Here is a 57,671-nt window from a genome sequence, read left to right on the forward strand (position 1 = left end):
CGCGGATGGAATCGCTCGGGATCGCGGTGGACGGCAACGCCCTGGACGGGTTAAGGGACGACTTCGCCGACCGCGGGCGACAGGCGGCCGACGCCGCCTACGCCGCGATCGGCGGCGAACAGATCAACCTCGGCTCGCCCAAGCAGTTGCAGGTCGTGCTGTTCGAGACCCTCGGCATGCCCAAGACCAAGAAGACCAAGACCGGGTACACCACAGACGCCAAGGCGCTGGAGGAACTGCTCACCAAGGAGACGGGCGACACCCCGGGACGGGCGTTCCTCGAGGCACTACTGCTGCACCGCGAGACCACCAAGATGCGGACCACGGTCGAGGGGCTCATCAAGACCATCGGTGACGACGGGCGTATCCACACCACGTTCAACCAGACCGTGGCCGCGACCGGCCGGCTGTCCTCGACGGACCCCAATCTGCAGAACATCCCCGTGCGCACCGAGGACGGTCGACGCATCCGCGAGTCGTTCGTCGTGGGTGAGGGTTACGACTGTCTTCTCACCGCCGACTACAGCCAGATCGAGATGCGGGTGATGGCACACCTGTCCGGCGACGCAGGGCTCATCGAGGCGTTCCGGACGGGGGAGGATCTCCACTCGTTCGTCGGCTCGCGCGCGTTCGGCGTGCCGATCGACGAGGTCACCCCGGAGCTCCGTCGCCGGGTCAAGGCCATGAGCTACGGGCTGGCCTACGGGCTCAGCGCGTTCGGCCTCGCCGCCCAGCTCGGGATCAGCCAGGGTGAGGCGAAAGAGCAGATGGAGGCCTACTTCTCTCGCTTCGGCGGCGTGCGCGACTACCTGCGCGCAGTGGTCGAACAGGCCCGCCGAGACGGCTACACGGAGACACTGTTCGGGCGGCGTCGCTACCTGCCCGAGCTCAACTCGGACAACCGGCTCAAGCGGGAGAACGCCGAACGTGCCGCGCTCAACGCACCCATCCAGGGCACGGCCGCCGACATCATCAAGGCGGCCATGCTCAAGGTCGACGCGGACCTCACCGAACGGGGGCTGAAGAGCCGCCTTCTACTCCAGGTCCACGACGAACTCGTGCTCGAGGTGGCGGAGGGCGAACTCGACGAGGTCCGGGGCCTGGTCGTGGACCGCATGTACTCGGCTATCGAGCTCGACGTCCCGCTGGACGTCTCGACCGGAACCGGTCCGGATTGGGACTCGGCGGCGCACTGACCGTCCCGTTGCCCTGCCGGGCGGCAGCCGACCTGTACCCTAAGTTCATTTCAGATTCGGCTCCACGACGCCTGAAAGGGCACCCCATGACGATCACCTCCCGGCGCGGCCTGCGCGCCGCCATGGCCCTGACCGCCACCGCGGCCCTCGCGCTGACCGGTTGCACCACCAACACCGAGGGGCCGCAGGACTCCGGGGAGCCTCGTGACGAGGTGTCTCTCGAGACCGATGAGGAGATCGCCGCACTCGTCCCGGCCGAGATCCGTGACAAGGGCGTCATCGTGATCGGCACCAATCCGCCGTACGCGCCCAACGAGTTCAAGAACGAGAGTGGCGAGATCGTCGGCTTCGACATCGACGTGATGACCGCCGCCGCCCAGCTGATGGGGCTTCGCGCGGAGTTCCGCGAGTCCGACTTCGAGAAGATCATCCCGGCGATCGAGGGCGGCACCATGGACATGGGAGCCTCGTCGTTCACGGTCAACGACGAGCGGCTCCAGACCGTCGACTTCGTCACCTACTTCGAAGCCGGCATCCAGTGGGCAGCCGCCGCCGGCAACGACGTCGACCCCGATGACGCCTGCGGCCTGAACGTCGCCGTCCAGCGGACCACGGTCTCCGACCAGGAGGACGTGCCCGCCCGCAGCGAGGCCTGCGTCGCGGCCGGGAAGCCCGCGATCGAGAAGGTCCAATTCGATTCCCAGGACGAGGCCTCGACCGCCGTGGCGCTCGGGAAGGTCGACGCGATGTCCGCCGACTCGCCCATCTCCGCCTACGCGGTCAAGCAGTCCGAGGGCAAGATGCAGCTCGTCGGCGACGTGTTCGACTCCGCCCCCTACGGCTGGCCCGTCCGCAAGGACTCGGAACTCGCCGCCGCCCTCGAGGCTGCCGCCGACAAGCTCATCGAGACCGGCGACTTCGAGACGATCGCCCAGAACTGGGGCCTCGAGGCCGGGCTCATCGATGACGCCGAGATCCGGAAGGGCTGAGTGACCGGTAGGTGAGTACCGCGCAGAAGGGGGCGGACGCCCCCGCGGCGGAGGCCCCGGAACCGATCCGGGCGGTGCCTCTCCGGCACCCGTGGCGTTGGGTGTCGGCGACCGTCGTACTGGTCCTGGTGTTCCTGTTCATCTGGGGCGCGGCGACCAACCCGGCCTACGGGTGGGACACCTACGCCCGCTACCTGTTCGACACCAGGTTCGGCATGGCCGTGTTCTACACGATCGCGCTGACGCTGCTGTCGATGATCCTCGCCGTGGTCCTCGGCGTCATCCTCTCGGTGATGCGGATGAGCAGCAACCCCGTGCTCAAAGCAGTCGCCTGGGTGTACCTGTGGATCTTCCGCGGAACGCCGATCTACGTGCAGTTGCTGTTCTGGGGCCTGATCTTCACCCTGTACCGCCAGGTCCAGTTCGGGATCCCGTTCACCGACCTTCAGTTCGTCCGGTTCGACGACACGATGGTCCTGTACTCGGCGTTCTGGCTGGCCGTGGTGGGCCTGGCCATGAACGAGGCCGCGTACATGGCGGAGATCGTCCGCGCGGGCATCTCGTCGGTTCCCGAGGGGCAGGCCGAGGCCTCGACCGCACTGGGGATGACGTGGGGCCAGACGATGCGGCGGACCATCCTGCCGCAGGCGATGCGGGTCATCATCCCGCCGACGGGCAACGAGTTCATCTCGATGCTCAAGACCACCTCACTCGTCGTGGCGATCCCGTTCTCCGGTGAGCTCTACGGGCAGGCGCGCGACATCTCGGGCGTCAACTTCCAGCCCATCCCGCTCCTTCTGGTCGCCGCCACCTGGTACCTGGTCATCACCAGCGTGCTCATGGTGGGTCAGCACTACCTCGAGAAGCGCTTCTCCCGCGGCGCCACCCGGAAGCTCACCGGCCGGCAACTGCGCGCACTCGCCGATGCGGACGGGCTCACCCCGTCCGCCCTCGCCGCGGTCAAGGGCACCGATCAGTCGGGAGGGATGGCATGACGACGATGGTCAGGGCCGAGCAGGTCTGCAAGAACTTCGGGTCGCTGCGCGTCCTCAAGGGCATCGACCTCGAGGTCGCCGCCGGTGAGGTGCTGTGCCTGGTGGGGCCCTCCGGATCGGGCAAGTCCACCTTCCTCCGGTGTATCAACCACCTGGAGCGGGTCGACGCCGGCAGGCTCTACGTCGACGGCGAGCTGGTGGGCTACCGGGAGAAGGGTGACAAGCTCTTCGAGATCTCCCCGAAGCAGGCAGCCCGCCAGCGACGGGACATCGGCATGGTGTTCCAGCACTTCAACCTGTTCCTCCACCGCACCGCCCTCGAGAACGTCATCGAGGCGCCGATGTTGGTCAAAGGCCAGTCGCGTGGGGAGGCCACCGAGCGGGCCCGCGACCTGCTCGCGAAGGTGGGTCTCGCCGCCAAGGCCGATGCCTACCCGGCCCAGCTGTCCGGCGGGCAGCAGCAGCGCGTGGCGATCGCCCGGGCCCTGGCCATGGACCCCAAGCTGATGCTGTTCGACGAGCCGACCTCGGCCCTCGACCCCGAGCTGGTCGGGGAGGTCCTCGGCGTGATGCGCGATCTCGCGGACGCGGGGATGACTATGGTCGTGGTCACCCACGAGATGGGGTTCGCCCGGGAGGTCGCCGACACGGTGGCGTTCATGGACGACGGGGTCGTGGTGGAGTCCGGCACACCCGCGGACGTTCTCACCTCGCCGTCACATCAACGGACCAAGGACTTCCTGTCCAAGATCCTGTGACGCCGGGGCGGGTCCGGCGAGGGTGGGTCAGGAGAGCGTGGCCACGAAGATCGCCGTGCCGGGGAAGATCCCGCCACGCAGCGGGCTCCACTGCCCCCACTCCCGGTCCAGCCACTCCGGCCACTCCGGCTCGATGAGGTCCTGCACCACGAACCCGGCGGCGACCAGTTCGCGGATCCGGTCGCCCACCGTCCTGTGGTGCTCGACATAGGTCAGCTGGCCGTCGTCGTCGTACTCGGTGTACGGCGAGCGGTCGAAGTAGGGGAACACGGCCAACAGACCCTCCGGGCCCGGATCGTCGCGGAAGATCCACCGCATGGGGTGGTTGACCGAGAAGACGAACCGGCCGCCCGGTCGCAGGACGCGCGCCGCCTCCGCCATCACGCCCGCGGAGTCCGCCACGAACGGGATGGCTCCGAACGCCGAGAACGCGACATCGAAACTGCCGTCCGCGAACGGCAGCCGGCCGGCGTCGGCCTGGATGAGGGGTACGGTCGCCGCCGGGCCCGTCGCCCGGCTCGCAGCCTCAGCCCCCACACGGAGCATCCCGGCCGAGAGGTCCACGGCCACGGCACGGGCGCCCCGGCCGGCGATCCACCGGGAGCACGGAGCCGACCCCGACCCGATCTCGAGCACGTCGCGGCCCTCCACGTCACCGAGCAGGTGCCAGTCACCTTCGTGCAGGCCCTCGGGGCACCAGACGAACTCGCCGTCGGCGGAGTGGGCGCCGAGGAAGTCGCCGTGGTGATGGTGGTAATCCGTCGCCTCCGAGTCCCACCACATCCGTGAGGCTCGGACCGACTCTCCATGTCCTGGGGGGTTTGTGGACGTCACGTGTGAAGCGTACAGTTGACGGTCGCGTGCGTACGCGCTCGCTTTCTTCCCGTCCGCTACGATTCCTATCCACTCCGGAGCACCCCACCATATGACCACCAACACCACGTCCCCGCAGGTAGCCGTCAACGACATCGGCTCCGCTGAGGACTTCCTCGCCGCCATCGACGCCACGATCAAGTACTTCAACGATGGTGACATCGTCGAGGGCACGATCGTCAAGGTCGATCGTGACGAGGTCCTGCTCGACATCGGCTACAAGACCGAGGGCGTCATCCCCTCGCGCGAGCTCTCCATCAAGCACGATGTCGACCCGGGTGAGGTCGTCGAGGTGGGCGATGAGGTCGAGGCCCTGGTCCTGACCAAGGAGGACAAGGACGGCCGTCTGATCCTGTCCAAGAAGCGCGCACAGTACGAGCGCGCCTGGGGCACGATCGAGGAGCTCAAGGAGAAGGACGAGGCCGTCAAGGGCACCGTCATCGAGGTCGTCAAGGGTGGCCTCATCCTCGACATCGGTCTCCGTGGCTTCCTCCCCGCCTCGCTGGTGGAGATGCGCCGCGTCCGCGACCTCCTGCCCTACGTGGGTCAGGAGCTCGAGGCCAAGATCATCGAGCTGGACAAGAACCGCAACAACGTGGTGCTCTCGCGCCGTGCATGGCTCGAGCAGACCCAGTCGGCCGTGCGCTCCGAGTTTCTGCACCAGCTGCAGAAGGGCCAGGTCCGCAAGGGCGTCGTGTCCTCGATCGTCAACTTCGGCGCCTTCGTGGACCTCGGCGGGGTCGACGGCCTCGTCCACGTCTCCGAGCTGTCCTGGAAGCACATCGATCACCCGTCCGAGGTCGTCGAGGTGGGCCAGGAGGTCACCGTCGAGGTCCTCGACGTCGATCTGGACCGCGAGCGCGTCTCGCTGTCGCTCAAGGCCACGCAGGAGGATCCGTGGCGGCACTTCGCCCGGACCCACGCGATCGGTCAGATCGTCCCGGGCAAGGTCACCAAGCTCGTGCCGTTCGGCGCCTTCGTGCGTGTCGACGAGGGCATCGAGGGCCTGGTCCACATCTCGGAGCTGGCCGAGCGCCACGTCGAGGTCCCGGACCAGGTCGTCACGGTCAACGACGACGCCATGGTCAAGGTCATCGACATCGACCTCGACCGTCGTCGTATCTCGCTCTCGCTCAAGCAGGCGGACGAGGACTATGCCGAGGAGTTCGACCCGTCGAAGTACGGCATGGCCGACAGCTACGACGAGGCCGGAAACTACATCTTCCCCGAGGGCTTCGATCCCGAGACCAACGAGTGGCTCGAGGGCTTCGAGAAGCAGCGCGAGGAGTGGGAGAACCGCTACGCGGAGGCCGAGCGTCGCCACAAGATGCACACGGCCCAGATCGAGAAGGGTCGGGCCGCTGCTGCGGAGGCCGCCGAGGCCGCCCCGACCAACTACTCGTCGGAGTCCACCCCGTCGTCGCGTCCGGCTGCGGCGGAGGCCGCTCCGGCCGAGTCCACCGGCGGTTCGCTGGCCTCGGACGAGCAGCTGGCCGCCCTGCGCGCGAAGCTCGCCGGAGGCGAGTGATCGCACAGTAGGCATCTGAGAGCGGCCCCGCACCGGTATCCGGTGCGGGGCCGCTCCGTCTATCCCCGGTGCGCTCCGGTGGCGGTGGCCCGTCTGTGACGTGCGCAGTGCGGAAGTGCCGCCTTGCGCGCCGGACGGGTGAGCACCCTTGGCGATGCGAGCTCCCGGGTTTGGCTGGTGGCGCGTCATGCCGGGGGCGAGGAGGCCGCCCGCACCGACCGTCCCGCTCCCGGGGTCATCGCGGTGGATGTCGGATCGGGTGAGATCGGGGCGGTGACCACCCTGCGTCGCATCCCCGACGGACTCACGGGCGTCGGCGGGGGTGTGCCCGACGCGCGGGAGTGGCGCGCAGCGATCGATCAACGACCGGGCGGTTCGACGATCGGCTCGGCGACGGCGGGCTCGGCCTCCGCGATCTCCTCGAGGCGTTCCTCGTCGATCACACCGCGGTCGTCGATGGCTCCGGACTCCGCCGCGGTACTGACCGTGACACGGGACTCCACGGTGGTCCGGGGGTCCGCGTCCGGAGCGGCGAAGTCGAACTCGTCGAGGTCGGTTCGAAGTAGGAAGACGTTGTACGCGTCCCAGGTGGAGAGCGTGTAGTACAGGTACCGGCTGTCGTTGTCCGTGGTGAAGGGATGGATCATCGGTGCGTAGCCGTTCGGGAACATGCTTCGATCGACGATGGTCTGTGGCTCGGACCACGGTCCCCAGGGGCTCTCCGACACCCGCATGGAGACGACGCCCGTCGGCGAGGGCGTCATGGCGATGTACTTGTCCAGGTGCTCGTTGTACTGCACCGAGAGTTCCTCGACGCGTGCCGGGATGACGTCGTACCCGGTCGGCTCGTCGGTCCAGCCCGCGCCCGGACCCGCGTACCACTCGTACGCGGCGGGGTCCTCGATCTGCCCGATCGGAACCCGAGTGAGCATCGCAGGACCCTGACGACCGGACGGGGTCACGTACTCATAGAGATGACCAGCGTCGAGGAGGAACGCACTCATCTGCGCCCCGTACCAGCGGTCTCCGTCCACCGGCGGCAGGGTCTCGCTGTCCGGAGCGGGTTCGAACTGGACTGTCGGGTTCCATCCGGTGAAATCCGTGACGCGCCGCATCGTCTCGGTGAGCACCGTCCACGATTCGCCGTCGTCCGTGGACTTCACCAGTGCGGAGTAGTTGGTGTTCCAGCCGCCAGGCGCGTTCCAGTCCCGCACGGACATGACCCGCATGTACATGTCATCACCGGTGCTGATCGCGGCGGTCGGGATGACGGTGACCTCGCCGGTCCCGTTGGACTGGTGCGCACCCTGGACGAGTGCCGTGGCCTTCCCTTGTGGATCGGAGGGGACCGCCCTGAGGACGTCCATCCCGTTCTCGGGGCTCCCGCCGGCGGTGGCGAGCATGACGTTGGAGCGCCACTGGTTGTCTGTGGGAGTGCAGTCTCCGAAGGTGTCGCCGAACAGGGCCATGGTCTCGCCATCGTGGGTGAAGGTGATCCCGAGGTCTGTGCCGTGGATGTCGTACAGCTCGTCGGTCTTCGCGGGGCTGGTCGGCCCGGTAACCAGCTGGCGTACGGACGTGGCGCCCTTGAGGACCGGGATGGTGCCGTCGGCCCCGGTGACCCATCGGGGGAATCGGCGAACCGAGGATGCGGTGGCGTCGAGCACGGAGTTGGTCGCGTTCGCGAGCGATCCGGTGACGGGGAAGGGGCCGAGAGATCCCGGGGGGATGTTCCCGAAGAAGCTGTTGCACGGACCGCTCTCGCCGAGCAGTGAGCCTGTCGAGCCCGAGGACCCGGTCGATCCGGTCGACCCGGTCGACCCGGAGGAACCGGTGGAACCGGTGGAACCCGTGGAGTCTGCGGACTGGGCGGCTGCGTGGGCGGGAGCCACCGTGATCGCCAGTGCTACAACGAGAGGCAACGCAGAGAGTAGACGTGGCACAGAGTTAATCCGGTTCACACGTGAGACCCTACCTACGTCGCTCGGACCGGCACGCCTTTCGGTCACCTAGACTCCACGTCATGCTGATGGTGGGTCTGACCGGTGGGATCGGTGCCGGCAAGTCGACGGTGACGGCGGTGCTCGCGGAGGCGGGGGCGGTGGTCGTGGACGCGGACCTCATCGCCCGCGAGGTCGTCGAACCGGGTTCCCCCGGGCTGGCGATGCTCGTCGCCGAATTCGGCGAGGACATCCTGGGGCCGGACGGTGCACTCGATCGCGCCGCCCTCGCCGCCCGCGCCTTCGTCGACGCGGAGCGGACCGCGGCCCTCAACGCCATCATCCATCCGCTGATCGGGGAGCGGACGGCGGAGCTGTTCGGCTCGGCGCCGGAGGACGCGATCGTCGTGCACGACATGCCGCTCCTGGTGGAGGGCGGGATGACACCCGGCTACCACCTGGTGATCGTCGTCGACACCCCGGCGGAGATCCGGTTGCAGCGGTTGGTGGAGTTCCGGGGGATGCCGGAGGACGACGCCCGCGCCCGCATGTCGAGGCAGGCCACCGATGAGGCCCGCCGGGCCGCCGCGGACGTGGTGATCGACAACTCCGGGGACCGGCAGACCGCCGTGGACCTCACCAGCGCCCTGGTCGAGGTCCGCCTGCGCCCGTTCGAACACAACCTGCGCACCGGGACCCCCGTGGTGGGCGACCGCACCGTCGTCCCGTTCCGTCCCGAGTGGGCAGGGGAGGCGGAGCGGGCGTGCGCGCGCCTACGCCACGTGGTGGGGAAGATCGCCACCCGGATCGACCACGTCGGTCCGACCGCGGTCGAGGGTCTGGACGCGCCCGACGTCATCGATCTGCAGGTGACGGTGCGGGACGCGGCAGCGGTCGAGGTCGCCCTGCGCACGCTCACCGAGGCGGGATACGTGCGTGATCGGTCGAGCGAACGGCCGTTGCTGCACTGGTGCGACCCCGCCAGGCCGCTGGAGGTGTCGATCCTGGCAGAGGACGACCCCGAGCACGAGTTCTCGCTACTCATGGCCGAGGTGATCGGCGCGGACCCCGACGCACGGGCCGAGTACGCGGAGATCCTGCGTCGCGCGGACCGCGAGGAGACGCGTCAGTGGGAGCGCACCCTGAGCGAGGCCGTGCTGCGGGGGCGGTAGCGCCGACCGGGGGCGCGTCCGCAGCCCCGCCCCCGGCCGGGTCTCACTCGGTCGGGACCATCCCGTCGACCAACTCGGAGACCGGCACCTGCCGGACGACCTCGGTCGGCGCCGGCTGAGAGCTGGCCCGGCGCAGGTTCGGGTCGGGGAACACCTCCGACAGCCGGGTGCGCACGAGGAAGACGTTGTATGCGTTCCAGGTGGTGACGAGGTAGTAGAGGTCCTCGCCCTGCGCCCACGGGTGCATGAACGCCCCGTAGACGCCGGGAAGCACCGAATAGTCCACCAGCGTGGTGGCGGAACTCCACGGCCCCTCGGGGCGGTCGGCGGTGCGGAGGACCACCGAGTCGTACCCCTGCGAGTACATCGCCGTGTACTTCCCGAGGTACTCGTTGTACATGGTCGATATCTCGCTCGCCGGGGCGGGCAGGACCCGCTCGGCAGCGCCGACATCGGACACCCATGCCGAGCCGTTCCAGTACTCGTACGCCTCGGGGTCGAGGACGCCCGCGGCGGGCGGGGTGGCGGATCCGTCGAGCTCGTCAGCGGTCGGGGAACCGGCGAGCGGAACGCGTGCGACGACCGCCCCGCCCTGTCGCCCGGAGGGGGTGAGGTACTCGTACAGGTGCGTGTCCGTCTTGAGGAACGAGCTCATCTGGGAGCCGCGCCACGCAGGATCCACCGCCGGGGCTCCAGCGCCGAGGGGGACCGTGTCGGTGATGGGGCGGGCCAGAGACGGGGCGACGGCCCAGTTCTCGCCGTTGTCCGTCGAGTACGCCATCCCCGAGTAGTTGGTGGTCCACGATCCGGGTTGACCCCAGTGGGCCACGGACATGAACCGCAGGTACTGGACACCGTCGACGGAGATACCCGAGGTCGGGATGATCGTGACCTCACCGGGCAGCCCGGATCGCGGGACCAGCGACTTGGCGAGACCGTCGGTGCCCATGGCGGCGGAATCGATGGTGATGCCGTCGGTCAGATCGGTGTCGGCGGAGCGGAACAGGACGTTGGAACGCCACTGGTTGCCGGGCACCGTGCAGTCGCCCATGGTGTCGCCGAACGCCATCAGGACCTGTGGGTCGGCGGGATCACCGTTGTCCCACATGATGCCCAGGTCCGTTCCGGCCACTCCGAACCGGTTGATGGAATCCCCGGGACTCGTGGGCCCGGTGACGAGCTGCTCGAACCGGGTGGGTCCACGCAGGACGGGTACCGTGCCCTCCTCTCCGGTGATCCACGGTGGCATCCCGTAGACCGACCCGATCATCGGATCGAGCGAGCCGGACAGTCCGTTCCCCAGGGAACCGGTCTCCAACTGCTGGACCAGCGATCCCGAGCGGTCGGCGGAACCCAACGCCCGGGAAGTCGAGCCGAGCGACCCGGCGTCACCGGAGGACCCGAGCGAGCCGAGGGAACCGGTGCCCATACCGGCCCCGGTCCGGTTCTCCAGCAGGGAACCGAAGTTGCCGAACATCTCGCTGCACGGGCCGGCCGCGGCGGTTCCGGCGCCGACCGTGCCGAGGGTCACGACCGACGCGGCGGCCGTGATCGACGCGACGACGACCGAGCTCAGGCGGCGGGGGAGAGGTCGGGTCATGTCACGCCTCCGGGATGGGCCGACGCTCGACCAGGACGGTCTCGCCGGTGTCCGCCGGGTCCGGGGTGTTGCGGGTCCAGCTGTCGTCGGTCGTCCGCATCCGCGCCCGGGCGTCGGGCAGGGTCCGCGGCGGGATCTGGGTGAGGTCGGTCCTCATGAGGAAGACGTTGTAGGCGTCCCAGGTGGACATGGTGAAGTACAGGTCCTCGCCGCGGGTCTCCACGGCGGGGCTCCACGGGTGGACGAAGGCGCCGTAGAGGGTCGGGACGTGCTGGTACGAGAGCAGGATGTCTTCACCCGACCACGGGCCCCAAGGGGTGGCGGACTGGGCCATGACGATGTTGTTCGCGCTGTTGTTGTACAACGCGATGAAGCGACCCAGGTGCGCACTCCAGGACACCGACAACTCGCTCACGGCCGAGTTGACCGTCGGAGCGCCGAGCACCGGGACGGCGTCGCGGTGATCGACGACCCAGTCGCCGCCGTCCCAGAAGCGGTAGGCCGCCATCTCCTCGATCCGGTTCTCGGGGACCCGCGCGAGCCGTGCGGACCCGCTCCGACCGGAGGGTGTGAGGTACTCGTAGACGTACCCGTCGTGCTTGAGGAACGCGCTCATCTGCCCGGCGGTGTGGGTGGTGGACTCCGGGCCCAGGTCGACCGGGAGAGGCATCGGTGCGGTACCCCGCCGGGCGGTATCGCGTACGGGGACCCAGTTCTCGCCGTTGTCCGTCGACCGGGCGAGAGCGGAGTAGTTGGTGGTCCACTCACCGGGCGAACCCCACCGTTCGACGGACATGTACCGCAGGTACTGGGTGCCGCCCACCTCGACGCCAGCGGTGGGGATCACCGTGGTCTCGTCGGGGTGGCCGGTGCGGGGGAGGATCGACTTCGCCATCCCGGGCCGCTCCATCGGCGCGTCGGTGATGCGCATCCCGTCGGCCAGAGTGCGATCGCCGGATCGGAACAGGATGTTGCTGCGCCACTGGTCACCGGGCTCGTCACAGTCGCCCATCGTGTCCCCGAGGGCCATCATCATCTGCGGATCCGAGGCGTCGCCGTTATCCCAGAGGATTCCCAGGTCGGTGCCGGAGATGCCGAATCTGTCGACCGTGTCGTTGGGGCTGGTGGGTCCCGTCAGCAACTCGACCGTGGTGGTCCGGCCCCGGAGGACCGGGATGTACCCGTTCCCGCCGTCGGCCCACGGGGTGGCAGGCGCGGACGTGGGCGCCCCCAGAGACCCCGAGAGGGACCCCGACCCGCCCGCGGTGCCGCCGGCCGGGGGCCACGGGTCACACGGTGCGGCCGTGGCGACCGGTGCGAGGAGAGTGAGGGCTCCCGCCGCGAGAGAGGCGGCGGTGACCGCCGTGATCGGCCGACGTACGCCGTGGGGGCGGGCGGTACGACGACGAAGTGGGCTGAGGGCCACGGGGTTCTCCAGACGACATGACAGGGACGGTGAGGGGTTGCTCACAGCTACGGTAGTTGGCACCCCTGACATCCGCTGCGGCGACACCGGTGGGCGGGGGTGAACGGCTGCTCGTACGCTGGTGGTATGGCTTTCGCGACAGAGATCCCCGACGACGGGGTCCCCGCCGACCCGACAGTGCTCTCGTACTCGGAGTTCCGACCGATCGGCGATGTCGAACGTAGTGCGACCCGCTTCGAGGTCGTCAGTGAGTTCACCCCGTCGGGCGACCAGCCCACGGCGATCGCGGAACTGACCGAACGCCTCGCACGCGGGGAGCGCGACGTCGTACTGCTCGGTGCGACCGGCACCGGCAAGTCGGCGACCACCGCCTGGCTCATCGAGAAGGTGCAGCGGCCGACCCTGGTGATGGCGCCCAACAAGACGCTCGCCGCGCAGCTGGCCAACGAGTTGCGCGAGATGCTGCCCAACAACGCGGTCGAGTACTTCGTCTCCTACTACGACTACTACCAACCGGAGGCGTATATCGCCCAGACGGACACCTTCATCGAGAAGGACTCGTCCATCAACGACGACGTGGAGAGGCTCCGGCACTCCGCGACGTCGTCCCTGTTGTCCAGGCGCGACGTCGTCGTCGTCAGTTCGGTCTCGTGCATCTACGGTCTCGGCACACCCCAGTCCTACCTCGACAGGTCGGTGGCGCTGGCCGTCGGGCAGGAGGTCGACCGCGACCAGTTGCTCCGGCTGCTCGTGGATGTCCAGTACGAGCGCAACGACGTGTCCATGACCCGGGGCACGTTCCGGGCGAAGGGCGACACCGTCGACATCATCCCCACCTACGAGGAACTCGCCGTTCGCATCGAGTTCTTCGGGGACGAGATCGACGCGCTGTACTACATCCACCCGCTGACCGGTGACGTCGTGCGCAGGGTCGACGAGGTGCGGATCTTCCCGGCCACCCACTACGTCGCCGGTCCCGAGAGGATGGCCAAGGCGATCGCCTCCATCGAGGCCGAGCTGGAGGAGCGCCTGGCGGAGCTGGAGAACCAGGGCAAACTGCTCGAGGCGCAGCGGCTGCGCATGAGGACGTCCTACGACATCGAGATGATGCAGCAGGTGGGCTTCTGCTCCGGTATCGAGAACTACTCGCGGCACATCGACGGTCGGCCGGCGGGCAGTTCGCCGGCCACGCTCATCGACTACTTCCCCGAGGACTTCCTCACGGTGATCGACGAGTCCCACGTGACCGTGCCGCAGATCGGCGCCATGTACGAGGGCGACGCCTCCCGCAAACGCAATCTCGTCGACTTCGGGTTCCGCCTGCCGTCCGCCCTGGACAACCGTCCCCTGACCTGGGAGGAGTTCTCCGGCCGGGTGGGTCAGACCGTCTACCTCTCCGCCACGCCCGGCCCCTACGAGATGGGGCGCGCCGGTGGGGAGTTCGTCGAACAGGTCATCCGGCCGACCGGGCTCGTCGACCCGAAGATCGTGGTCAAGCCCACCAAGGGGCAGATCGACGACCTGACCGGGGAGATCCGTCAGCGCGCCGAACGCGACGAGCGGGTGTTGGTGACCACGCTGACCAAGAAGATGTCGGAGGACCTCACGGACTACCTGCTCGAGTTGGCGATACGGGTTCGGTACCTCCACTCGGAGATCGACACCCTCCAGCGGGTGGAACTACTCCGAGATCTCCGGCGCGGGGAGTACGACGTCCTGGTCGGCATCAACCTGCTCCGGGAGGGACTGGACCTGCCGGAGGTCTCGCTCGTGGCGATCCTGGACGCCGACAAGCAGGGTTTCCTCCGCTCGGCCACCTCGCTCATCCAGACAATCGGCCGTGCGGCCCGCAACGTCTCCGGTGAGGTCCACATGTACGCGGACTCGGTCACCGAGGCCATGCGGCAGGCCATCGACGAGACCGATCGCAGGCGTGAGAAGCAGGTCGCGTACAACACCGAGCACGGCATCGACCCGCAGCCGCTCCGCAGGAAGATCGCCGACATCCTCGACCGGGTCGGAGAGGAACACGGGGACGACGCGGATCCCAGGGCACGACCGGAGCTCGTGGGCGCCCGGGCGGCCGACGGGTCGGCGCGACCCCGAAAGGAGCTGGAGAAGCTCATCGAGGAGATGACCGAGCAGATGATGTCCGCGGCCACCGACCTGAGATTCGAGCTTGCGGGGAGGCTCCGGGACGAGATCGCCGAACTGCGTAAGGAACTCAAGGGGATGCGTGAGGCCGGGGTCGACTAACCTGGGCCGCTTTCTCTCGCGTTTACCCCGCCCGTCGGCGGCGTCCTCGGACTACTCTGGGTGAAACGTGTTCCCGAGGAGAGGAAGCAAATGAGCGCCTACACCAGAGTGGTGGTGGGAACCGACGGTTCCGAGTCGTCCTACCGTGCCGTCGATCGCGCCGCGCAGCTGGCCGCCGACGCCTCGGCGGACCTCGTGATCGCCTGCGCCTACGTGCCCGCCGATCCGCGTTCGGTCAGCCAGGCCGCGGATCAGCTCGGTGACGACGCCTACCAGATCCGCGGGGACAATCCTGCGGAGGACATCGTCCGCGGCGCCAAGGACCGGGCCCAGAAGGCCGGAGCGACCAAGATCGAGGCGCGCACCGTGAAGGGGGCGCCCGTCGAATCGCTCATCAAGCTGGCCGACGACATGGGGGCCGACCTCCTCGTGGTGGGCAACAAGGGACTCAACTCCCTGACGGGTCGGCTGCTCGGGTCCGTGCCCGCCGACGCCGCTCGGCGCGCGACCTGCGACGTGCTCATCGTCCATACCACCTAGACCGCGCGCTTCACCCGGCGTCCCACGCGGCCGCCGGGATCAGTGGCAGAGGTGGGTCCGGCTCGCATCGACGATCGCCCGACCCACCTCGGCGGTGTCGAGGTCCGGATTCTGGGCCGCGATCGCGCTGGTGAGCGGGCGGATTAGTTCGAGGATCGTCTCGTCGTCCGCGCCGTCGGCGATCCCCCCGCAGATGCCGGCGCCCACCTCGATGGTGGTGACGGCGGTCATCTCGGTGGGGAGGCCGAATCCGGACAATTCTGCGAGGAACTCCTGCTCGTCGTCGGTGCGCGGCTCGGGCCTGTCCCGGGCCCCGGTCTGTGCGGAGGTCACGGGTCGGGGCTCGGCGACGGCGGACACGCTGTCGACCGGGGCCTCCGCCCGGGTGCCGCACCCGCCGGCCGCCGCGACCGCGATGAGGGCCGAGGCCGCCAGCACGCGGGATCGGGTGTGGGTCATGCGGTGAGCTCCTGTGCGCTGTCGTCGAGACGGTCCCGTATACCCGAGAGTAGCGGGCCGAAGCCGCCGGGCTGGACGAGGATGAGTTCCTGGGTCGCCCGGGTGGCGCCGACGTACAGGTCCTGCATCCCCTGGGGCGAGCGCGCCAGGACGCGTTCGGGGTCCACCACCACGACCACGTCGAACTCCAGCCCCTTGGCCAACGCCAGCGGCAACACCGACGTGCCCGGCCGGGCCAGTTCGGCGGCCTCGTGGACCGTGGGATAACCGGCGCCGGCGAGTTCGTCGTCGTCGTCTCGACGGGAGTCCTCGTCGCCGCCGGGGTCGGGCACCAGTACCGCCACCGCCCGCTCCGACGGCACCGCCGCGACCTCCTCGGCGACCGCCTGCGCCACCGAACGACCGTCCGGCTCGCGCCACGCGACCGGCCGTCGCCCCGCGCGCACCGTCCGCGGCGACGACGCGGCCGGGTCGATCTCGGCGAGCAGCAGCTCGGCCACGGCGGAGATGGTCTCCGGGGTGCGGTAGTTCACGGTCAGCTCGGACAGCACCCACCGGTCGTCCACATACGGCGACAGGGCATCGGCCCACGAGTCGATGCCCGCCGGGCTCGAGGTCTGGGCGACGTCACCGACAAGCGTCATCCACCGGTTGGGGGAGCGGCGCATGAGCACCCGCCACGCCATGGTGGACAGTTCCTGCGCCTCGTCGACGATCACGTGCCCGAACGCCCACGTCCGGTCCGCGCCGGCCCGGTCGGCCACGGTGAGATCGGAGTCCTCGCTGTGGCGGCGTGCCAGGGACTCGGCGTCGACGACGTCGTAGGCCATGAGCACCTCCGGATCGAGGTCGTCCTCGATGTCCTGCACGGCCGAACCCGTGAGGATCTCGAGAGCCTCCTCCGCCTGTCGGACCTGCTCCGCCCACGCGCGGTCCGCCTCACTGCCATCGGCGGTCGGGTCCTCGCCGAGGAGTTCCGCGAGCTCGTCCAGCAGCGGTACATCCGCCACCGAGAACGCGGCACCGTTCTCCCGGAAGAGCGCATCCTGGTCCTCCGCGACGTAGTCACCCGCCGCCTCGGCGATCCGGTCGCGGCTCGACAGCAGGTCGGCGAGGAGTTGCTCGGGCCGTAGCACCGGCCACCACCCGTCGATCGCCTCGGCGACCTCGCGGGAGGCCTCGACCTCCCGGCGGAGTTCCGCGCGGTCATCCGCGTCCAACAGGGGGCGGGCGGCGTCGCCGAGGTCGCCGACACCGTCGCCCTCCGGTGACCACGCCTCGTCCTCCGCCCGCCCGACCGGGTCGGTGAGCGCGGAGACGTACTGCTCGGTGAGGGCGTCGATGATCCGCGTCGCGAACGCGTCGCGGGACTGGTTGTGGGGTCGCCGGGTCATCCGTCCGCGCCCCCTCGCCGCCCGCACCGTCGCCGGGGTCAGTGTCAGATCGTGTCCCTCCACCCGCACCACGACGTCGGCCTCCGGGGCGAGCTGGCGGGCCCGCACCGCGGCCTTGAGGATCCCCACCATCTCGCCGGAGCCCTTGACCTCCTCGCCGCGCAGTGTCTCCGGTCCGGTCGCCCGGACGCCCGGATAGAGATCGGCGAGCGTCCGCAGGACCACCCCCGACTCGCCGAGGGACGGCAGCACGCGCGCGATGTAGTCGAGGAACCGCGCATTGGGTCCGACGATGAGCACACCGCTGCGGTCCAACCGCTGCCGGTGCGTGTAGAGGAGGTAGGCGGCGCGGTGCAGCGCCACGGCGGTCTTTCCGGTACCCGGGCCGCCCTGGACCACCAGGACGCCGGAGTGCGGGTTCCGGATGATCTCGTCCTGCTCCCGCTGGATGGTGGCCACGATATCCGTCATGTGGGCGGAACGGGCGGTGTCCAGCGCCTCGAGCAGGGCGGACTCGCCCACCACGTCGTCGTGGTCCTCGGGGAGCTCACCGTCTTCCGGAGCCGTGAGGTACTCGTCGTGGATCCCGATCACCCGGCGACCGATCGTCCGCAGGTGACGGCGCCGGTGAGCGCCCTCCGGCCGGGCGGTCGTCGCCAGGTAGAAGGGTCGGCTGTGGTCGGCGCGCCAGTCGAGGAGCAGCGTCGTGAGGTCGTCGTCGTCGTCGCGGAGACCCACGCGCCCGATCCGACGTACCTCGCCGTCCCCCATGTCCAACCGGCCGAAGTACAGGCCCAGATTGGCGGCGCTGAACGCCGCGAGCTCGGAGGTGTAGAGCCGGGCGAACGACTCCCGTTCCGACCGCGCCTGCGGGGTGCCGCCCGACCCGCGCAGGACGGCGTCCAGGCGCGCACGCGTGTCCGCCCGCAACTCCTCGAGGCGATCGAGGAGGCGGCCGAGGTGACGTTGTTCCTCGTCGACGGCGTCGTGTCCCGTCACGGGCGCTCCTTCCGGGGTCTGCGTGGTCGGTTCGGGCAGGATGACCAGGCTACCGGGAACCGCCGGCGGCCACACCGCCTCCCGACGACCCCGCCCGGGTGGGGGCGGGGTCGTCGGGAGGCGGTGTGGCCGCCGGCGGTAGTCCGGGGGCGGTGGCCCGCCCCGGTCGTCAGGGACGGATGACGTCGGCGGCCTTCGCGCGGACCTCGTCCGTCATCTTCTTGGCCTCGGAGGCCTTCTTGCCGGCCTCCTTCTCGAACCGGGCGGACTTCTTCCTGGCGTCCTTGCCGGCGCGGGCCGCCTTCTTGCGGGCGTCCTTCTGCGCGTCCTTCTTCTTGGCCTGCGCGGCCTTGCGGGCCTCCTCGGCCCGGACCGCGGCGAGTCGGGTGGCGACACCGGCCTGGTCGCGGACCTGCGCGGTGTAGGGCCGGGCCTCGTCGGCCGCTGCGTGGGCCACGGCGCCCGCCTGCTCGCGGACCTGGGCGGCGATCGGGGCGGCCTGCTCCCGGGCGGTGGCCGCGCGATCCCGCACGCGAGCGGCGACCACCGGAGCGGTGTCACGCACGACCCCGGCAAAGCCGGACGCCTGGTCACGCACCTGATCGGCGACCTCCGGGGCCTTCGCCCGCACGGTGTCGGCCACCTCGGGAGCCTTGTCGCGCACGACGTCCGCCGCGCCACGCGCCTGATCGGCCACGGTGTGTGCGACACCGGCGAGCGCCGCACCGGCCGCCGCCGACTCGGCCTTCGCCCCGGGCAGTTTCGCGGCCACCTTGTCGCCGGCCTTCCGGGCGCGCCAGGCCACCCCGGGCTGTCCGGCGGTGTCGACCGAGGCGAGGATGAGCCCGCCGAGGAGCGCCACGTCGGTCGCCAGACCGGTGGTCTTGCGACTGCGGGCGTCCTTGTCGGACTCCATCCAGAACGCGTGGCGGCTGACGGTCGAGGGCACGTGGGCGGCGGTGAGCGCGAGCGCCGACAGGCGGGGGGCCTTGCCCAGCGCGAACAGGACGCCCGCGCCGATCTTGACCCCGGCGAGCGCCCTGACGAGCGTCTCGGTGTCCTTGGGGACGGGCGGCACCGACGCGGAGACCGCCTCGTTCACCGCCTGCTCGCCCTTCTCCACCAGCGGGGTGGCCTTGTCGACGAGCGGCGCCGCGTCCGCGACATGGGCCTGCGGATTGCGAAGCGTCTCAACGCCGTCGATGACGAACACCGTGGCGAGCATGGGTCGTGCGAGTCGTCGGATCATCGTTCCTCCTGAATAGGTGGGAGTGCGTGGTCGAACCTAGTCCGAACCCGGTGAGGGCGCCTCCGGTCGCGAGACGGGGCGGCCGGTGGACGGACCGTCACCGGGGGAGTGTGCTGCGGTGATCGCACACCGAGGCGGTTTGATAACGATTGGGTGTCGGCACGCCGGGCGATGGGCACAGGGTCCCCGTCGCCGTCACCACCCGCGCTCCCGCCACTCGCCCAGATGCGGTCGCTCGGCACCGATGGTGGTGTCGTCCCCGTGTCCGGGATGGACCGCGACGTCGTCATCGAGGACGTCGAAGACCCGCGCCTCGAGGTCGTCCATCAGCGAGGCGAACTCGGCTGCCGAGCCCGTCTTCCCGGGCCCGCCCGGGAAGAGGGAGTCCCCGGAGAACAGGTGGGTGCCCGCGTCGGTGCGCAGCACGAGTGCGACGCCGTCCGGAGTGTGACCCCGCAGGCCGATCACCTCCAACCGGAGGTCGCCGACCACGAGCTCGTCGCCGTGCGCGACATGGCGGTCGGTGGGCACGTCGATGCCCCCGGCGTCGCCGGGGGAGGCGATGGTGGTCAGGCCGAGGGCAGCGACGGTCTCGGCGAGACCGATCCAGTGGTCGGCGTGGAGGTGCGTGGTGAGCACCTCCGTGACCCCGGGTGCGCGGTCCCGTAGATGGGAAATTAGTTGCGGCGCGTCGTTGGCCGCGTCGACGAGCAGTACCTCGCCCGTCTCGGTCGACTCGATCACGTAGACGTTGTTGTCCATCTCGCCGACCGAGATCTTGGTCAGCCGTGCGGGGCCCACGGTCCAGCGCTCGCCGGTCAGTCGGCCGCCCGTGCGGCCGGAGTAGCCCTCGGTGAGGGTGATGCGGTCGGGTAGTGACTCGGTGGGATTCGACATAACGGCAGGCTACCGACGTCGGGCGCGGTCGGTGGCCGGAAGCGTGTCGTACTACGTTGGTACCTTCGTCTGCGGGAACGGCAGCCATGCGGCAGGTGCGGCTTTCGCCACGGAGACGTGGCGGCCTCCCGACTCGGAAGGAGAACCCATGGTGGACCGTCTGGTCGTCCGCGGCGCACGGGAGCACAACCTCAAGGGCGTGGATATCGACGTCCCCCGCGACTCGCTGATCGTGTTCACCGGACTGTCAGGGTCCGGCAAGTCCTCGCTGGCGTTCGACACCATCTTCGCCGAGGGCCAGCGCCGCTACGTCGAGTCGCTGTCCTCCTATGCCCGGATGTTCCTCGGGCAGATGGACAAGCCGGACGTCGACTTCATCGAGGGGCTGTCCCCGGCCGTGTCGATCGACCAGAAGTCGACCAACCGTAATCCCCGCTCGACCGTCGGCACGATCACCGAGGTGCACGACTATCTGCGCCTGCTCTACGCCCGCGCCGGGGTTCCGCACTGTCCCACCTGCGGGGAGGTGATATCCCGTCAGACCCCGCAGCAGATCGTCGACCAGATCCTGGAGGGCGAGGAGGGTGCCCGGTTCCAGGTGCTCGCCCCCGTCGTCCGGACACGCAAGGGCGAGTTCGTCGACCTCTTCGCCCAGCTCGCCGCCGACGGTTACAGCCGTGTGCGGGTGGACGGCGAGCTGCACACGCTCGCCGAGCCGCCCGTCCTGAAGAAGCAGGAGAAGCACGATATCGAGGTGGTCGTGGACCGACTGGCGGCAAAGCCGTCCTCACGGCAGCGGCTCACCGACTCCGTGGAGACCGCTCTGGGGCTGGCGGACGGCGTGATCGTGATCGAGTACGTCGACCTCGACGACTCCGACCCCGCCCGGCACCGCAGGTTCTCCGAGCACATGGCCTGCCCGAACGGACACCCGATCGCGCTGGACGACATGGAGCCCCGCGCGTTCTCGTTCAACAACCCCTACGGGGCCTGCCCCGTGTGCGACGGTCTCGGCTCCCACCTCGAGGTGGATCCGGACCTGGTCGTTCCCGACCCCGAGCGGTCGCTCGCCGACGGCGCGATCGCACCATGGTCGGGTGGCCAGAGCGCCGACTACTTCCAGCAGTTGCTGACCGGCCTGGCCGGGGACATGGGCTTCGACCTCCGAACCCCGTGGCAGGACCTGCCCGCGAAGGTGCGCAAGGCCGTGATGGGCGGCGCCCCCACCAAGGTCCGGGTGCAGTACCGCAACCGGTTCGGCCGCGTCCGGACCTACGACGCCAAGTTCGAGGGCGTGATGTCGTTCCTCAAGCGTCGCCTGGACCAGACCGAATCGGAGTCGCAGAAGGAGCGCTACCAGGGTTACATGCGCGAGGTGCCGTGCCCGGGATGCGACGGCACGAGGCTCAAGCCCGAGATCCTCGCCGTCACTCTCGCCGGCCCCGGGGGCACGGAGCGTTCGATCGCCGACATCAGCCGCATGTCCGTGGAGGACTGTGCTGCGTTCCTGGACGGGCTCGAACTCGACTCACGCCAGGCGATGATCGCCGGTCGTGTCCTCAAGGAGATCCAGGCACGGATGGGCTTCCTGCTCGACGTGGGGCTGGACTACCTGTCGCTCGACCGCGTCGCCGGCAGCCTGTCCGGTGGCGAGGCCCAGCGAATCCGCCTGGCCACGCAGATCGGATCCGGTCTCGCGGGCGTCCTCTACGTCCTGGACGAACCGTCCATCGGTCTGCACCAGCGGGACAACCGGCGACTGATCGACACCCTCGTCCGGCTGCGCGACCTCGGTAACACGTTGCTGGTGGTGGAGCACGACGAGGACACCATCCGTTCGGCGGACTGGATCGTCGACATCGGGCCGCTCGCCGGTGAGCACGGGGGCCGGGTCGTGCACTCGGGCGACTACAAGGGGTTGTTGGCCAACTCCGAATCGCTGACCGGCGACTACCTCGCCGGGCGTCGTCAGATCGCCATCCCGGACAAGCGGCGCGCGCCGAGCCCCGACAAGCGTCTGCACGTGAAGGGCGCCCGGGAGAACAACCTCAAGAACGTCGACGTGGTCTTCCCCGGCGGCGTGCTGTGCGCGGTCACCGGCGTCTCCGGCTCGGGCAAGTCCACCCTGGTCAACGACATCCTCGCGACCTCGCTGGCCAATCAGCTCAACCGGGCCCGGCAGGTGCCCGGCCGGCACTCCCGGATCGACGGCGTGGACGGGTTCGACAAGCTCGTCCAGGTGGACCAGTCGCCGATCGGTCGTACCCCGCGCTCCAACCCCGCCACCTACACCGGCGTGTTCGACAAGATCCGCACCCTCTTCGCCGCCACCACCGAGGCCAAGGTCCGCGGGTACAAGCAGGGCCGGTTCTCGTTCAACGTCAAGGGTGGGCGCTGCGAGGCCTGCCAAGGTGACGGGACGTTGAAGATCGAGATGAACTTCCTGCCGGACGTCTACGTGCCGTGCGAGGTGTGCCACGGGGCGCGGTACAACCGCGAGACCCTGGAGGTGCACTACAAGGGCAAGACCATCGCCGAGGTGCTGGACATGCCCATCGAGGAGGCGTGCGAGTTCTTCGAGCCGATCACCTCGATCCATCGCTACCTCAAGACCCTCACCGAGGTGGGGCTCGGATACGTGCGGTTGGGTCAACCCGCCCCCACGCTCTCGGGTGGTGAGGCCCAGCGCGTCAAACTGGCTGCCGAACTGCAGAAGCGGTCGAGCGGACGGACGGTGTACATCCTCGACGAGCCGACCACCGGCCTGCATTTCGAAGACATCACCAAACTGCTGTTGGTGATCCAGGGGCTGGTCGACAAGGGCAATACGGTGATCGTGATCGAGCACAACCTCGACGTGATCAAGAGCGCCGACTGGGTCATCGACATGGGGCCCGAGGGCGGTGCCGGGGGCGGCTCGGTCGTGGCCGAAGGCACCCCGGAGCAGGTGGCGACCGTACCCGGGAGCCACACCGGCCGTTTCCTTGCCGAAGTGCTCCCCGGGGTGGCCGACGGGGAGGACGAGGACGCGAGGGAGTGCGTGGTCACCGAGCAGACGACGGGGAAGAAGGCGTCGGCGAGGAAGTCACCGACGAAGAAGGCTGTCACCACGACGAACCAGTCCTCGAAGAAGCAGGCCGAGAAGACCGCCGAGGCGGGGTCAGCGGCGTCCGCGACGGCCAAGAAGACCGCTGCGAAGGCAGCACGTAAGGCGCGCGCCCTACGCTGACGGCTTCCCGGTCCGGGACGGATGGCCCCGGACCGGGGCCCGTCGGGTCAGCGCGGCGCGGTCAGTGGGCGGCGCGGTCAGCGCGGCGCGGTCAGCGCGGCGCGGTCAGCGCGGCGCGGTCAGTAGACCGGGCCGGTGAACTTCTCGCCGGGGCCCTCGCCGGGCTCATCGGGGTACGCGCTGGCCTCGCGGAACGCGCGCTGCAGCCCCTGTAGACCGTCCTTGACGACCCGGGCCTGCGGCCCCAGGTGTTCGGCCGACCCGGCCACCAGGCCGGCGAGGGCCGTGATGAGCTTGCGGGACTCGTCGAGATCCAGTCGCGGGCTGGCGGAGGGGTCGTCGTCGGAGAGCCCCAGTTTCTCAGCAGCGGCACTCATGAGGACGACGATCGAACGGAAGATGATCTCCTGTGCGGCGACGTCCGCCAGATCGACGACCTCGACCTCGCGGGCGTCGAGGTGCCCCTCGAGCAGGTTCTCGGCGGCGGCCTGGTCGGTGGAGGCGGGCTGGTCGGTGGTCATGCCGAACACTGTCCCACGGACCGGTCGATATCGTGTCGCCAGCCACCGGTTTGGGGGCAACGCCGACGACTGGTACAGTCAACTCCCGACTGTGGGAACCCGCTACGTAGTGGGTTCCATCGTCCAAGAGGAGCCCGATCTCCCACCATCCGACGCCGGAAGGCAGTTTGATGGTCACCACCCCGACGAGGGGCCGCGAGCGACCGCGGAAGTCTCGTCGTCGACGGGTGAGGAGTGAGAGGCCCCCGGCATCCCTGCCGTGGGGCCTTCTCGGTTTCACCGGCGTACCCGGTGTGGCCCGGGGTCCCTCGAGGGCGGATGCGCGACCGCGCCAGTGGTCGCGACAGAGCACCATCTACCGAGGAGGGCCCATCAGCGCCGAAGCACGTATCAACGAACGAATCCGTGTCCCCGAAGTCCGACTCGTCGGCCCCGGGGGCGAGCAGGTGGGGATCGTTCGCGTCGAGGATGCACTTCGTCTGGCCCTGGAGGCCGATCTGGACCTCGTCGAGGTCGCGCCCACCGCGCGCCCGCCGGTCTGCAAGATCATGGACTACGGAAAGTTCAAGTACGAGGCGGCGCAGAAAGAGCGCGAGTCGCGGAAGAACCAGCAGCAGACCGTGGTCAAGGAGCAGAAGCTCCGTCCGAAGATCGATACCCACGACTACGAGACCAAGAAGGGGAACGTCGTCCGTTTCCTGGAGAAGGGCTCGAAGGTCAAGGTCACGATCATGTTCCGCGGACGTGAGCAGTCCCGCCCCGAGCTGGGCTTCCGTCTGCTCCAGCGCCTGGCGGACGACATCACCGAGTACGGATACGTGGAGACCAGCGCCAAGCAGGACGGCCGCAACATGACCATGGTCGTCGCCCCCCACAAGGGCGCCAAGACCCGCGCCAAGGCGCAGGAGTCCAAGGTCACGGACCCCGCTTCCGAATAGGCCCTCCGCCGCCCAGACCACGGACGCCCGACGTCCGCACACCCGAGGTCCCACCGGGCCTTCCGGGACGAACCATGTGAGGAAGACCGATCATGCCGAAGATGAAGACCCACAAGGGCACCGCCAAGCGCTTCCGGAAGACCGGAACCGGCAAGCTGGTCCGCCAGCAGGCCAACCGTCGCCACATCATGGAGAAGAAGCCCACCAAGCGCACCCGTCGCCTCGACGGCCGTACGGATGTCGCCCCGGCCGACGTCCCCCGCATCAAGCGGCTTCTCGGGCTCTGAGCCCTCCCACCACCGAAGAGACTTCCGGTCGCCCACGAGCGACCGACCCAAACCAGTGAGGATTGATCAGTGGCACGCGTGAAGAGGGCAGTCAACGCCCAGAAGAAGCGTCGGACCGTACTCGAGTCCACCAAGGGCTACCGCGGACAGCGCTCGCGGCTGTACCGCAAGGCCAAGGAGCAGATGCTCCACTCGATGACCTACAGCTACCGCGATCGTCGTGCGCGCAAGGGCGACTTCCGCAAGCTGTGGATCTCCCGCATCAACGCCGCGGCCCGCGCCAACGACATGACGTACAACCGCTTCGTCCAGGGCCTCAAGCTCGCCGGCGTCGAGGTCGACCGCAAGGTCCTCGCGGACCTCGCCGTCACCGACCCGGCCGCCTTCACGGCGCTGGTCGAGGTCGCGCGCAAGGCGCTGCCGGCCGACGTCAACGCTCCGGCTGCCTGACACCCGCGAATTGACGAACACTCCGCCCGAACAGGGCACGGGACGACCCGCGGATCCGTTCACCGAACGGACCCCGCGGGTCGTTTCCGCATCCAAGCTCCACCGCGCCGCCGCCAGGCGTAAGGCCGGCCGGTTCCTCGCCGAGGGGACCAACTCGGTCGAGGCGGCGGTGGCCACCGGCGTCGCGGTCGAGATCTTCTGCACCGCCGACGCACTCGACCGGTTCGCCGGCCTGGTCGACGCAGCCCGTTCCGCCGGGATCCCGGTGTCCGTGGCGACCGACCGGGCCCTGAAGGGACTCTCGGACACGGTCACCCCCACGGGCATCGTCGCGCTGTGCCGCGCCGTGGCGCGCACGGCGACCGGGGATCCCGTCGCCGACGGGCCCGCGGCCGGGACCGAACCGCAGCCCCGGTTGGTCGCCGTCGGCCAGGCGCTGTCCGAACCCGGCAACGTCGGCACCCTGGTCCGCGTCGCGGACGCGCTCGGGGCCGACGCGGTCTGGCTCACCGAGGGCGCGGCCGACCCGGAGAATCCCAAGGCGGTCCGGGCGTCCGCCGGCAGCCTGTTCCATCTCCCCGTCGTGCGGGGGATCGCCGAGGACCACCTGATCGACCGGGCGCACCGGGCGGGCCTGCAGGTGGCGGTCGCCGACGCCCACGGAGAGGTGGACGTCGAGCGAGCGGATGACGTCCTCGCCGAGCCGACCGCGTGGATCTTCGGCAACGAGGCCCACGGGGTGCCCGAGCACCTCGCCGCGCGCGCGGATCTCCGCGTCCGCATCCCCATCCGTGGAAGGGCCGAGAGCCTGAACATCGTCACCGCCGCCTCCATCTGCCTCCACACGAGCGCCCGGCTGCTGGCGGGATCGTGACCGCGACCCTCACCGCCCGCGGATTCGGCGCCACCCGCGGGGCGCGGACCCTGTTCGACGGGCTCGACCTCGTCGTCGCACCCGGAGACGTCTGGGGCCTCACCGGACCCAACGGCGCCGGAAAATCCACCCTCCTCCACGCGCTGGCCGGCGACCCCGTCGCCGAGATGACCGGGCAGCTCACCCTCAGCCCGCCGGACGCCACAGTCGGGCTCCTCCGACAGGAGGTGGAGCGCGACGACGACGAGGTGGTTCGCGACTTCCTGCACCGCGTCACCGGCGTCGCGGACGCGCTCGCGCGGATGAACGCGCTGGCGGAGCAGATGGCGGACTCCGACTCCGCCGCGGACGCCTACGGGGACGCCCTGGAGCGCTGGTTGGCGCTCGGCGGTGGCGACCTCGACGAGCGGATCCCCGTCACCGCAGCCCGGCTGGGGCTCGACGACACGGTCCCGGACCTGCCGATGTCGGCGCTGTCGGGAGGGCAGGCCGCCCGCGTGAACCTCGGCGCCGTGCTGCTCAGCCAGTACGACATCCTGCTGCTGGACGAGCCCACCAACGACCTCGACCTGGCGGGGTTGGCCGTCCTCGAGGAGTTCATGCAGGCCGAACGGCGCCCGATGGTGGTGGTCAGCCACGACCGCGAGTTCCTGGCCAGGTGCGTCACCGGCATCGTCGAACTGGACTCGGCCCAGCAGCAGATCGCCGTCTTCGACGGCGGCTACGAGGCATACCTCGCCGAACGGGCGCTGGCACGGCAATGGGCCCGCGACGCCTACGAGGAGTACGCGGGCCGGGTCGATCAGCTGAAGGACCGCGTGCAGACACAGAAATCCTGGCTGGACAAGGGCGTGCGCAACACGATGCGCAAGACCGGCGGAAAGGACGCGGAGCGCGACAAGCACATCCGGAACCGGGCGGGCCAGCGCTCCGAGAAGCAGGCCGCCAAGATCTCCCAGTCCGAGCGGGCGATGGAACGCCTCGAGGTGGTCGCCGAACCGCGCAAGGAGTGGGAGCTCCAGATGGAGATCGCGACGGCGCCCCGCTCCGGTTCCGTGGTGGCCGTGCTCGCCGAGGCCGTCGTGCGCCGCGGCGACTTCGTCCTCGGCCCGGTGACCCTGCAGATCGATGCCGGGGACCGGATCCTCATCAGCGGCTCCAACGGCTCGGGCAATACCACATGGCATCTCTGACCCCGATGGACCCCGCGTCGGCGACACGCGACAGCTCCGTGTGAGCGATTGGCGTCGAAAACTAAAGCGATATGCTACGTTCGGGGTATCCGGATGAAGGGAGCCCACTGTGGCGATCGACGAGGGGCGCGCGTGGGCGCTGCGAACGCTGGGAGCCGACGGCGTACTGGTGCGAGAGCAGATCTCGTCCATCATCCGCGACTGCCACGAGAAGATGGCGAACGCGCAGGCCGAGGCCGAGATGAAGCACACCGGCGTGTATGGCCAGATCTGGCGGAAGTGTTTGGACGAGTTCGTGACGGTGCTTGGGCGCCTGCCCTCGGCTGAGATCGTTCCGCGCCGGGGATACAAACTGGTCGCGTTCAACGGGGTGATCCTGTTCCCGTGGCGGTTCGCGCGGGAGCGGTCCACGGACATCGGCTCGCGCCCGTTCGCCGTCTCGGACACGCGGGTCTCGCTGTTCGGTGAGGAGCGCGAATCGACCCAGCAGCGTCTGGACATCGAGTTCGAGCACCCCGAGTTGACCGAGGAAGAGCGGGAGCTGGTCGACGCCGAGAGCAAGGCGCTCGAGGAGGCGCTGTCGACCCACTCCCGCGTGGTCGTCGTCCCGTATGCGAGCAACCCGTTCGCGCTCCACAGCGTCGACTGGGGTGAGGCGACGTTGGGAAGCGACGGCTACCTCACCTTCGCGTCGATGGAATCGCTGCTCGAAGTAGGCGCGGGCTCCCTGGTGGATGTGGACCTGACGGACGAGTCGTTCTCCGACGGGCCGATCCCGCGCCCGGATCTGGGGGTGAAGGGCGACGAGGCGGACGGAGAGGCTGATGGACGACAGTGACACCCTCTTCTCTCTTCTTGGAACAGCCGACCGTCCCGATCTCGACGCCGTCGCTGACGCGTTCGACCCAGCTCGTCTGACCCAGGCGCGTTTCGCGGCCGGCTTGTCGAAGGCGAAGCTCGCCGAGCTAGTCGGAGTCACGCCTGCGGCGATCGGCCAGTACGAGTCGCGAGTGGTAACGCCGCGCCGCGACCTGCTGCCGGTGCTTGCGCGCGAGCTCGATGTTCCGGTGGACTACTTCGCCACGGGTCGACCGATCGGCCGCGTCGACGGCTCGGAGGCGCATTTCCGGAGCCTGCGCTCGACCACCGCGCGGGATCGATCCAAGGCGATTGCATTCATTGAACAGGTCTGGGAGCTGACGTTCGCGCTAGAGAAGAAGGTCCGGTTCCCAGATGTCGACTTGCCGGTGGTGGATCGGCAGCAAGCGGATCCCGCTTCCGCGGCGCAGGCGCTTCGCGAGCATTGGGGCCTGGGCGTGAAGCCGGTCAAGCATCTGGTCGCGCTGACGGAATCGCACGGGATCGTCGTGAGCCTGCTGACGTTGGCGAACGCCGACGTAGCCCGAGTCGGCGCGTTCTCGACGTCTCGCTTGGCTCGCCCGGTCATCGTGGTGACGCCCGAGCGTGCGAAGTCGGTGTTCGTCTATCGGTTCACGGTCGCCCACGAGCTGGGGCACCTGCTCCTGCACGGCGAGGCCGTTCCAGGTGACCAGCAGCAGGAGCGAGAAGCCGATCAATTCGCTGCTGAGTTCCTGACTCCACGTTCCCAGATTGTGAACTTGCTGCCGCGGACCGTGAACCTTTCGCGGCTCGATGAGCTCTCGCGGCATTGGGGTGTGTCGGTGGATTCGCTGCTGCTACGGATGAAGGAGACCGGTACGGTCTCCGACGCTTCGATCCGTCGGGGCTACCAGAAGCTGAACCAGCTGCGCAGCTCCTCACTGGACGCGCCCGAGCCGGTGAACGCATATCCGGGTGAGGTGCCGTCGATGTTGGCCGAGGCTGCCCGGCTTGCCGATCAAATCGGCTTCGCGCAGATAGACCTCGCCCGCGAGCTGCGATGGCACCCGGCACGTGTGCGCGAAGTCCTGGGTGTCGACGATCCCAGGCCGACATTGAAGCTGGTCACCGATCCCTCACCCGAATAGGGCTGGAATGGTGTCGTCGAGGTCGAGGATTAGCGCGCAGATGACGGCCCTCCGGAAAGGCAACGACGTCGCCCAGCGGCGATGGGATTCGGCAGCCGCGAGACGGAGGATTAGGGATGAGCCGATCAAGTTCGAAGACCCGGCGAGCTGCTCGGGCAGCGGGCGTGACTGCTCGTAGCGCCCAGAGTTCCGGCATCGTCAAGTGCTACGTCGAGCGGTTCGAGAACGCGGTCGGCGCACCGGACCTCCGCCTTCGCGAGAAGTCAACCAAGCGGCTCGTGCGCGTTCTGACGGACAACCAGACAGAGCTTTGCGCTGTACTCGGTAATCGACCTGTACTCCCGCAAGATCGTCGGATGGACGATCCAGTGTCAAGGGACATTGGGATCTCCCTGTGGGCGGTCAGTTCATCTCCCTGCTCGCGGACAGCTGATCTCCCTGTGCGCGGTCAGTTGATCTCCCTGGTGGTCGGTTAGTGCAATGGGACCACCCCCTTGCCGGCGGTGGCTTCGGCGAGCCGGAGGGAGGTGCCCTCGGTGATGATGACGTGGGCGTGGTGCAGTAGTCGGTCCACGGCGGCGGTGGCCAGGGTTTTGGGCATGAAGGTGTCGAATCCCGCGGGGTGTAGGTTGCTGGTGACCGCCAGGCTGCGGCGTTCGTAGGTGGCATCGACCAGGCGGTAGAACGCCTCTGCGGCGGCTTGACCTGCGGGCAGCATCCCGATGTCGTCGACGACGATGAGCTCGGCGCGGGTGATGCGGGCGATGATTTTGCCGGCGGAGCCGTCGACGTTGGCGCGTGCCAGGGCTTCGGTCAGCGATTCGAGGGTGAACCAGGAGGCCCGCATGCCGGCGTCGATGACGTTGTGGGCCAGGGCCTCGACGAAGTGCGTCTTTCCGGTGCCTGAGGGGCCACTGATGGCGAGGTTCTCGGCTCGGTGGACCCATTCCAGTCCGGCGAGCGCTGACTGGGTCGGCGCGGGGATGGAGGAGTCGGCTTCGCGCCAGGAGTCGAACGTCTTGCCGGCTGGGAGTCCGGCGGCCTTGCGGCGGGCGGCTTTGGTGGCCTGGTCTCGCCCGCGGATCTCCTCGGCGAGCAGGACCCGCAGCAGTTCGGTGGGGTCCCAGCGTTGGGCTCGGGCGGTGGCCAGGACCTCGGGGGCGGCGGCCCGCAGGTAGGGCATGCGCATTCGTTTGAGTACCGCGGTCAGGTCCTCGGGCAGTGGCACCGCCGGCGTGGTGGTCGGTGTGCTCATCGGGCGGTGTCCTTTCGGGTGCCGAAGCCGGCCCAGGCTCCTGTGCCGGGCTGAGCGGAGTGGGCTTCGTCGGCGATGACCAGGTCCGCACCGGTCGCGCCGGTGGCCAGGTGCCGGACGATCGCTGCGACGTCGCCGTCGGCGAACCGTCCGGCCGCGGCGGCGGTTCCCAATGCCGCGTCCACGTCGTCGGCGCCGACCAGGGCGGCCAGCTCGACGGCGTCGACCATCTTGGCCCGGATCCGCGAGGTCCCGGCGGCGGAGGCCTCGATCAACCAGGACTGGGCTCCATCGCCCAAGGCCAGGAACTCCTTCTCGGCCTGGGATCGAGCCTTGGGCCGGGGTGGGCGCGGTGCCCCGTCGGGCTCCTGCGGGTGATTGGGGTAGTGGCCCAGATCGATGCGCGGCGTGCCCGGGGTGGACAAGTGGTGCCGCGCCACCTCGCACAGTCCCCGCCGATCGGCGACCCAGTCCGGGGCCACGGGCAGCCGGTCGAGGTCGGCGACGATGACCAGGTCCATGCCGTCGGCGCGGACCCACACCTCAGCGCCGACCAGCCCGGGCGGGGTGGAGTAGCGCACTGACCCGAATCGGATGGTCTGATCGGTGCCCACGGTGCGGGTCTGGCCCAGCGCCATGGTGTGGGGCGCCGTCGGCAGTACATGCAGACGACGGCGTTCGTCGATCAGAGCCTCATTCGGGACCCTTGCCGACTCCCGATGCTTACGGGAGTTGACCTTGGCGCAGAACTGCTCGCATGCTGCCTCGAGCTCGGCGAAGGAGCCGTACTGCTCCCGCAGGTTCGCCTCGGTGGGCACCACATCGGCCTTGGCCAGCCGGACGGTGGACTCGGTGCCGCCCTTGGACTCCGGATCGAACGGCACACAGGTGTGCACCTGGGTGCCGTAGTGACGGGCGGCCTGGACGATCTGCGGATGACGCACCGGCACACCGGCGACGTGATCCACGCTGACCGTCTTGGCGTTGTCGGTCAGCACGTAGGTCGGTACCCCGCCCATGCGGCGCAGGGTCGCATCCAGGCAAGCGATCAGCGTGGGCAGTTTCTGGTCCCACACCGGGATGACTACCCGGAAGCGGGACCACGCCAACCAGGCGCAGAACAGCAACGTCGAGCGCAGGACCCCGTCCGGGCCGGGGACTTTCGGCCCTTCGCCCCAGTCGAACTGCAGCCACAGGCCCGGCTCGGTGATCCACGGCCGGTAGGTGCGCTGATGCCCGGCCCGCCACGCGGCCTTGACCTGCGCCACCGCCCGCCTGGTCGTGCGCTCGGTCCCGGTGAACCCCATGGCCACCAGCCGTTCGTGGACGATATCGGCGCGGATCTTGCCGTTGCCGCGCTCGACCCACTCCTCGATCTTGGGCATGTGCTCATCGAGCATCCGCGGACGGCGGCCCGCGCCGGTCACCGGACGCCCCTGGTCACGAGCGGCGACGTACCGCCGCACGGTCTTGGGATCCACACCCGCCAACTGTGCGGCGGAGTGCGCACTTTCAGTGGCGTCGTACGCCTCCAGAATTTCCATGATCTCCCTGTCAGACTTCTTCATGCGTCCCTCCGGTGGAACAGCGCTCGAAAGGTGGTCGAAGACCTCGAGCACATCCCCGGAGGGGCGCTTTTCGCGGGACCGACACGGCCCGATCCCTTGGCCACGGACAGGGAGATCAACTGACCGTCAGCAGGGAAGTACGTGTCCGCCTACAGGGAGATTGGCATGGCCGCTAGCACTCGTTGAGCCACGGAGTCGCGCGGAGTACGTCGCCATCTCCGCGCCGATTGTGAAACAAGGCGCTCACGAGATAGCTGTCGCGTTCGAGGGCTTCTCGGTTAAGGTCCACATCGTGACGGCGGACGTCGCATCTCCTCCGACGTCCGTGTGGGCCTACATCGAGGAGTACCCGGTCGATGGCGGGGGCCTTGGTCTGCGTCTTCGCCAGAAGGTCACCGGCCGGAAGGTCGAGATGTACGGCAGGGACCAGGATCACTTGCTCACATTCCTCAGCAGCCCGCAATTCACAGGTGCTGACTCGCACATGCCGAACTTCTACCAGAAGGACGGCTTCGACGACTACGTGCTGGTTTCCGGAGGTGCGGCCACGGACTCCTATGACGTGCTGCTCTTCAACGACGGTGCCGAGCTCACTTATCTGCTTGGCCCGACGCCCGACACCGCATACAGGGACGCGTTCCGTGAGCTCACGGATGAGTCAGCGCCCAAGGCGCACGCACGTACGGCACAGACGCACTTCGACACGGGCCGCTACCGCGAGGCCGTGCTCGCCGCGCGACTCGCTGTCGAGACGGCATGCGGCGGACGTGGGCCCGACGTGAAGCGCCGGCTCGCTAACGCTCCTGCTGACATTGCGGCTGCGGGTGATGCGCTGTACGGGAAGCGCCACATCGCCGTCCATGAGGGCGACACGCGGGTCGAGCAACCCGACGCCACACAGGCGATCCTCGCGATGCACAGCGTCCTCGCCTACCTAGAGTCAGACAGTTTCAGTAGCTGAGCCTCTGCCACGATTGAGGGATGGCACCGCTTTCTTCGTGGACGACTTCCACGCGCGAGCCGCTGAGGCGGCACGCGATGGTGCACATGGTTGCCTCGTCGGCGACCATCGGGTCGGGGGTCGACTGGGCTGCGTCACAGATCCCGAACCAGTACACGGGTCCGGACCGCGTCGCCGCGATCCTCGCCGATCTGGGGAAGCCTGCTGCGGCCGAATACCTGGAAGGGAAGCTCCCTACAAGCAAGCGCACCCGCTCGGGCGACCTCGGAGAGATTATCGGAGCGCAGTACGCGGCGCTTGAGCTGGGGTTTCGAGTCGTGGAACGCCTGCGGTGGAAGGACCACCGCGAGATGTCGATGCGTGGCGATGACCTGGTTGGGGTGCGCGCGGCCACCAACGGATCGCTCGAATTGCTGAAGGGCGAAGCCAAGAGCCGTGCGACGCTCGGAACGGCGACGGTCACAGACGCGGACCTTGCGCTCAGACGCGATCGGGGACGCCCATCGCCTCACGCTCTCAGCTTCGTCGCTGACCGACTCCACGAACTCGGCGAGCATGCATTGGCGAACCTTGTCGACGACGCTCAACTGACTACAGGGATCAGCCAACGGCAGGTGGTGCAACTGCTCTTCACCTTCACGGGCAACGACCCACGCAACCTCCTTCGGACAAACACGACCGCATATCGAGGCGGCGTAAAGCGCCTCGCCGTCGGCCTGCAGGTCTCACAGCATCAAGCGTTCATCGCGAACGTGTACTCGAAAGCGATCGCCAATGCCCGAGACAGTTGAGGACATTGAGGCCGCGATCGAGGAGGCGACCACCCCCGGCTTTCGCGAACAGCTTCTCGCGCGCGGCGAAGCCCGGTCGATGATCTGGCGTGACGGCGTCCTGCCCGAGGACGCGCCCGCGTTCGATCAGCTACTCAGCTACGACCTTCTCTCCTACGGCTATTCGCTCCTGGGCCTGGGGCTACGTCTCGTGGAGGCGAATGGGTCGCAAAGCCTCGCCCAACGCGCCTTCGAGGGCGCAGCCACAGCCATCGAATCAGTCATCGCCAGAGGACCTAACTCGCGCGAACGGGGCTTCCACCGTGTCGTCGCCGCAGCCGCCTACCACCTCGGCAGTTACTCCGCGCGGGCATACTCGCTGCTTCAGACAGCGCTCGATTCCGGTGAAGTCACGATTGGCGAGCGATCCCTCATCCACATCATCCGCAGAGAACTCGACACCCTGGACGCGCTCATCCTGAGCCACCGCGACGAGGACGTGGCAGCAGACGCCAACCTGGTTGAGACGTTGCGCGGGCTCTTCGAGCCCACGAGCGATGAGGACCAGGACGCTGACAGCGGCGACACCGATGTCATCGACGTCGTCGACCTCGCACTGACGGACGCGTTCGTCGGTGCGATCAGCATGGCGCTGCTTGCGTTCGAGCGGGGTGAGCAAGCGCTGCTGGATGAGGCCCTCAGCACACTGCAGGTCGGTCTAGGAGCCGCCAGCGAACTGAACATGGTTCCGCATTGGTGGTGCCATCGACTTGCGATTCACCTACTCCGCGGCCTCTGGGAGGCCAGTTTCCATCGCCTGCTCCCGGACGGTCCCATCGACGGTGATGGTGGCGACTGGGCACGGCTGCGTGCGACGTTCATCGCCTCCCTCTTCCGGAGGCGACGCTCGGAGATCGACCTATGGCCGTCGCAGCTCGCCGCCGCAGAGCGGGTGCTGAACACCAGCGAGAACCTGGTGTTGTCTCTCCCGACGAGCGCCGGCAAGACCCGGATTGCCGAACTTTGCATCCTCGCGTGCCTAGCCGAGGGCCGGCGGGTTGTGTTCGTAACCCCATTGCGGGCGCTGTCAGCCCAGACCGAAACGGCCCTGCAACGCACCTTCACCCCTCTGGGGAAGACCGTCACATCCCTCTACGGCGCGATCGGGGCCAGCAGCGCCGACGAGGACTTGCTGCGAGAGAGGGACATCGTCGTCGCCACTCCCGAGAAGCTCGACTTCGCCCTGCGCAACGCCCCAACACTCCTCGACGACGTAGGGCTTGTCGTCCTCGACGAGGGGCACATGATCGGGGCGGATGAACGTGAGGTCCGATACGAAGTTCAGGTACAACGACTGCTGCGCCGTGAGGATGCGGCCACCAGACGTATCATCTGCCTCTCGGCGATCCTGCCAGACGGAGACGAAGTCGAGGACTTCGTCAACTGGCTCACCGATGACCAACCCGACGGTCTCATCGCGAGCTCGTGGCGGCCGACGAAACTTCGCTATGGCGAAGTGATTTGGCAAGGCGATCGAGCCCGCCTGAGCATCATCGTGGGAGACGAGGAGCCCTTTGTGCCCCGGTTCCTCGAACCCTTCGTTCCACCGATCGGTCGCAGGACGACGCCCTTCCCCAAGGATCCGCAGGAGCTGACGCTGGCTACCGCCTGGCGGCTCGTCGACGACGGGCAGACCGTCCTGATCTTCTGCCCACTCAAGTCATCGGTGAACGCCTTTGCCAAAGTCATCGTCGACCTTCATGCCCGCGGAGCACTCGGGAGTGTCTTCGAAGGAGATCCGGGCGACCTCGCCTCCGCCATCACGATCGGAGAGGAATGGTTCGGCCGAGATCACCCGATCCTCGCCTGTCTGAGACTCGGCGTAGCGATTCATCACGGATCGCTGCCCGCACCCTACCGACGAGAGGTTGAAAGGCTGTTACAGCGAGGAGCGCTGAAGGTTACGGTCTCTTCACCGACCCTCGCCCAGGGACTCAACCTCTCCGCCAGCGCGCTCGTAATGCACAGCCTCTGGCGCAACCGGGAACTGATCAAGGCGTCTGAGTTTCGCAACATCGTCGGCAGAGCCGGCCGAGCGTTCGTGGACTCCGTCGGCCTCGTCGTCCACCCAATCTTCAAGGACGTGTCCCGAGGGAGGCGGAACTGGAGGCAGCTGGTCGAGGACACGGCTCTGCGCGACATGGAAAGCGGCCTAATGCAACTGGTGGTGAACCTGTTCGCCCGGATGCAGGCCAAGCACGGTCTCCGGAACCTGGACGCGCTGCTGGAATACGTCGCCGGCACAGCGGCGTGGGATTACCCAGAAGTTGCGGCCGAGAGCGAGGAGGAAGCTGAGCGTTCCCGAACTGCGTGGCGCTCGCAGCTCGCTAGCCTCGACAACGCCCTCCTCAGTCTGCTCAACGATTCCGCGGTTGCGGAGGACGGAGTCGAGGGGGCTCTCGATGACGTGCTCGCCTCGTCCCTTTGGGCCAGGAGCTTGGCTCGACGGCAGGAGCCCGTTCAGACAGCGCTTCGAGCCGGTCTGACCGCGCGTGCGCGCTTCCTCTGGAGCCAGTCAACTGCGGCACAGCGCCGAGGGTACTTCCTTGCGGGGGTCGGTCTCGAGACCGGACGCCAACTCGATGAGCACGCCAGCATCTTGGAGCAGTACCTGCGCGACGCAGACGAGGGCATCCGAATCGGCGACCCCGATACCGCAATCGATGCCCTAACGAGCTTCGCCAGGATCGCATTCGGCTTTCACCCCTTCGCGCCCCGCGCTCTTCCTCCACATTGGGAAGGCGTCCTCGCTGGTTGGCTTCGCGGTGAGGACCCCTCGCAGATAGCGGGGGAGGAGGTCACGGACACGCTGGAATTCATTGAGGACTCGCTGGCGTACAGGCTGCCATGGGCGCTGGAAGCGGTCCGGGTCCGAGCGACCGCCCACGAAGAGCCTGTCGGCGATCTTTGGGCGCTCCTCACCGACCAGCACGGACTCGCAGTTGCGGCGCTAGAAACAGGGACGCTGAACCGTTCGGCCGCGCTGCTCATGCAGGCCGGATTCTCTTCCCGAGCCGGTGCTCTCGCCGCGGTCACGGCCGGAGACGGCGCCTTCACGACCGTGTCGGAGCTTCACCAGTGGATGAACTCGGAGGAGGTCCGGCGACGCGCAGGCGACTCGCACTGGCCGACTGTGTCATCTCACGATCTCTGGGTCGGTTTCATCGGCCGTAGCACTGCTGCACCGGGGAGAACCTGGATCAACACGATCGAGGATGCCGCAGTGACGTGGCTCCCCGATCATCAGCCGAGTAGCGGGACGCCGTGCCCTGGGCCCCAAGCGTTGCACAGGACATCCCGATCGGGCGAGAGCGGTCAGAGCCGGTCCAGGATGAACTGCACCCGCTCGTCGGCGCTGAGGACCGGAACCCGCACGACCGGCAAGGGCAGCGCTTCGTACACCTGGGTCAGCAGTTCGTGGATGCGCTGCTGGGCGGCGGTGTCCTCGGTGCGGGCGTAGTCGGCGGCCAGGGGCAGCAGGTCGAGGATGAACGTCGTGCGGTAGTCGACGTGCTCGAGCGCGGTGAGCAGGGCGGGGTCGGGCTCGAGATCGAGGAAGCGGTAGTAGGCGAGGGAGTCGGGGACGGCCCGGTCGAGGAACACGGTGGCGTCCGGGTCGAGGGGTGCTTCCTCCGCGAGCTGCATGTCCAGGACGCCGCGCTGGAACTGCCGCTGCTTCGCCCGGACCTCCTCGACGGTGCGGCCGGCGATGCGCTGCAGGTCGAGATAGTGCCGGGCATGCTCGATGGTGGTGGTGTAGCCGCGGTCCCGCAGCAGGTTCACGGTGGTGGTCTTGCCCGAGCTGGGCCCGCCGGTGATGACGTACCAGTTGGTCACGTTCGCCCTTTCGCTCTGCCCGCTCCGGGAATATCCTCTTCACGAAGTACCTTATACCCCTAGAGGGTATACGATCGACGTCGGAGGTGGCTGAGATGGCACACGGATACGTGGATGACAAGCAGGCGCTGCTGGCGCGGTTGCGTCGGGCGGAGGGGCAGGTGCGCGGGATCGCGCGGATGGTCGACGAGGACGTGTACTGCATCGACATCCTGACCCAGATCTCGGCGGCGATGAAGGCGCTGGAGTCGGTCGCGCTGACGCTGCTGGAGGACCATCTCGGGCATTGCGTCGCGCAGGCGACCGCGCAGGGCGGCCCGGTCGCGGAGGAGAAGCTCCGCGAGGCGAACGCCGCGATCGCGCGGCTGGTCCGCTCCTAGAACGTTCACACCACACGCATCGACACGCTCACGAAAGGAGCACAACATGACCGGACAAGGATTCCAGGACCTCGGCCTGCAGGCGACGAACGGCGGTGGCTGCGCCTGTTGCGCCCCCACCTCCCACGCCGCCACGGCCAACACCACCGCCTCCGCGACGGCGCAACCGGCATCGGGCGAGGTGTCGGCGCAGTTCCTGGTGGAGGGGATGACGTGCTCGCACTGCGTGCGCAGCGTCACCGAGGAGGTCTCCGCGATCGACGGGGTCTCCGGCGTCGAGGTCGACCTGCACGCCGGCGGCGTGTCCACGGTGACCGTGTCCAGCACCGCCCCGGTGGACGCGGAGCGGGTGCGGGAGGCGGTCGAGGAGGCCGGGTACAGCCTCGCCGCAGCCTCATGAGCACGCTGGACGTCGATCTCGACATCACCGGGATGACCTGCGCGTCGTGCGCGACGCGGGTCGAGCGGAAGCTGAACAAGCTGCCCGGGGTGGAGGCGACGGTCAACTTCGCCACCGAGAAGGCCCGCGTGCACTCGGAGGCCCCGGTGCCGGTGGAGGAGCTGATCGCGGCGGTCGAGCAGGCGGGGTACGGAGCGAGCCTCCCAGCCCCGCCTGTGCCCGACACGGCTGAGCAGACCATCCCGCGGGACGATGAGCTGGCGTCGCTGCGGCAGCGGCTGATCGTCTCGGCGGTGCTGGCGGTGCCGGTCGCGGTGCTGTCGATGATCCCCGCCCTGCAGTTCACCTACTGGCAGTGGCTCACGCTCACCCTGGCCGCGCCGGTGGTGGTGTGGGGGGCGTGGCCGTTCCACCGCGCCGCGGCGATCAATGCCCGGCACGGGGCGGCGACGATGGACACTCTGATCAGCGTCGGGGTGCTGGCCGCGTTCGGCTGGTCGCTGTACGCGCTGTTCTTCGGCGGTGCGGGGATGCCGGGAATGCGGATGAGCGTCACCTTCGTCGGCACCCCGCAGGCCGGTGGCCACGAGGTGTACCTGGAGGTCGCCGCGCTGGTGACCGTGTTCATCCTCCTCGGCCGCTACCTCGAGGTTCGTGCCAAGCGGCAGTCCGGCGAGGCCCTGCGCGCCCTGCTGGAGCTCGGCGCCAAGGACGCAGTGATCCTCCGCGAAGGCACTGAGCAGCGCGTCCCCGTCGCACAGCTCGTTCCGGGTGATGTCGTGGTGGTGCGGCCGGGTGAGAAGATCCCCGCCGACGGCCTCGTCACCGAGGGAATGTCCGCGGTGGACGAGTCGATGCTGACCGGCGAGTCCGTGCCGGTCGAGGTCGCCCCCGGCTCCCGCGTGGTCGGCGCGACTGTGAACACCGGCGGGCGCCTGCTCGTGCAGATCACCCGCGTCGGCGCCGACACCGAGCTGGCCCGGATGGCGCGGCTGGTCGAGGAGGCGCAGACCGGCAAGGCCCAGGTGCAGCGCCTCGCCGACCGGGTGTCGGCCGTCTTCGTCCCCATCGTCATTGTCCTCGCCCTGGCCGCGTTCGCCGGGTGGCTGATCGCGGGGGCGCCCTTGGAGGTCGCCTTCACCGCCGCGGTGACCACCCTGATCATCGCCTGCCCGTGCGCGCTGGGGCTGGCGACGCCGACCGCTCTGCTGGTCGGCACCGGCCGCGGCGCCCAGCTGGGCATCCTCATCCGCGGACCCCAGGTGCTCGAGCAGACCCGCCGCATCGACACCGTCGTGCTCGACAAGACCGGCACCATCACCGCCGGCACCATGACCGTCACCGGCATCCACCCCGCTCCCGGCACCGATGAGGCGGAGCTGATCCGGTTCGCCGCGGCGCTCGAGCACGGCTCCGAGCACCCCATCGGCCGCGCCATCACCGCCGCAGCCGACGGCCCGACGGATGCCGTGGAGTCATTCGCCGCCGAGGCCGGTCAAGGCGTGCAGGGCATCGTCGACGGCCGCTTGGTCGCCGCCGGCCGCGCCACCTGGATCACCAGGCAATGGGCGATCGCGATCCCCGACGAGCTCGCCGCGACGATCACGGCCGACGAGGCCGCGGGCGCCACCGTGACCGTCGTGGCGTGGGACGGGCAGGCGCGCGGCGCGATCAGCGTCGCCGACACCATCAAGCCCACCAGCCGTGAGGCCATCGCCCGACTGCGCGGGCTCGGGCTGACCCCGATCCTGCTCACCGGCGACAACCCCGGCGCCGCCCGCACCATCGCCGACGACGCCGGCATCGAGGACGTCCGCGCCGGAGTCACCCCGCAGGGCAAACTCGACACCATCCGCGAGCTGCAGGCATCCGGACGGGTGGTCGCGATGGTCGGCGACGGCGTGAACGACGCCGCCGCCCTCGCCCAAGCGGACCTCGGCATCGCAATGGGCACCGGCACCGACGCGGCCATCACCGCCGCGGACCTGACCATCGTCTCCGGCGACCTGCTCCTGGTCCCGGACGCGATCCGGCTCGCCCGCCGCACCCTGGGCACCATCAAGGGCAACCTGTTCTGGGCGTTCGCGTACAACGTCGCCGCGATCCCGGTCGCGATGCTCGCCCTGCTCAACCCCATTCTCGCCGCCGCCGCGATGGCGTTCAGCAGCGTGTTCGTCGTCACCAACAGCCTCCGACTGCGCCGCTTCCGCCTCCTGCCCGCCCCGACGCCCACCGTCCTGACGCCCAGCCGCGACACCACCCCCGTCCACGCCTGACACCCACGCAAGGAGACCGCCATGACGCACGACCACGAGCACCACACCGGCCACGAGCACGCCGCGCACGATCACGGATCCCACGAGCACCATCACCATGAGCCCCCGGCCGGGGCGACCAACCTCGTCACCTGCCCGGTCATGCCCGGCAATCAGGTCGACCCGGCGTGGGCAGAGAAGCGCGGCCTGTTCCGTGACTACGAAGGCGCGCGGTACTGGTTCTGCTGCCCCGAGTGCGGGCCGCTGTTCGACGGCGACCCCGCCCGCTACGCCAACGCCGCCTGACCCACGACGGCAGGGAAAGGGGGCGCGGGATGGATACAGCGGTCGGTCTGGTGCAGGCCTACCTGCGGGTGAACGGGTACTTCACCGTCGCCGAGTACCCGGTGCTGGACGCGACCGGTCCGGACGGGCCGCGCACCGTCACCGACCTGGACATCCTCGCGATCCGACTGCACCACATCCCCGGCGACGACCCCGACCCGGCCCTCGGCGCCCGCCCCGGGGCGCCGGACATGATCGTCGGCGAGGTCAAGGAGGGCGCCCCGAAGCTGAACCCCGCGATGCGCGACCCCGCGGTGCTGGAGGCCGCGTTCGCCCGGTTCGGCTGCTGCACCCCCGCCGACGCGCCCGCCCTCGTCCAGGAGCTGCTGACGGCCGGGCAGGTCCTCGCCCCGGAGGGCCACCTGATCCGCACGGTCGCGTTCGGCAACACCGCCCGCCCCCATCGGTCCGGCTCCTGGCACACCGTCCCCCTCGAGCACATCCTCGACTATCTCCGCGATCACCTCGCCCGCAACTGGGCCGTCGTCGGTCGCACCCAGATCAAGGACGACACCCTCGGGCTGCTGGCTCTGATGGAGAAGGCCCACCGTGCCGGAACGGGCCGCCGATGAGCCGGTTGCCGCGCACCGGTCCCCATCCGGGACCATCGCCCCTGGCCAGGCATCGGTCGGGCGACCAGGCTGGGCAGGACCGCCGTGCGCCCGATCGGCGCCGGCGGGGGATCCAGGCACACCGGGGTACGCTGGACGCGGGAAGTAGGTCGGCGGTGAACCACATCCGAGCCCTGGTGCACGCCCCATCCGGGCTGCACCGGCTGCTGCTGACCTTCGCGACCGCGCTCCTGCTGATCGCCGGCCTGCTGGCCATGCACACCCTCACCGGCACGCTCACCAGCGGGCACGCCGACACCCCCGCAGCGGCCTCCGAAGCCGCCCATGCCGCGCCCGACTCTGACCTGGGCGGCACCGTCGCGACCGGGAGCATGCTCGAGAACACCATCGGGACAGGCACCGAGGCTTCGGGCGGGCACTGCGAGGGCGACTGCGACAGCTCGGGCGGAATGCCGGACCATTCGATGCTGATGATGGCGTGCGTGCTGGCGCTGCTGGCCGCCACCATCGTGCTGCTCGCCCCGGCGCTGCTGGCCCGCCTGGGCACCGTCCTCGCCCTGCTACGCCTGCACGGGCGGAATGTGCTCACCGCGTTACCGCACCCCCGACCACCTTCCCTCATCGTCCTGTCGATCAGTCGAACCTGATTCCCCGCCCTCCCGTCGCCGCTGTGCCGGGAGATGCTGCGCCGTGCCCGCATACGGCACGGGAATCAACTCACCATTCGACTGACTAGACAAGGACACCCACCCATGCGTTTCCGCATTCTCGCGCTGAGCACCGGCGCGCTCGCCGCTGCGCTCGTGCTCGCCGGCTGCGCGCCCACCGACGGATCCATGCCCGGCATGGACCACGGCCCCGGCGGCATGACCAGCAGCACCCCCGCCCCCTCCGAGCAGGCATCGTTCAACTCCGCTGACGAGATGTTCGTCACGATGATGATCCCGCACCACGAACAGGCCATCGAGATGGCCGATCAGATCCTGGCCAAGGACGGCATCGACGAGCGGGTCGTGACCCTCGCCGAGCAGATCAAAGCCGCCCAAGGCCCCGAGATCCAGACCATGAAGGGCTGGCTCGAGGACTGGGGAATCCCCTACTACGACTCCATGTCCGACATGGGCGGGATGGGCGGCATGGACCACGGCGACGGGATGATGTCCGACGACGACATGGCCGCCCTGGACGCCGCCACCGGGGTCGAGGCGACCCGGCTGTTCCTCGAGGGCATGGTCGGCCACCACCAGGGCGCCGTCACCATGGCCCAGATGGTGCTGAACAACGGCGAGTACCCGGACGTGGCCGCGCTCGCCCAGCAGATCATCGACGGACAGACCGCCGAGATCACCACCATGCAGGACATCCTCGCCACCCTCTGACCCGAACCCCTCGGGCGGGGCCGACCACCCCTCACCTGGCCCCGCCCGAGGCCCGGCGCATCCGTCCTGACCGACAGCGCCGGCCCGTCGAAAGGCCCATCATGACTTCCCGGACTCTGGCCGCGTGCTTCGTGGGCCATCATCCTCGCCCTGATCATCCTGTCCGCGGCGACCATCCTCTTCATCCAGGCGATCGCATGAGCAGCAACGCCACCACGATCACGGCCGCTGCCGTCGCCGCTGCCGCGGGCCTGCTGCTGACCGGCTGCACCTCCACGCCGCCCGCCATTTCGGCACCCGCCCCGGACACGGGTCTCGGTCATGTGCACGGCATCGTCGACCTCGGCGGGAGCACCGTGCTGCTGGGCACCCACATCGGCCTCTACACCCTCACCGACACCGGCGACATCTCCGGCCCCCTGGGAGGCGCGGACTTCGACGCGATGGGCCTGACCGCCGACGGCGACGTCCTTTACGCCTCCGGGCACCCCGGACCGAACACCCCGGCGGAGCTCGGCGAGCACAACCTGGGACTCATCCGAAGCACCGACGCCGGGACCACCTGGGAGCCGGTCGCGTTTACCGGGCAGGAGGACTTCCACGTCCTCACCGCCGGAGACCGTGCGATCCACGGGATCGGGTCCAGCTCGATCACCATCCGCACCAGCACCGACGGCGGGACCACCTGGATCGACGGCGCCGAGCTCACCGCCGCCGACCTGACCGTCACCACCGACGGCACCCTCTACGCCGCGACGCGGCAGGGCCTGCAGGAGAGCCGGGATGCGGGCGCCACCTTCGACCTCGTCGCGGATGCGCCGCCGCTCTACCTGGTGGAGGCGGACTCCACAGGCGGGCTGGTCGGCGTCGACACCGACGGCACCCTCTGGCGACTCACCGGCACCGGATCCTGGGACAGCGTCGGTGCCGCCACGGGCACCGTCCAGGCGCTCGGGAACGCAGATGGGGCGGTCGTGCTCGTCGACGACCGCGGCGTCGTCTGGATCCACGGCACCGAGACCACCGTCGTCCTCCCGACAGGGACCGCACAATGACCGCTAGCATCATGCCCACATTCGGCGGCCTCGGCCGCGAACCGCGAGGAGTCCTACCATGAGCACCGCAGCGGCCCGTTGGGCCCACCGCGCCACCGACGTCACCCTGGACCGACTGGAGGAGGTGGATGCGTGGTGGCGGGCGGCGAACTACCTGAGCATCGGGCAGATCTACCTGCTCGACAACCCGCTGCTGCGCGACCCGCTCACCGCGGAGCACATCAAGCCGCGGCTGCTGGGGCACTGGGGCACCACCCCGGGCCTGAACTTCCTGTACGCCCACCTCAACCGGGTGATCACCGATCGGGACCTGAACACCCTGTACGTGACCGGGCCGGGGCACGGCGGGCCGGGCATGGTCGCCAACGCCTACCTGGACGGCACGTACACGGAGCTGTACCCGCGGATCGACCGCACCGAGGAGGGACTGCGGGCGCTGTTCCGGCAGTTCTCCTTTCCCGGCGGCATCCCCTCGCACGCGTCCCCGGACACGCCGGGGTCGATCAACGAGGGCGGCGAGCTCGGCTATTCCCTTGTCCACGCCTATGGCGCCGCGTTCGACAACCCGGATCTGCTGGTCGCCTGTGTGATCGGCGACGGGGAGGCGGAGACCGGGCCGCTGGCGACCGCGTGGCACGGCAACAAGTTCCTCAACCCCGCCGCGGACGGGGTGGTGCTGCCGATCCTGCACCTGAACGGGTACAAGATCGCCAACCCGACGGTGCTGTCCCGCATCCCCGAGGACGAGCTGGTCGCGCTGCTGCGCGGCTACGGCCACGAGCCGTTCGTGGTCACCGTCGGCTTCGACGGCGAGGACCCGCGGGAGTCCCACGCCCGGTTCGCCGGCGTGCTGGACGAGGTGCTGGACCGGATCGCGGACATCAAGACCGCCGCGGCGGCCGGCACCCTGGAGGGCCGGCCTGCGTGGCCAGCGATCGTGCTGCGCAGCCCGAAAGGCTGGACCTGCCCGCCGGTGATCGACGGGCTCCCCGTGGAGGGCACCTGGCGGTCCCACCAGGTGCCGCTCGCCGAGGTCCGCGACACCCCCGAGCACCTGCAGATCCTCCAGGACTGGCTGGCCTCCTACCGGCCCGACGAGCTCTTCGACGCCGACGGCGCCCCGTTCCCCGCCACGGTCGCGGTCGCCCCGGCGGGAGTGCGGCGGATGAGCGCGAGCCCGGTCGCGAACGGCGGGCAGCTGACCGTCCCGCTGCGCCTGGGCGATTTCCGGGACCACGCCCACCCGGTCGACCCCGAGGCGCGAGGCGCGGAAACCGGGGAGGCGACCCGGGTGCTCGGCGAATGGCTCGCCGACGTGATCCGGCACAACCCGGACAACTTCCGCATCTTCGGCCCCGACGAGACCGCCTCCAACCGGCTCGCCCCGCCCGTGTTCGAGGCCACCGGCAAGCAGTGGAACGCGACCGTGCTGCCGGTGGACGAGCATCTGGCGCCGACCGGGCGGGTGATGGAGGTGCTCAGCGAGCACCAGTGCCAGGGCTGGCTCGAAGGGTACGTCCTGACCGGCCGGCACGGCCTGTTCAACTGCTACGAGGCGTTCACGCACATCGTCGACTCGATGTTCAACCAGCACGCCAAATGGCTCGAAGCCGCCAGCGAGGTGCCCTGGCGGGAACCGGTGCCGAGCTTCAACTACCTGCTCTCCAGCCACGTCTGGCGGCAGGACCACAACGGGTTCAGCCACCAGGATCCCGGGTTCATCGACCTCGCCCTGAACAAGAGCCCCGACATCGTCCGCGTCTACCTCCCGTTCGACGCGAACACCCTGCTATCCACCTACGACCACTGCCTGCGCTCCACCGGCTACATCAACGTCGTCGTCGCCGGAAAGCAGCCCGCCCCGCAGTGGCTCACCATGGACGAGGCGATCGAGCACTGCACCCGGGGCCTGGGCATCCTGCCCTGGGCCGGCACCGAGACCGAGGGGAGCGAGCCGGACGTGGTGCTCGCCGCCGCCGGCGACGTGCCCACCCTCGAGGTGCTCGCCGCGGCCGCGCTGCTGCGCGAGCACATCCCGGGCCTGTCCGTGCGGGTCGTGAACGTGGTCGACCTGACCCGTCTGCAATCCGAGGACCAGCACCCGCACGGGCTTCCGGACCGGGAGTTCGACGCGATCTTCACCCCCGACAAGCCGGTGATCTTCGCCTACCACGGCTACCCGTGGCTGATCCACCGTCTCACCTACAAGCGCGCCGGGCACCAGAACCTGCACGTGCACGGCTTCGTGGAGAAGGGCACCACCACGACCCCGTTCGACATGGTCATGCTCAACGACCTCGACCGCTACCGGCTCGCGATCGACGTCCTCGACCACGTCCCGGGCCTTGCTGCGACCCACGCGCAGCTGCGGCAGGAACTCGTCGACGCCCGCCTGCGCGCCCGCGCCCACACCCGCGAGCACGGCACCGACATCCCCGCCGTCGCCGACTGGCGCTGGCCCCACCCCGACACCGACCCGAACCGCCCCTCCACCGCGAAGGAAATCCGATGACCGACACCAAGACCGTGACCCTGCAGGTCAGCGGCATGATCCGCGCGACCTCCAAGAACGTCACCGAAGCCCACCTCGCCCGCCAGCCGGGCGTCCTGTCCGTCGACGCGAACCCGGTCTCCCAGACCGCGACCGTCACCTACGACCCGCAGACCACCTCGGTCGCGCACCTGCAGCAGTGGGTGATCGAATGCGGCTACCACTGCGCCGGGCAGTCCGTCCCGGACCACATCTGCGACCCCGCCCACGAACCCCACGAGCACGCCGACCACCACGACCACGCCGAGCACGATGCCCACGCCGAGCATGACGCGCACGACGGCTATCAGGAGCACGCCGAGCACGAGGGACGCGCGGTCTCCACCGGTCATGACACCCCGGCGGGGCACGAGCACCCGCACCCGGCAGCGGACCACGCTGACCACTCCGCAGTGGACGCCGGTGAGCATGCCGGTCACGCTCCGGCCACCGAGGGTGGGCACGATCACGGGGCTCAGCCGGCCGGCCGCAGCGCGCAGGATGTGATGGGCCACGGCGGGCATCACGGCGGCATGTCGATGGCGGCGATGATCCGCGACATGCGCAACCGGTTCCTGGTCGCGTTGATCCTGTCGATCCCGATCACCTTGTGGTCCCCGATCGGCCGGGAGGTGCTCGGCTTCGAGGTGCCGGCCCCGTTCGGGCTGCGCGACGACGTGTTCATGCTGATCCTGTCGCTGCCGGTGATCTTCTACTCGGCCTGGATCTTCTTCGACGGCGCCTACCGGGCTCTGCGCGCCCGCACCCTGGACATGATGGTGCTGGTCGCGGTCGGTGTCGGCGCCGGCTGGATCTACAGCCTGGTCATCACCCTCACCGGAGGCGGCGAGGTGTTCTACGAAGCCGCCACCGTGCTGGCCACCTTCGTGCTGCTCGGCCACTGGGTCGAGATGCGCGCCCGGGGAGGTGCGAACGACGCCATCCGCCGGCTGCTGGAGCTCGCGCCCGCCCGCGCGGTCGTCCTCCGCGACGGAGAGGAGGTCGAGATCCCCACCTCCGAGGTCGTCCCCGGCGACCTCATGCTCATCCGCCCCGGCGCGAAAGTCCCCACCGACGGCGTCGTCGAGGACGGCGAGTCCGAGATCGACGAGTCGATGGTCACCGGCGAGTCCATGCCGGTCGAGAAGGCGCCCGGCTCGGAGGTGATCGGGGCGACCGTGAACACCGTCGGCACGCTCCGGGTGCGTGCCACGAAGGTCGGCGCGGACACCGCGCTGGCGCAGATCGTGAAGCTGGTGCAGGAGGCGCAGAACTCCAAGGCCCCCGGCCAGCGCCTCGCCGACCGGGCCGCGTTCTGGCTCGTTCTGCTCGCCCTCGTCGGCGGCACCCTGACCTTCCTGGTGTGGTTCCTCGCCGGGGCGGAGCTGCCGATGGCGATCCTGTTCGCGATCACCGTCGTCGTCATCACCTGCCCCGACGCCCTCGGGCTCGCCACGCCGACCGCGATCATGGTCGGCACGGGCCTGGGCGCCAAGCGCGGCGTGCTGATCAAGAACGCGACCGGCATCGAGACCGCCGCGCACATCGACACCGTCGTGCTGGACAAGACCGGCACGCTCACCAAGGGCGAGCCGGAGGTCACCGACTACATCCCCATCGGCATGGACGACCTGGAGCTGCTCGCCCTCGCCGCCGCGCTCGAGCGGGAGTCGGAGCACCCGCTGGCCAAGGCGATCGTCACCTACGCCGACAGCCGGAACATCCCGCGCCGCACCGCGTCCGCGTTCCGCAACGTCACCGGGCAGGGCGCGATCGCCACCGTGGACGGGAAGCAGGTGGTGCTCGGCAACGCCCGGCTGATGGCCGCGCAGGGCATCGACACCGGCCCGGTCGTCTCGCAGCAGCAGGCCCTCGCGGACGGCGGCCGCACCGCGATCATGTTCGCCGTCGACGGGCAGATCGCCGGCGTGATCGCCCTCGCCGACGCCCCCCGCGACACCGCGAAAGCCGCGATCGACGCACTCCACGAGCAGGGCATCGAGGTGGCGATGCTCACGGGCGACAACAAGCCCACCGCCGAGCGCGTCGCCTCGCTGCTGGGCATCGACACCGTGATCGCCGACGTGCTCCCCGAGGACAAGTCCGCCAAGATCGCCGAGCTCCAGGCATCCGGCAAGAAGGTCGCGATGGTCGGCGACGGCGTCAACGACGCCCCCGCCCTCGCCCAGGCGGACCTCGGCATCGCGATCGGCGCCGGCACCGACGTCGCCATCGAGACCGCCGATGTCGTCCTGATGCGCTCCGACCCGCTGGACGTGGCGATCGCGCTGAAGATCGGGAAGGGCACGCTGCGGAAGATGCGGCAGAACCTCGGCTGGGCCATCGGCTACAACGTGATCGCGCTGCCGATCGCCGCCGGCGTGTTCTACCCCGCGTTCGGGATCATGCTCTCCCCGGAGATCGCCGCCATCACCATGTCCGGCTCCAGCGTGATCGTCGCCGTCAACGCGCTCCTGCTCAAGCGGCTCCGGCTGCCCGCCCAGCAGGCCCCCCGCGGCCCCGGCAGAGGCGAGCAGCCTCGCCCCGGCGTCGACGCCCGGCGGCGCCTCATGACCGGACGCGAGGCGCCGCGATGACTCCGCGGTCGGCAGAGCGCGGGACTCACCACCTCGATGCCGTCTACGACGCGGTGCTGTTCGACATGGACGGCGTGGTCACGAACACCGCCGCGATCCATGCCGCCGCGTGGAAGCAGCTGTTCGACGAGGTGCTGCGAGACCCGCGTGTGCAGGTGGACGACCCCGAGACGACCTTCGACCCGGTCGCCGACTACCGCCGCTATGTGGATGGGCGAACCCGCGAGGACGGGGTATCGGCGTACCTGACGGCCCGTGGGATCGCCCTGGACGCCGGAGATCCCGACGACCCACCAACGGCGTGGACGATCGCGGGGCTCGCGGCGCGCAAGAACGAGCTGTTCCTGGCGGAGCTGGGCACCCGCGGGCTGCGCGTCTATCCGGGCACCGTGGCGCTGCTGCATCGCCTGCGGGGCGCGGCCGTTCCGGTCGGGCTGGTCACCGCGAGCCGGAACGCGCACCAGATGCTCGCCGCCGCAGGACTGGCCGGCTGCTTCGACACCGTGGTGGACGGCCGGATCGCGCTCTCGCATCACCTGAAAGGCAAGCCGGATCCCGCCATGTTCGTCGAGGCAGCCCGGCGACTGGGTGTCGCTGCGGCCCGCACCGCGGTCGTCGAGGACTCGGTCGCCGGCGTGGCGGCCGGGAGGCGCGGAGGCTTCGGCTTCGTCGTCGGCATCGACCGCGCCGGAGCGCGGGAGCAGCTCGAGGCCGCGGGCGCCGACCTCGTCCTGGCCGATGTCGCCGAGCTCGACCTGGGCGTCTCCACCACGGATCCGTGGCAGCTGGTCTACGACGGCTTCGACCCCGCGCACGAAGGGCACCGGGAGGCGCTCACCGCGCTGGGCAACGGCTACCTGGCCACCCGGGGCGCCCGGCCCGAGCACCACGACGACGGCATCCACTATCCCGGCACCTACCTCGCCGGCGTGTACAACCGGCTGGCGAGCACCATCCACGGGCGCGAGCTCGAGGAGGAGCATCTCGTCAACACTCCCAACTGGCTTCCGGTGGACCTCCGCCTCGGAGACGGGCCGTGGCTGTCCACCGGCCAGGTCGTGACGCACAGCGAACGACGCGAGCTCGACCTGCGCCGCGGCCTGGTCGTCCGCCGCGCGGTCCTCACCGCTCCGAACGGGGATCGACTCGACTTCGTGCAGACGACGTTCACCTCCCTGGACGAACCTCACCTTGCCGTGCTGGAAACCACGCTCACCGCCACCGACTGGAGCGGCACGGTCACCCTTCGCGCCGGGATCGACGCCGGCGTGCGCAACAGCAACGTGGCCGCGTACCTCGGATCGGACGCCACCCACCTCACGCAGCCGACGTTCCGCCACGTCGGCGACACCACCCTCTGCGAGGTGCGGACCCGACAGAGCCGGGTCCACATCGCCACCGCCGTCCGCACGACCCTCACCGGAACCGACAGCGCGACCGATCACCGCATCGACACGCCATCGCAGCACACCCGGGAGCTGCGCATCCCTCTGGAGCAGGGTCGACCGGTCACCCTCACCAAGACGGCCGCGATCTACACCTCCCACGATCGGGCCATCAGCGAGCCGGGTGGTGCCGCCCTGACCCTGCTCACCGAACGCGGTGGCGACGTCGAGGCGCTGCGGGAACGCCACGCGGCGGCGTGGCGGCGACTCTGGGAACGCTTCGCGGTCACCCTGGACGCCGACACGCACAGCCGACTCATCCTGAACCTGCACGTCTTCCACCTGCTCCAGACCCTCTCGCCGCACACCGTCGAGCTCGACGCCGGGGTGCCCGCCCGCGGCCTGCACGGCGAGGGGTATCGGGGGCACGTCTTCTGGGACGAGGTGTTCGTCCTGCCCGTGATCGCTCTGCGCACGCCCGAGATCAGCCGGGCGCTGATCGACTACCGCTGGCGGCGACTGGACGCCGCCCGCGCCGCGGCGACCGCCGCCGGACTCCGCGGAGCCCTCTTCCCCTGGCAGAGCGGCAGCGACGGTCGCGAGGAGACGCCCGAGGCGCTCTACAACCCGCGCTCCGGTCGGTGGATGCCGGACAACTCCCACCGTCAACGCCACGTCGGCCTCGCCATCGCCTACAACGCCTGGCAGCACTACCAGGCCACCGGCGACCTCGAGTGGCTCGCCGAACGCGGCGGCGAGCTCATCATCGAGGTCACCCGCCTGTTCGCCTCGCTCGCCGAGCACGACACTGCCACCGACCGCTTCCACATCGCCGGGGTGATGGGACCCGACGAGTTCCACGACGGCGCCCCGGACGCTCCCGGCAGCGGCCTGCGCGACAACACGTACACCAACGTCCTCGCCTCGTGGGTCGCCACGCGAGCGGCCCGGACACTCGCCCTGCTCCACGGGCACCGCGGCGAGGGCCTCCGCGACCGGCTCCGCGTCACCGACGAGGAGATCGCGGGATGGGCCCGGCTCAGCACACGACTGGCGGTGGGGTTCCACCGCGACGGCATCCTCACCCAGTTCGACGGCTACGAGAGCCTGCAGGAGCTGGACTGGGACCACTACCGCGAGGAGTACGGGAACATCGGCCGGCTCGATCTCATCCTCGAGTCCGAGAACGACAGCACCAACCGGTACAAGCTCGCCAAGCAGCCCGACGTCGTCATGCTGGTCTACCTGCTCGGTCACGACGGGCTCCGGGCGCAGCTCGCCACGCTCGGCTACCCGTTCTCCGAGCAGGACCTGACCCGCACGTTCGAGTACTACCTCGCCCGCACCGCCAACGGGTCGACGCTCAGCCGAGTCGTGAACGCCTCCGTCCTGGCCGGCATCGACCCGTCCCGCTCCTGGATCGCGTTCCGCGAGGCGCTGATCGCCGATCTCGACGACTCCCAGGGCGGCACCACCCGCGAAGGGATCCACCTCGGCGCGATGGCCGGCACCATCGACCTGCCCGTCCGCTCCTTCGCCGGCATGGCCCTCGGTGACGACGAGCTCGTCTTCGCCCCCCGACTGCCGCCGAACCTCACCCGGGTCGGGTTCCAGATCCGATACCGCGGCCACCTCGTCTACGTGATGCTCCGTGACCGCAGCCTGGAGATTCGCGTGCACGCCGGCTCAGCACCCGCGATCCACGTGCGCGTCGGCGCGGTCGCCGTGCCGCTCTCGGCCGGACAGACCAAGACGTTCGCGATCGGCCCGGGCACCTCGGCCCGCGACGCGACCAACCGCGAAGGAGGCCTCGACTGATGAGCACGCATCGGAGCCGGTATCGGCGCATCGCCACCATCCTCGAGAACCACGGACTCGGGCTCGGCCTCGGGCTGCTCGGACTGGAGAAGTGGATCCCCTTCAACAAAGGCGTTCTCGGGCATGCGCGCCGGGACGAGCCCTACACCAGTCCGGAACACCTCCGACTCGCCCTCGAGGAGCTCGGACCGACCTTCATCAAACTCGGCCAGCTGCTGTCCACCCGCAACGACCTGCTGCCCGCCGCTTACCTCGCCGAGTTGGTCAAGCTTCAGGACGCCGCGCCGCCCGAGGCCTGGGAGCCGATGAAGGCGGTGATCCGCGAGGAGCTCGGCGCGGACCCCGGACAGCTCTTCGCACAGTTCGACCCGCAACCGCTGGCCGCCGCGTCGATCGGGCAGGCATACGCCGCGACCCTTCACGACGGCACCCAGGTCGTCGTGAAGGTCCGCCGACCCGGCGCGGTCGCCCAGATCCACGAAGACCTGGAGATCCTGCAGAACCTCGCCGAGCGCGCCGACAAGCGGTGGGATGCCGCCCGCCAGTACAACCTGCCGGGCATCGTCGAGGAGTTCTCCCGCACGCTGCGCGCCGAGCTCGACTATCTGCAGGAGGGCCGGAACGCGGAGCGGTTCGCCGCCGACTTCGCCGACTCACCCGACGTCGCCGTCCCCCAGGTGTTCTGGGAGACGACCACGTCACGCGTGCTGACCCTGGAACGGATGCACGGCATCCGAGTCGACGACCTGCCCGCCCTGGACGCGGCCGGCATCGACCGGAACCAGCTGGCCAGGCGAGGCGCAGACCTCATCCTCACCATGGTGTTCGAGAACCGCTTCTTCCACGCCGACCCGCACCCGGGCAACCTGTTCATCCAAACCGACGGATCCATCGCCCTCATCGACTTCGGCATGGTCGGCCAACTCGACGAAGAGGTCACCGAGCAGCTCTCCGACGTGCTGCTCGCCTTCACCCGCGGAGACTCCAACGCGCTCGCCACCGCCCTGCTCGCGCTCTCGATCACCAAGAACACCTCCGACCGCGGCGAGCTCGGCCGCTCCCTGGACGTCTTCGTGTCGCGGTATCTCGGACGCCCCCTGTCCGACATTAACCTCAGCCACCTGCTCGGAGAGCTGCTCGCCCTGCTGCGACACCACCACCTCCAGCTGCCGCAGCAGACCGCTCTGCTGTTCAAGGTCCTGATGATGGGCGAGGCACTGGCGGCACGGCTCGACCCCGAGTTCGAGATGCTGCAGGCGCTCACCCCCTTCTCGGAGCGGATCGTGCAGCGACAGTTCTCCCTCCCCGCCCTGGCGAAACGCTGGGCACAGGCATCCGCGGATGCCGGAGCACTGCTGCTCGAGCTGCCCGGAACACTCAAGCAGCTCCGGCGGGTGCTGGAGAACGGCGGCCTCGAGGTGCACCTGCGCGCGGCCGAACTGGAACCGCTCGTGGGACGGGCTGAACGGATCGGCAATCGCCTGATCGCCGGCATGATCACCGCCGCCCTGATCAACGGCATCGGCGAACTCGTCAGCGGGAACACGAGATGGCGCTCGCGGGAAGGCGTCATGATCGGCGCCGGCGCGAGCGTGGTCACCGCACTCGGCGGTTACCTGCTCTGGACCACGCGGCGACGGCGATGACCGCCGCGGCTCCCATCCCTCATCAGAAAGGCACGCACATGAACACCATTCGAGTCGGCGTCAACGGCTACGGCGTCATCGGCAAGCGCGTCGCCGACGCGGTCCTGCTGCAGTCGGACATGGACCTGGTCGGCGTCGCGGACATCGCCACCGACTGGCGGATCAAGTCCGCAGCGAACCGCCTGCCCGTGTTCGCCTCCACCATCGAGGCGCAGCAGGCCATGCGGGGCGCCGACGTGCCCGCACAGGGAGTGCTCGACGACCTTCTCGCGCAGTGCGACGTCGTCGTCGACACCACCCCCAAGCATGTGGCAGCGGAAAACCTGGAGCGCTACCGCGCCCTCGGCGTCAAGGCAGTGCTCCAAGGCGGCGAGTCCCACTCCACCACCGGCCACTCCTTCGTCGCCCAAGCCAACTACGCCAGCGCCATCGGCAGGGACAGCACCCGGGTGGTCTCCTGCAACACCACCAGCATCGTGCGGATCCTCGGCGCGCTGGATGCGGCCGGACTCCTGCTGCGCGCCCGTGGGGTGCTCATCCGCCGCGCCACCGACCCGTGGGAATCGCACCTCGGCGGGATCATGAACACGATGGTCCCAGAACCGACCATCCCCTCTCATCAGGGCCCCGACGCACAGACCGTGCTCCCCGGACTCGATGTCGTCACCATCGCCGCCAAAGGCGCCCACACGCAGACCCACAGCCACTACTGGACGCTGCAACTGACCCGGGAGGCGACCCGCGACGAGGTGCTGGACGCCCTGCGCGCCGCGCCCCGCATCGCGTTCATCCGGATGTCCGACGGCCTGGTCGCCCTCAACTCCACCGTCGAGCTGATGCGCGATCTCGGCCGCCCCCGGGGAGACATGTGGGAGGTCGCCGTGTGGGAGGACCTGGTCACCGTGAACGGCAGCGAGGCCTACCTCGCCTACCAGGTCTACAACGAGGCCATCGTCGTGCCCGAGACGATCGACGCGATCCGCGCGCTGACGGGCACCGTCCCCGACGCCGCGACCTCGATCCGCCTCACCGACGAGAGCCTCGGCATGCGCCAGGACTTCCTCACACCGGCGGAGGAGCCCGACCATGACCGGTGACCACCAACCGCCCGCCGACCATCCCGGCGAAGGCGACCCGCGGCGACGGATGCCTGTGACGGCGTGGCTGATCATCGGGATCTCCGTGCTCGGGATCGCGATCTACCTGTTCATCGACCACCTTCCCCACGTCGTCGCAGTGCTGCCCTACGTCGCGATCATCGGCATGGCCGCCATGCACCTGTTCGGCCACCGCCACCACACCGGCGCCCACGACTCGAATCATCGACGCCACGGGGGCGACAGCGGGACCGATACGCGAGAGTCGTCGTGAACACCGTCGTCCGCCCCCTCGCGGACGCCAGCCGGCACGGGCACCCCCGACCGCTGCGGATGCTGTGGGTCACGCTCGCCTGGGGGTCGTGCTTCGTCGCGATCACCGTCGGCCTGCAAGACGCCCCGCCGCTGTGGCTCGCGGCACTGAGAGCCCTCATCGCCGGGGTCGCGCTCGCAACCGTCGCCGACATCCAGCGGGCACCTCTTCCCCGCGACCCGAAGACATGGGCACTGATCGGCTGCCTCGGACTGGTGAACATCGCCCTGGCATTCGCGACGATGTTCGTCGCCGCGACCGGACTGTCGACCGGGATCGCCTCGGTGCTCGCCAACGCGCAGCCAATCCTGATCCTGCTGCCCGCGTGGTGGCTCTACCGCGAGCGTCCCACCCCCGCCGCGATCGCCGCGATCGGACTGGGCTTCACCGGCCTACTCATCATCGTCCTTCCCTCCGGGCTCGGCACCGGAGCGTGGCTCTCACTGACCTCCGCCGCCGCGATCACCGCCGGCACCCTCATCGGCCGGATCGTGCACGCAGACGTCCGAATCGTGGCGGCAGCTCAGCTGCTCATCGGAGGTGCGATCCTCGCCGGCACCGCAGCCGTCACAGAAGGGCCGCCCACGATCGACTGGAACATCCGGTTCATCCTCACCCTGCTGTTCCTATCACTGGTCGGCACCGCCGCCACCACGGTCGCCTGGTTCACCGAGATCGGACGTGCCCGGCTCGACCTCCTCGCCGCGTGGACGCTGCTCGTGCCGGTCTTCGGGATCCTGCTGTCGCTGCTGATCCTGCGCGAGGACCCGGGCCTGTGGGGCTGGATCGGGACCGTGATCGTGCTGATCGCAATGGCGTTGCTCGCCATCGGATCCAGGCGCTCAGAGCCCTCGGCCGTCACGGCAACCGGCAATCGTGCCCCACGAGCCTCCGCCGATCATGCGACGTCCGACCCGGACGGCCTCCCTGACGAAAACCACGGCCCGCGCTCCCGGCCGGAAAGGAAACAACGATGAACCCGTCGCCCGCCCCACGCCCCCGCTTCCTCCTAACTCGGCGAGGGTTCCTCGGCGTCAGCATTGGCGCCGTCGGGACGGTCGCGCTGGCATCCTGCGCGCCGGCGGCGAACTGGGTGCAGCCCGACGGCGCCCAGGTCCAAGGCGCCGAGCGGCGCCGCGGCGGCACCGGGAAGGTCACCACCGCGACCCTCACCGCCGCCCCGACCGTGCTGGACCTAGCCGGGGCGACCGCGCCGACCTGGGCGTTCGGGTCTGTTCCGGCGCCCGTGATCCGTCTCGGCGCCGGAGCGCGGAGGTCGCCCAGGCGGCCTCCAGCCGGGCGTTGCTGCGCCGCGCCTCCACGCTGCGGCCGTCGACCTCTGATCCGAAACCGGCTGACGTCGGCTACCTGCTGGGCCGATCGCACGGGCGCCAGGTGTGGGCGTCGGTGGAGGACAGCATCCTGCTCATCGGTCCGCCTCGCGCGGGCAAGGGGATGTTCGTCGCGATCAACGCCATCGTGGACGCCCCCGGCGCGGTCGTGACGACTTCGACCCGGCCCGACAACCTCACGGCCACACTGCGCGCGCGGCTGCGGTGCGGTCCCGTGGCGGTGTTCGACCCGCAGCACTTGGCCGAAGGCGTGCCGGCCGGGCTGCGCTGGTCGCCGGTGCGTGGCTGCGAAACTCCGCTGACTGCGATGATCCGCGCGACGGGCCTGGCAGCGGGAACCGGGCT

At 69.3% G+C, this 57,671-nt stretch carries 45 protein-coding genes and 2 pseudogenes (2 of these 47 cut by a window edge); 35 read left to right on the forward strand and 12 right to left on the reverse strand.

Going from position 1 to position 57,671, the window contains the following annotated elements:
• From polA to NR111_RS07860, 4 genes are all read left to right on the forward strand, one after another.
• A protein-coding gene (polA, locus tag NR111_RS07845) for a DNA polymerase I (RefSeq protein ID WP_256820483.1) crosses the window boundary here: on the forward strand, positions 1 to 1,196 show its end. It extends 1,591 nt beyond the left edge of the window; 1,196 of the gene's 2,787 nt are visible here — the last part of the coding sequence; the start codon falls outside the window, past its left edge; the stop codon is at positions 1,194 to 1,196.
• An 86-nt stretch (positions 1,197 to 1,282) separates the two neighbouring features.
• On the forward strand, positions 1,283 to 2,185 hold the full coding sequence (locus tag NR111_RS07850; protein WP_067714013.1) for an ABC transporter substrate-binding protein: 903 nt from the start codon (positions 1,283 to 1,285) through the stop codon (positions 2,183 to 2,185).
• A gap of 11 nt (positions 2,186 to 2,196) precedes the next feature.
• A complete protein-coding gene (locus NR111_RS07855) occupies positions 2,197 to 3,180 on the forward strand; it encodes an amino acid ABC transporter permease (protein ID WP_067714016.1) in 984 nt (327 codons plus the stop codon).
• A complete protein-coding gene (locus tag NR111_RS07860) occupies positions 3,177 to 3,938 on the forward strand; it encodes an amino acid ABC transporter ATP-binding protein (RefSeq protein ID WP_067714019.1) in 762 nt (253 codons plus the stop codon). The genes NR111_RS07855 and NR111_RS07860 overlap by 4 nt, the downstream gene beginning before the upstream one ends.
• Before the next feature lie 27 nt (positions 3,939 to 3,965).
• Here the strand turns inward: NR111_RS07860 and NR111_RS07865 are convergent, their stop codons facing one another.
• A complete protein-coding gene (locus NR111_RS07865) occupies positions 3,966 to 4,721 on the reverse strand; it encodes a class I SAM-dependent methyltransferase (RefSeq protein ID WP_256820512.1) in 756 nt (251 codons plus the stop codon).
• A gap of 142 nt (positions 4,722 to 4,863) precedes the next feature.
• On the opposite strand from NR111_RS07865, the gene rpsA reads away from it, so the two are divergent.
• Positions 4,864 to 6,339 (forward strand): 30S ribosomal protein S1, encoded by a 1,476-nt coding sequence (rpsA, locus tag NR111_RS07870; RefSeq protein WP_067714021.1) that lies wholly within the window; start codon positions 4,864 to 4,866, stop codon positions 6,337 to 6,339.
• Positions 6,340 to 6,698: 359 nt separating this feature from the next.
• Here rpsA and NR111_RS07875 read toward each other — a convergent pair whose 3' ends face one another.
• A complete protein-coding gene (locus NR111_RS07875; RefSeq protein WP_256820484.1) occupies positions 6,699 to 8,261 on the reverse strand; it encodes a DUF4185 domain-containing protein in 1,563 nt (520 codons plus the stop codon).
• Between the two features lie 101 nt (positions 8,262 to 8,362).
• On the opposite strand from NR111_RS07875, the gene coaE reads away from it, so the two are divergent.
• On the forward strand, positions 8,363 to 9,451 hold the full coding sequence (coaE, locus tag NR111_RS07880; RefSeq protein WP_067714027.1) for a dephospho-CoA kinase: 1,089 nt from the start codon (positions 8,363 to 8,365) through the stop codon (positions 9,449 to 9,451).
• A gap of 43 nt (positions 9,452 to 9,494) precedes the next feature.
• Here coaE and NR111_RS07885 read toward each other — a convergent pair whose 3' ends face one another.
• Positions 9,495 to 11,051 carry a DUF4185 domain-containing protein gene (locus NR111_RS07885; RefSeq protein WP_067714029.1) on the reverse strand — a complete coding sequence of 519 codons (1,557 nt, stop codon included), beginning with the start codon at positions 11,049 to 11,051 and terminating at the stop codon, positions 9,495 to 9,497.
• 1 nt (position 11,052) lies between these two features.
• The gene (locus NR111_RS07890) at positions 11,053 to 12,477 is read right to left on the reverse strand and encodes a DUF4185 domain-containing protein (RefSeq protein ID WP_256820485.1); all 1,425 of its coding nucleotides are present in this window, start codon (positions 12,475 to 12,477) and stop codon (positions 11,053 to 11,055) included.
• 126 nt (positions 12,478 to 12,603) lie between these two features.
• Between NR111_RS07890 and uvrB the strand changes: the two genes are divergently transcribed.
• Both uvrB and NR111_RS07900 read left to right on the forward strand, forming a co-directional pair.
• Positions 12,604 to 14,733, forward strand: a complete 2,130-nt coding sequence (gene uvrB / locus NR111_RS07895) for an excinuclease ABC subunit UvrB (RefSeq protein ID WP_067714032.1) — start codon at positions 12,604 to 12,606, stop codon at positions 14,731 to 14,733.
• 90 nt (positions 14,734 to 14,823) lie between these two features.
• Positions 14,824 to 15,273: a universal stress protein gene (locus tag NR111_RS07900; RefSeq protein ID WP_067714034.1), complete on the forward strand. Its 450-nt coding sequence runs from the start codon at positions 14,824 to 14,826 to the stop codon at positions 15,271 to 15,273.
• Between the two features lie 39 nt (positions 15,274 to 15,312).
• On the opposite strand, the gene NR111_RS07905 is transcribed toward NR111_RS07900, so the two are convergent.
• The 4 genes from NR111_RS07905 to NR111_RS07920 all read right to left on the reverse strand — a co-directional run bounded on the left by NR111_RS07905 (position 15,313) and on the right by NR111_RS07920 (position 20,271).
• Positions 15,313 to 15,732 carry a DUF732 domain-containing protein gene (locus NR111_RS07905; protein WP_253701899.1) on the reverse strand — a complete coding sequence of 140 codons (420 nt, stop codon included), beginning with the start codon at positions 15,730 to 15,732 and terminating at the stop codon, positions 15,313 to 15,315.
• The gene (locus NR111_RS07910; RefSeq protein ID WP_067714036.1) at positions 15,729 to 18,125 is read right to left on the reverse strand and encodes an ATP-binding domain-containing protein; all 2,397 of its coding nucleotides are present in this window, start codon (positions 18,123 to 18,125) and stop codon (positions 15,729 to 15,731) included. The genes NR111_RS07905 and NR111_RS07910 overlap by 4 nt, the downstream gene beginning before the upstream one ends.
• A gap of 169 nt (positions 18,126 to 18,294) precedes the next feature.
• Positions 18,295 to 19,374: a DoxX family protein gene (locus NR111_RS07915; protein ID WP_067714039.1), complete on the reverse strand. Its 1,080-nt coding sequence runs from the start codon at positions 19,372 to 19,374 to the stop codon at positions 18,295 to 18,297.
• A 195-nt stretch (positions 19,375 to 19,569) separates the two neighbouring features.
• A complete protein-coding gene (locus NR111_RS07920; protein WP_067714044.1) occupies positions 19,570 to 20,271 on the reverse strand; it encodes an MBL fold metallo-hydrolase in 702 nt (233 codons plus the stop codon).
• A 148-nt stretch (positions 20,272 to 20,419) separates the two neighbouring features.
• On the opposite strand from NR111_RS07920, the gene uvrA reads away from it, so the two are divergent.
• A complete protein-coding gene (gene uvrA, locus NR111_RS07925) occupies positions 20,420 to 23,500 on the forward strand; it encodes an excinuclease ABC subunit UvrA (RefSeq protein ID WP_206474132.1) in 3,081 nt (1,026 codons plus the stop codon).
• A gap of 119 nt (positions 23,501 to 23,619) precedes the next feature.
• Here uvrA and NR111_RS07930 read toward each other — a convergent pair whose 3' ends face one another.
• On the reverse strand, positions 23,620 to 24,021 hold the full coding sequence (locus tag NR111_RS07930; protein ID WP_067714127.1) for a DUF1844 domain-containing protein: 402 nt from the start codon (positions 24,019 to 24,021) through the stop codon (positions 23,620 to 23,622).
• 353 nt (positions 24,022 to 24,374) lie between these two features.
• On the opposite strand from NR111_RS07930, the gene infC reads away from it, so the two are divergent.
• The 7 genes and pseudogenes from infC (at position 24,375) to NR111_RS07965 (ending at position 29,751) form a co-directional block, all read left to right on the forward strand.
• A complete protein-coding gene (infC, locus tag NR111_RS07935) occupies positions 24,375 to 24,959 on the forward strand; it encodes a translation initiation factor IF-3 (protein ID WP_082923789.1) in 585 nt (194 codons plus the stop codon).
• Between the two features lie 92 nt (positions 24,960 to 25,051).
• Positions 25,052 to 25,246 carry a 50S ribosomal protein L35 gene (rpmI, locus tag NR111_RS07940; protein WP_007630819.1) on the forward strand — a complete coding sequence of 65 codons (195 nt, stop codon included), beginning with the start codon at positions 25,052 to 25,054 and terminating at the stop codon, positions 25,244 to 25,246.
• A 69-nt stretch (positions 25,247 to 25,315) separates the two neighbouring features.
• On the forward strand, positions 25,316 to 25,696 hold the full coding sequence (gene rplT, locus NR111_RS07945) for a 50S ribosomal protein L20 (protein WP_007630820.1): 381 nt from the start codon (positions 25,316 to 25,318) through the stop codon (positions 25,694 to 25,696).
• A gap of 10 nt (positions 25,697 to 25,706) precedes the next feature.
• Positions 25,707 to 26,570, forward strand: a complete 864-nt coding sequence (locus tag NR111_RS07950; RefSeq protein ID WP_256820488.1) for an RNA methyltransferase — start codon at positions 25,707 to 25,709, stop codon at positions 26,568 to 26,570.
• Positions 26,567 to 27,751 (forward strand): annotated as a pseudogene (locus tag NR111_RS07955) (ATP-binding cassette domain-containing protein); the annotation flags it as partial. The gene NR111_RS07950 and the pseudogene NR111_RS07955, both read left to right, overlap by 4 nt.
• A gap of 121 nt (positions 27,752 to 27,872) precedes the next feature.
• Positions 27,873 to 28,601 (forward strand): hypothetical protein, encoded by a 729-nt coding sequence (locus NR111_RS07960; protein ID WP_256820489.1) that lies wholly within the window; start codon positions 27,873 to 27,875, stop codon positions 28,599 to 28,601.
• Positions 28,588 to 29,751: an ImmA/IrrE family metallo-endopeptidase gene (locus NR111_RS07965; protein ID WP_206474130.1), complete on the forward strand. Its 1,164-nt coding sequence runs from the start codon at positions 28,588 to 28,590 to the stop codon at positions 29,749 to 29,751. The genes NR111_RS07960 and NR111_RS07965 overlap by 14 nt, the downstream gene beginning before the upstream one ends.
• A gap of 472 nt (positions 29,752 to 30,223) precedes the next feature.
• On the opposite strand, the gene istB is transcribed toward NR111_RS07965, so the two are convergent.
• Entirely contained in the window at positions 30,224 to 31,006 is a 783-nt protein-coding gene (gene istB, locus NR111_RS07970; RefSeq protein WP_206474129.1) for an IS21-like element helper ATPase IstB, read from the reverse strand.
• The gene (istA, locus tag NR111_RS07975; protein WP_256820490.1) at positions 31,003 to 32,574 is read right to left on the reverse strand and encodes an IS21 family transposase; all 1,572 of its coding nucleotides are present in this window, start codon (positions 32,572 to 32,574) and stop codon (positions 31,003 to 31,005) included. The genes istB and istA overlap by 4 nt, the downstream gene beginning before the upstream one ends.
• 292 nt (positions 32,575 to 32,866) lie before the next feature.
• On the opposite strand from istA, the gene NR111_RS07980 reads away from it, so the two are divergent.
• From NR111_RS07980 to NR111_RS18820, 3 genes and pseudogenes are all read left to right on the forward strand, one after another.
• The gene (locus NR111_RS07980; protein WP_256820491.1) at positions 32,867 to 33,535 is read left to right on the forward strand and encodes a hypothetical protein; all 669 of its coding nucleotides are present in this window, start codon (positions 32,867 to 32,869) and stop codon (positions 33,533 to 33,535) included.
• Positions 33,536 to 33,555: 20 nt separating this feature from the next.
• The gene (locus NR111_RS07985; RefSeq protein ID WP_241261402.1) at positions 33,556 to 34,326 is read left to right on the forward strand and encodes a Hachiman antiphage defense system protein HamA; all 771 of its coding nucleotides are present in this window, start codon (positions 33,556 to 33,558) and stop codon (positions 34,324 to 34,326) included.
• Positions 34,327 to 35,047: 721 nt separating this feature from the next.
• Positions 35,048 to 36,391: pseudogene (locus NR111_RS18820) on the forward strand (DEAD/DEAH box helicase); the annotation flags it as partial.
• 1,289 nt (positions 36,392 to 37,680) lie between these two features.
• Here NR111_RS18820 and NR111_RS07995 read toward each other — a convergent pair.
• Positions 37,681 to 38,202 (reverse strand): ATP-binding protein, encoded by a 522-nt coding sequence (locus NR111_RS07995; RefSeq protein ID WP_256820492.1) that lies wholly within the window; start codon positions 38,200 to 38,202, stop codon positions 37,681 to 37,683.
• A 95-nt stretch (positions 38,203 to 38,297) separates the two neighbouring features.
• On the opposite strand from NR111_RS07995, the gene NR111_RS08000 reads away from it, so the two are divergent.
• The 16 genes from NR111_RS08000 to NR111_RS08075 all read left to right on the forward strand — a co-directional run.
• Complete coding sequence (locus tag NR111_RS08000) at positions 38,298 to 38,582, forward strand: metal-sensitive transcriptional regulator (RefSeq protein ID WP_206474126.1); 285 nt, start codon at positions 38,298 to 38,300, stop codon at positions 38,580 to 38,582.
• 46 nt (positions 38,583 to 38,628) lie between these two features.
• Complete coding sequence (locus NR111_RS08005) at positions 38,629 to 38,982, forward strand: heavy-metal-associated domain-containing protein (protein ID WP_021010665.1); 354 nt, start codon at positions 38,629 to 38,631, stop codon at positions 38,980 to 38,982.
• Positions 38,979 to 41,258, forward strand: a complete 2,280-nt coding sequence (locus NR111_RS08010; protein ID WP_206474124.1) for a cation-translocating P-type ATPase — start codon at positions 38,979 to 38,981, stop codon at positions 41,256 to 41,258. The genes NR111_RS08005 and NR111_RS08010 overlap by 4 nt, the downstream gene beginning before the upstream one ends.
• A gap of 21 nt (positions 41,259 to 41,279) precedes the next feature.
• A complete protein-coding gene (locus NR111_RS08015; protein WP_021010667.1) occupies positions 41,280 to 41,543 on the forward strand; it encodes a YHS domain-containing protein in 264 nt (87 codons plus the stop codon).
• A gap of 29 nt (positions 41,544 to 41,572) precedes the next feature.
• Complete coding sequence (locus tag NR111_RS08020) at positions 41,573 to 42,154, forward strand: hypothetical protein (RefSeq protein WP_021065011.1); 582 nt, start codon at positions 41,573 to 41,575, stop codon at positions 42,152 to 42,154.
• 155 nt (positions 42,155 to 42,309) lie between these two features.
• Positions 42,310 to 42,801 (forward strand): DUF6153 family protein, encoded by a 492-nt coding sequence (locus tag NR111_RS08025; protein WP_206474123.1) that lies wholly within the window; start codon positions 42,310 to 42,312, stop codon positions 42,799 to 42,801.
• A 105-nt stretch (positions 42,802 to 42,906) separates the two neighbouring features.
• Positions 42,907 to 43,533: a DUF305 domain-containing protein gene (locus tag NR111_RS08030; RefSeq protein ID WP_206474122.1), complete on the forward strand. Its 627-nt coding sequence runs from the start codon at positions 42,907 to 42,909 to the stop codon at positions 43,531 to 43,533.
• Between the two features lie 197 nt (positions 43,534 to 43,730).
• Complete coding sequence (locus tag NR111_RS08035; RefSeq protein WP_256820495.1) at positions 43,731 to 44,588, forward strand: F510_1955 family glycosylhydrolase; 858 nt, start codon at positions 43,731 to 43,733, stop codon at positions 44,586 to 44,588.
• 58 nt (positions 44,589 to 44,646) lie between these two features.
• Positions 44,647 to 47,100 carry a phosphoketolase gene (locus NR111_RS08040; protein WP_256820496.1) on the forward strand — a complete coding sequence of 818 codons (2,454 nt, stop codon included), beginning with the start codon at positions 44,647 to 44,649 and terminating at the stop codon, positions 47,098 to 47,100.
• Positions 47,097 to 49,715 carry a cation-translocating P-type ATPase gene (locus NR111_RS08045; RefSeq protein WP_206474119.1) on the forward strand — a complete coding sequence of 873 codons (2,619 nt, stop codon included), beginning with the start codon at positions 47,097 to 47,099 and terminating at the stop codon, positions 49,713 to 49,715. The genes NR111_RS08040 and NR111_RS08045 overlap by 4 nt, the downstream gene beginning before the upstream one ends.
• Positions 49,712 to 52,918 (forward strand): HAD-IA family hydrolase, encoded by a 3,207-nt coding sequence (locus NR111_RS08050; protein ID WP_206474118.1) that lies wholly within the window; start codon positions 49,712 to 49,714, stop codon positions 52,916 to 52,918. Before NR111_RS08045 ends, NR111_RS08050 begins: the two co-directional genes overlap by 4 nt.
• The gene (locus NR111_RS08055) at positions 52,918 to 54,564 is read left to right on the forward strand and encodes an AarF/ABC1/UbiB kinase family protein (protein ID WP_256820497.1); all 1,647 of its coding nucleotides are present in this window, start codon (positions 52,918 to 52,920) and stop codon (positions 54,562 to 54,564) included. Before NR111_RS08050 ends, NR111_RS08055 begins: the two co-directional genes overlap by 1 nt.
• Positions 54,565 to 54,602: 38 nt before the next feature.
• Positions 54,603 to 55,661, forward strand: a complete 1,059-nt coding sequence (locus NR111_RS08060; protein ID WP_182610940.1) for a type II glyceraldehyde-3-phosphate dehydrogenase — start codon at positions 54,603 to 54,605, stop codon at positions 55,659 to 55,661.
• Positions 55,651 to 55,935, forward strand: coding sequence for a DUF2933 domain-containing protein (locus NR111_RS08065; RefSeq protein ID WP_033107642.1), 285 nt, complete (start codon positions 55,651 to 55,653; stop codon positions 55,933 to 55,935). Before NR111_RS08060 ends, NR111_RS08065 begins: the two co-directional genes overlap by 11 nt.
• Positions 55,932 to 56,951, forward strand: coding sequence for a DMT family transporter (locus NR111_RS08070; RefSeq protein ID WP_256820499.1), 1,020 nt, complete (start codon positions 55,932 to 55,934; stop codon positions 56,949 to 56,951). The genes NR111_RS08065 and NR111_RS08070 overlap by 4 nt, the downstream gene beginning before the upstream one ends.
• Positions 56,875 to 57,671 carry the 5' portion of a type IV secretory system conjugative DNA transfer family protein gene (locus NR111_RS08075; protein ID WP_256820500.1) on the forward strand. It continues 982 nt past the right edge of the window, so only the first 797 of its 1,779 coding nucleotides appear in the window; its start codon is at positions 56,875 to 56,877; its stop codon lies beyond the right edge, outside the window. Before NR111_RS08070 ends, NR111_RS08075 begins: the two co-directional genes overlap by 77 nt.

Source organism: Dietzia sp. Die43 (genome assembly GCF_024519835.1).
GTDB lineage: Bacteria > Actinomycetota > Actinomycetes > Mycobacteriales > Mycobacteriaceae > Dietzia > Dietzia kunjamensis.

Coding starts and splice junctions, on each gene's coding strand:
- NR111_RS08060 (WP_182610940.1), top strand. CDS start 54,603: ATGAACACCATTCGAGTCGGCGTCAACGGCTACGGCGTCATCGGCAAG.
- uvrB (WP_067714032.1), top strand. CDS start 12,604: ATGGCTTTCGCGACAGAGATCCCCGACGACGGGGTCCCCGCCGACCCG.
- rpsA (WP_067714021.1), top strand. CDS start 4,864: ATGACCACCAACACCACGTCCCCGCAGGTAGCCGTCAACGACATCGGC.
- NR111_RS07850 (WP_067714013.1), top strand. CDS start 1,283: ATGACGATCACCTCCCGGCGCGGCCTGCGCGCCGCCATGGCCCTGACC.
- NR111_RS07865 (WP_256820512.1), bottom strand. CDS start 4,721: ATGTGGTGGGACTCGGAGGCGACGGATTACCACCATCACCACGGCGAC.
- uvrA (WP_206474132.1), top strand. CDS start 20,420: ATGGTGGACCGTCTGGTCGTCCGCGGCGCACGGGAGCACAACCTCAAG.
- coaE (WP_067714027.1), top strand. CDS start 8,363: ATGCTGATGGTGGGTCTGACCGGTGGGATCGGTGCCGGCAAGTCGACG.
- istA (WP_256820490.1), bottom strand. CDS start 32,574: ATGAAGAAGTCTGACAGGGAGATCATGGAAATTCTGGAGGCGTACGAC.
- NR111_RS08040 (WP_256820496.1), top strand. CDS start 44,647: ATGAGCACCGCAGCGGCCCGTTGGGCCCACCGCGCCACCGACGTCACC.
- NR111_RS08030 (WP_206474122.1), top strand. CDS start 42,907: ATGCGTTTCCGCATTCTCGCGCTGAGCACCGGCGCGCTCGCCGCTGCG.
- NR111_RS08055 (WP_256820497.1), top strand. CDS start 52,918: ATGAGCACGCATCGGAGCCGGTATCGGCGCATCGCCACCATCCTCGAG.
- NR111_RS08020 (WP_021065011.1), top strand. CDS start 41,573: ATGGATACAGCGGTCGGTCTGGTGCAGGCCTACCTGCGGGTGAACGGG.
- NR111_RS07920 (WP_067714044.1), bottom strand. CDS start 20,271: ATGTCGAATCCCACCGAGTCACTACCCGACCGCATCACCCTCACCGAG.
- NR111_RS08050 (WP_206474118.1), top strand. CDS start 49,712: ATGACTCCGCGGTCGGCAGAGCGCGGGACTCACCACCTCGATGCCGTC.
- NR111_RS07930 (WP_067714127.1), bottom strand. CDS start 24,021: ATGACCACCGACCAGCCCGCCTCCACCGACCAGGCCGCCGCCGAGAAC.
- NR111_RS08000 (WP_206474126.1), top strand. CDS start 38,298: ATGGCACACGGATACGTGGATGACAAGCAGGCGCTGCTGGCGCGGTTG.
- NR111_RS07905 (WP_253701899.1), bottom strand. CDS start 15,732: ATGACCCACACCCGATCCCGCGTGCTGGCGGCCTCGGCCCTCATCGCG.
- NR111_RS08065 (WP_033107642.1), top strand. CDS start 55,651: ATGACCGGTGACCACCAACCGCCCGCCGACCATCCCGGCGAAGGCGAC.
- NR111_RS08045 (WP_206474119.1), top strand. CDS start 47,097: ATGACCGACACCAAGACCGTGACCCTGCAGGTCAGCGGCATGATCCGC.
- NR111_RS07900 (WP_067714034.1), top strand. CDS start 14,824: ATGAGCGCCTACACCAGAGTGGTGGTGGGAACCGACGGTTCCGAGTCG.
- istB (WP_206474129.1), bottom strand. CDS start 31,006: ATGAGCACACCGACCACCACGCCGGCGGTGCCACTGCCCGAGGACCTG.
- NR111_RS08035 (WP_256820495.1), top strand. CDS start 43,731: ATGAGCAGCAACGCCACCACGATCACGGCCGCTGCCGTCGCCGCTGCC.
- NR111_RS07965 (WP_206474130.1), top strand. CDS start 28,588: ATGGACGACAGTGACACCCTCTTCTCTCTTCTTGGAACAGCCGACCGT.
- NR111_RS08010 (WP_206474124.1), top strand. CDS start 38,979: ATGAGCACGCTGGACGTCGATCTCGACATCACCGGGATGACCTGCGCG.
- rpmI (WP_007630819.1), top strand. CDS start 25,052: ATGCCGAAGATGAAGACCCACAAGGGCACCGCCAAGCGCTTCCGGAAG.
- NR111_RS07860 (WP_067714019.1), top strand. CDS start 3,177: ATGACGACGATGGTCAGGGCCGAGCAGGTCTGCAAGAACTTCGGGTCG.
- NR111_RS07915 (WP_067714039.1), bottom strand. CDS start 19,374: ATGATCCGACGACTCGCACGACCCATGCTCGCCACGGTGTTCGTCATC.
- NR111_RS07985 (WP_241261402.1), top strand. CDS start 33,556: ATGGCACCGCTTTCTTCGTGGACGACTTCCACGCGCGAGCCGCTGAGG.
- NR111_RS08005 (WP_021010665.1), top strand. CDS start 38,629: ATGACCGGACAAGGATTCCAGGACCTCGGCCTGCAGGCGACGAACGGC.
- NR111_RS07885 (WP_067714029.1), bottom strand. CDS start 11,051: ATGACCCGACCTCTCCCCCGCCGCCTGAGCTCGGTCGTCGTCGCGTCG.
- NR111_RS08015 (WP_021010667.1), top strand. CDS start 41,280: ATGACGCACGACCACGAGCACCACACCGGCCACGAGCACGCCGCGCAC.